Raw genomic sequence first — 57671 nt, 5'->3', positions numbered from 1 at the left:
GGCCGAGGCGGCGCCCCCGGATCCGAAGGGCGCGCCCGAGTCCCCCGTGGCCGCCGACGAGCGCGTCCGGCAGTACGAGATACCCGGCGTGGCCGATGTCGTGGCCCGTACCGCCCTGGCCTCCACCGGCGTATCGGTGGACGAGGCGGGTGAGGACTCGACGGTCGTCAGCGCCACCGCCGGCCAGGCGCGGCTCTTGCGCGCGCAGGGCTACCGGCTCGACGTACTGCCCGGGCCGCCCGCCAGGACGAACGGCAAGGCCGCCGAACCCTTCGACTTCCCCTCGGCCGACTCGCGCTATCACAACTACGCCGAGATGAACGCCGAGATCAACCAGCGGATCGCGGCCCATCCCAACCTCATCAGCAAGCGCGTCATCGGCAAGAGCTACCAGGGCCGCGACATCATCGCGGTCAAGATCAGCGACAACGTGGCGACGGACGAGAACGAGCCCGAGGTGCTGTTCACGCACCACCAGCACGCCCGCGAGCACCTCACCGTCGAGATGGCGCTGTATCTGATCCGCGAGCTGGGCAACGGCTACGGCACCGACTCACGGATCACCAGCGCCGTGAACAACCGGGAGATCTGGATCGTCCCGGACGTCAACCCGGACGGCGGCGAGTACGACATCGCGACCGGTTCCTACCGGAGCTGGCGCCTGAACCGGCAGCCCAACTCCGGCTCCTCGGCCATCGGTACGGACCTCAACCGCAACTGGGCCTTCCAGTGGGGCTGTTGCGGCGGTTCGTCCGGCACCCCCGGCTCGGAGACGTACCGCGGCCCGCGTGCCGAGTCCGCCCCCGAGGTCAAGGTGGTCGCGGACTTCGCGCGCAGCCGGGTCGTCGGCGGCAAGCAGCAGCTCAAGGCGGCCATCGACTTCCACACCTACAGCGAGCTGGTGCTGTGGCCGTACGGCTACACGCGGGCCGACACCGCTCCCGGCATGACGATCGACGACCGGAACGCCTTCGCCGCGGTCGGCGGGAAGATGGCCGCGAGCAACGGTTACACCGCGGAGCAGGCGAGCGACCTCTACATCACGGACGGGTCGATCGACGACTGGCTGTGGGGGAACCAGAAGATCTTCGCGTACACCTTCGAGATGTATCCGGGCAGCGCCGGCGGCGGCGGTTTCTACCCGCCCGACGAGGTGATCGAGCGCGAGACGAGCCGCAACAAGGACGCGGTGCTCCAACTCCTGGAGAACGCGGACTGCATGTACCGGTCGATCGGCAAGGAGTCCCAGTACTGCGCGGCCTGACACACCGTCACCGTCTCCGGGCGAGCGGGTGGTCACGGCCCGGGCGGCGGGCTCCGGCGCCGTAGCGGGGAGGCGCCTTCAACAAAGCAGGGCTGTCTGTCTTGGACGATCCCCCGCGTCGCCCAAGACAGACAGCCCTCACCCACGCCGACCAGGCCCGGAGGCCGGTCCGCGAGGACGTGCCGAGTATACTGGCTAAGAGCCAGTCAACGCAGGAGTCCAGCATGTCCCCGCGGAGCCCATCGGTCAATGAAGAACTTCGCCGGCGTTCCCGCGAACGGCTTCTGCAGGCCACCGTGGAGCTGGTCGAGGAGCGGGGCTTCGACGGAACGACGCTGGCCGACATCGCCGACCGGGCGGGAGCGGCGCGCGGGCTGGTCTCGTACTACTTCCCCGGAAAGCGCCCGATGTTCCAGTCGGCCGTGCACCGGCTGATGCACCGCACCCTGCAGGCGGCGCTGGAGCGTGAGCCCCGTACCGACGACGGCCGGGAGCTGCTGGCGCGCGCCATCGACGCCGTACTCGGTCTCACGGTCGACCACCCGGTGGTGATGCGTGCCCATATGGCCGGGATCCTCCAGGCCGAGGGCTTCGTCCAGTGCCCGGAGCAGCAGCGGCTCGCGGAGCTGCTGCGCGAGACGATGGTGCGGTACGGGTCGGCGGACGTGGACAGCGACTATCCGCTGCTGCGCGCGCTGATGATGGGCGCGGTGTTCGCGATTCTGCTGCCGGGGGCGGCGATGCCGCTGGCCAGCCTGCGGGACGAGCTGTTCCACCGCTTCGGCCTGGACCCGGCGTACGCCGTCCCGCCGGGCGGGGAGCCCGCCCGGCGGGGCGTCTGAAATGACCCCACCTGTCCGGCCGGCCGCCTCAGCGGCCGGCCGCTCCGGTCAGTTGCGGAAGTCCTCGAAGTAGTCAGGCTGCGTCTGGACGTTGAGCTCGTCCATCTTCACCTTCTTCGCCTCGTCCGTCCGGCGGTCGTCGATCTTGATGACGTCCAGACCCTTGGCGATGTCGTTCGAGTAGATGTAGCCGTTGTAGTAGTACGCCGACCACGGGCCGGCCGTGGTGACCTGGTCGAGGGTGACCGGGCCGCGCTCGAAGTAGCCGATCTCCTTCGGCTTCGAGGAGTCGGTGAAGTCCCAGACCGAGATGCCGCCCTGGTACCAGGCCTGGACCATGATGTCCTTGCCCTTGACCGGGATCAGCGATCCGTTGTGCGCCACGCACACCTCGGCGTCCGCCTGCGGACGGTCGATCTTGAAGTAGCTCTTGAACTTCAGCGTCCGCTTGTCGCCCTTGCCGAGGATGTCGTAGATGCCGTCGGCGCCGCGCTTCGGGCCGATCTCCTCGTTGCAGGTGGCCGCGCCGCCGCCGCCGAGCTCGTCAGTGAAGACGATCTTGTTGGCGCGCTGGTTGAAGGTGGCCGAGTGCCAGAAGGCGAAGTTGACGTTGTCCTGGACGCGGTCGATGACCCGCGGCTTCTCCGGGTCCTCGATGTCGAACAGGATGCCGTCACCCATGCAGGCACCGGCGGCGACGTCCTTGGACGGGAGCACCGTGATGTCGTGGCAGCCGGTGGTCGCCGAGACGCCCGGGTTGGTCGGCGCGCCGGGGTTGCCGCCGTCCGGGAAGAGGATCGGGAAGTCGACGATCTTCGACTGCTCGGGCGCCTTGCGGGGCACCTTGATGATGCTGATGCCGTCGTGCGGCGGCTGGCAGTCCGGGAACGCGGTGCTGGGCGAGTACGAGGAGACGTACACGTACACGTTCTTGCGCTCCGGCACGAGGGTGTGCGTGTGGGAGCCACACGCGGTCTCGACGGCGGCGACGTACTCGGGGTTGCGCTTGTCGCTGATGTCGAAGATCTTCATGCCCTCCCAGGAGGACTTCTCCGTCGCCGGCTGCGAGACGCTGGAGCAGGAGTTGTCACTCCGTGAGGCGTCCGTCGACAGGAAGAGCAGGTCGCCCGAGACGGAGATGTCGTTCTGGCCACCGGGGCACAGGACCTGCGCGACGGTCTTCGGCTTCGACGGCTTGCTGATGTCGAAGATCCGGAAGCCGTCGTAGTTGCCGGAGAAGGCGTACTTCCCCTGGAAGGCTATGTCCGAGTTGGTCCCTTTGAGGTGGTCCTTGGGGACGTTGGCGACATGGCTCATGTTGTCGCTGTGGATGATCTCGTCCACACCGGGTATGTCGTTGTTCTCGATGGCCTTCTTGGCCTCGGCCTGCTGGCTCTTGGAGGTCTCCTCCTTGGCCGGCTTGTCCCCGGGGTCGGGTGTGGCGACCGCCGGTCCGGCGGCCAGCAGTGTGGCGAAGAGCCCGGCGGCAGCGGCTGCTGCCACGCCCAGACGTCTACGCCGCACGCGCGTGGTGTGCAACGAAGTCACTGCGTCCTCCCTTGTATCCGTTCCCAGTTGAACGGCTTACGGATCTCGGCAGTATCGTCCTTCTCATGTACATCACAACAGATGGAAACCGAGATGTAATGAAAGTTTTCGATCACTCGCGTCCGTAAGCGTGTTAGGAAAGTGCCTAACCAGATGCCTGATACACGTCAAGCGCCCCAGGAGGTCACCGTGTTGATCCGGACCAGGAGTCCGCGTGCCCTCCGGCCCGTCGTGGCCGCCGCGGCCGTCGTCGCCCTACTCGCCCTGGGCGCCTGCGACTCGGGGGACGACGCCGCGAAGAGCGAGACGAAGAGCGGGGCCACGGGGATCGTCGCTCCGGGCAAGCCCGGCGAGAAGTCCAGGACGCTCTCCCCGGAGGAGGCGGCGAAGGAACTCCCGGACAACACGCCCAACTCGGCGGACTTCGGGTACGCGACGATGATGATCACGCATCACAGCCAGGCGCTGGTGATGACCGACCTCGCCCCGGACCGCGCCGGATCGGGCCAGGTGAAGCGGCTGGCCGAGCGCATCAACGCGTCGCAGAAGCCGGAGATCGGCGCCATGGAGGGCTGGCTGAAGCTCAACGGCGGCGAGGAGAAGGCGAAGAAGGAGGGCGGCCACGACCACGGCGCGATGGACATGCCGGGCATGGCCACCGAGGCCCAGCTCGCGAAGCTGCGCGCCGCGAAGGGCAAGGCGTTCGACGAGCTCTTCATCAGCCTCATGATCACGCACCACCAGGGCGCGGTCACGATGGCGACCGACGCCCTCTCGGCGGGCAACAACGTCCAGCTCGAAGAGATGGCGAGCGATGTGATCGCGCAGCAGACGTCCGAGATCAACCGGATGCGCTCGCTGTAGCACGCGTCCGGCGGACGGCTCCGGGCGCGGGTACGGGCGCGCCGGCCGTCAGCGGCGGCGGTGACGCGGAGTCAGATAGCCGTCGTCGCGGGCACTCGCGATCAGACTGAGCGACTTGCGCCGCCCGTACCCCGTCGCGCACATCACCACGAGGACCGGGTCCTGGCCCAACTGCTGCGCCCTGCGGTACGTCGCGGCCACGCCACGCCGGTCCGCGCGGTCGGACGAAGCGGAGTCGTCGGCGCGGTGCCGGCCGACGGACGCGGGCTCCTCCTGAGGAAGCCGTACGCCGCTGTCCGGGGAGCCGCCCTCGTACTCGTACCCCTCGTCCTCCGCCACCACGGCGACGGCCGTCTCCCGTGTACGACGCGAGGGGGCGCCGGCCGCCGGACCCGCCGTCCCGTCACCGTCGGTGAGCCGCGCGGCCTCCACCTGGTGCTGTCCCGCCACCACCCCGCAGGCGTACGCGAGCGGCGCCTCGATCCAGGCACCCAGCTCGGTGAGATCGTCCAGCGGCAGGGGCGGGTCGGCCTGCGCCTCCTCGACCGCGATCACGCCGTCCCGCAGGACGGCCAGGACATCGACGCGGGCCCCGTCGGCGAATGTCAGCCGGATGTCGACCCACGGCGGGACCAGTTCGCCGGCCGGCAGTTCGCAGCGCCCGCCGGGCGGCGTGTCACAGCTGACGGTTCCATACCCCTGCACCTCCCACTGGGGCCAGACGGGCATCGCGGGCTCACCGGCGGAAGTCATCTCAAGTTCTGACACATTCACCACTTAATCAGGCAATTCTCCCTTATCGCCGTGGTACACACGCCCCGGCGCGCATCGCACTCGGTCAGCGCACTGCCGTACCGCCACCGGCAGCGCTTCTTCAAGAGGCGACGGCGCCGCTCCTCCCCGGCTCCACCATCCGGTGCCATGCTGGGAAGCCTCTCGCCGGAAGGAGTGCGCCGTGCTGCGCATCGCCGTCGTCGGATCGGGCCCCAGCGGGGTCTACACCGCCCAGGCCCTCGTCCAGCAGCCGCTGGTCCCCGGCATCCTCGTGGATGTCCTGGACCGGCTCCCCGCCCCGTACGGACTCGTGCGCTACGGCGTCGCGCCGGACCACGAGAAGATCAAGTCACTCCAGAACACGCTGCGTTCGGTGCTGGAGCACGACCGCGTCCGGTTCCTCGGCAATGTGGAGATCGGCGCGCACGGCCTCACACCCGAGCGGCTGCTGGGTCTCTACCACGCGGTCGTGTACTGCGTCGGGGCCGCCCGGGACCGCCGGCTCGGCATCCCCGGCGAGGAACTGGCGGGCAGCCACTCCGCCACCGACTTCGTCTCCTGGTACAGCGCGCACCCCGACGCCGCGCCCGCCGGCTTCGGGCTCGGCACGCGCTCGGTCGTGGTGATCGGCGTGGGCAACGTCGCCGTCGACGTGGCGCGCGTCCTGGCACGTGGCGCGGAGGACTTCCGGCCGACGGACGTGCCGCACCCGGCGCTCGGCGCACTGTCCGGGAGCGCGGTCCGGGACGTGCACATGGTGGGCAGACGAGGTCCGTCGCAGGCGAAGTTCACCACCAAGGAGCTGCGCGAACTGGGCGCGCTGCCCTCGGCCGAGGTACGGGTGGAGCCCGCCGATCTGGCGCTCGACCCGGCGTACGCCCCCGTTCCGGCCACGGACACGGCCGGGCAGGGGCGGGCTTCGGCACCGTCCGCCCACCCGCTCGCCGCCGTGAACCGGCGCAACGTCGAGGTCGTGCGCGGCTGGGCCGCGATGCCCGACCAGGGCCGGGCGCGCCGTATCCACCTGCGGTTCTTCCTGCGCCCGGTGGAGCTGCTCGGGACCGGCGGACGAGTGACGGCCGTACGGTTCGAGCGCACCGCGCCGGACGAGTCGGGCGCGGTGCGCGGCACGGGTGTCCACGAGGAGATCGAGGCGGGGCTCGTACTGCGGGCGGTCGGCTACCGGGGGGTGCCGATCGCGGGGCTGCCCTTCGACGAGACGTCGGGCACGGTGCCGCAGCTGGCCGGACGGGTGCTGCGGGACGCGGTGGCCTCCCCCGGCGAGTACGTGGCGGGCTGGATCAAACGCGGCCCGACGGGGGTGATCGGCACCAACCGCGCCTGCGCGAAGGAGACGGTCGTCTCGCTGCTCGCGGACGCCCCGAGGCTCGCCGGGCGCCGGATCGCGGCGGACCCGCTGGACGTGCTCCGGGCGGCCGGGCACCGTCCGGTCGAGTGGCCTGGCTGGCTGGCGATCGAGGACGCGGAGGCGGCGCTCGGCGCGTCACTGGGGCGACGGACGGTGAAGATCCCGGACTGGGAGGGCCTGCTGGCCGCCGCACGCGGGGCGGACGGGCCGCCTCCCGGGTAGCGGCTCCCGCACTGCGGCCGGCGACTTCAGGGCAGTCGCCAGTCCACCGGCTGGGCGCCTTGCCCGGTGAGGAGGTCGTTCGCCCGGCTGAACGGCCGCGAGCCGAAGAAGCCGCGGTCCGCCGACATCGGGGAGGGGTGTGCGGATTCGATCGCCGGGAGGTCCCCGAGCAGCGGCCGCAGATTGCGCGCGTCACGGCCCCACAGGATCGACACCAGCGGTTTGTTCCGCGCGACCAGTGCCCGGATCGCCTGCTCCGTCACCTCCTCCCAGCCCTTGCCCCGGTGCGCGGCGGGCTTGCGCGGGGCCGTCGTGAGCGCCCTGTTGAGCAGCAACACGCCCTGCCGCGCCCAAGGGGTCAGGTCACCGTTGGAGGGCCTCGGCGTACCGATGTCGCGATGCATCTCCAGGAAGATGTTCTCCAGGCTGCCCGGGAGATTACGCACCTCGGGGGCCACGGCGAAGCTGAGCCCGATGGCCATTCCCGGTGTGGGGTACGGATCCTGTCCGACGATCAGGACTCGGACGTCGTCGAAGGGCTGCTGAAAGGCGCGGAGCACGTTCGGGCCGGCGGGCAGGTACGTCCGGCCGGCGGCGATCTCTGCCCGGAGGAAGTCCCCCATGGCGCCGACGCGTTCAGCTACTGGTTCGAGAGCTCGCGCCCATCCGGGTTCGACAAGCTCGTGCAAGGGTCGTGGTGCCACGAACGATCACTCTACTGGGTTACCGGGAGGGGAAGTTCCTCGAACGGGGTCACCCCTACGAGGCGCTAGTCTTCCTCATCGTCGAGATCGTCAGGCCGTTCGAACAGCTCCCGTGACTGTTCGGCAGGAAGGAGGGGAGCTCGATGCGTCCAGTTACCGTCGCACACCGGGGCTTCCTGGGCTCGCGTCCGCTCGGCCGCGCCGACGAGCTCCCCGTCCGGACAGGCGCCCGGCCCCTCGACCGGCGGCTTCCGTGAGTGCTGTCCTCGGCGTGGACTCGGGCGGGTCCGGTCTGCGGATCGCCCTCGGGTCGGCGGACGGAGCCACGGTCCGGACGATCGGCACCGCGACGTCGACGGAGCCGGTCCGCACCGGCACTTCGGGCATCGACCCCGCTCATCTGCTGGAGCAGTTGCTGCCCGCCGTGGAGACGCTTCTCGCGCGGGCGGGCGCGCAGGCACCGGCGGCCGTGGCGATCGGCGCCGCCGGCATGGCGACGCTCGGCGACGGGCTCCGCGCGGAGCTGCCCGCCGCCCTGGAAAGCGCTTTGGGCGTACGGCGGCTGGCGCTCGCCGCCGACGCCGTCACCGCCTACGCGGGGGCCCTCGGCCAGCGGCCGGGCGCCGTCGTCGCCGCCGGTACGGGCATGATCGCGCTCGGCACCGATCTGGTCACCTGGCATCGCGCGGACGGCTGGGGACACCTCCTGGGCGACTGCGGCGGCGGTGCCTGGATCGGCCGGGCGGGACTGGAAGCGGCGATGCGCGCGTACGACGGGCGGCGCGGCGGTTCGGCCGCACTGCTGTCCCGGATGGAAGCCGTGTTCGGCCCCGCGCCGGAGATGCCGGGGCTCGTCTATCCGCGTACCGACCGGCCCGCCGTACTCGCCTCCTTCGCCCCCGAGGTGGCCCGCTGCGCACCCCACGACCCGGTGGCCGCGGCGATCCTCGGCGAGGCCGCGAAGCAGGTGGCGGACGCGGCCGTCGCGGTGTGCCCTCAGGTGGAGGGGTGTGAAGTCGCCCTGACGGGTGGGCTGTTCAAAATGGGTGACCCCCTGCTCGTACCGCTGCGCACCGAGTTGGCCGACCGGCTGCCGGGAGCCCGGACGGTCTCGGCCGAGGGCGATCCGCTGACGGGCTCACTCCGGATCGCGGCGGCGCTCGCGGCCGGATCGCTTCGACTGCCGCGCGACGGGCGACTGTTGACCGTCCCGACAGAGCAGGACGAATAAACAGTAAGCAACATATCGAAAAAATATGGACAGATGACACACGACCGGACCCTCCCCGAACAGCCGACCCCACAAAACCAGTAGCATTCGGCGCCATGAGCTCCCCCACTGGGCCGGCACCCGGCCTGCCTGTACGAATGCCCCGACCTCGACAGTCGGGTCGGCACCGTCGTCCCGAGCCGGTGGCGGCGCCCGAGGGCGCGCCCGCGCTGGTGCTGGCCATGCCGGGCGACCCGAGCCCCGAGGTGCGGAGCCTCGGCGAGGAGGTCGTCAGCATCGCCCGCTCCGAACTGCCGGGCCTCGATGCCCGGATCGGTTATCTGGACGGCGACGACGACGAGTACCCCGCACTGGGCACCGTCCTGGCCCACACCGCCGAGCAGCGTGTCGAGCGCTACGAGCTGGCGAAGGCCGCGGGCCGTGAGGTCGACGAGCCCGAGGGCATCTCGGCGGTTGTCGTGCCGCTGCTCGCGGGTCCCGACAACTCCCTGGTCAGGCGCATACGTCAGGCCGTTGTGGACAGCAAGGCCGTGGCGGAGATGACCGATGTCCTCGGTCCGCACCCGCTGCTCGCCGAGGCGCTGCACGTGCGTCTGTCGGAGGCCGGTCTGGCCCGCGCCGACCGGGCGAGGCTCTTCACGGTCGCCACGGCCGCCGACGGCATCATCCTCGCCACGGTGGGCGGCGACGAGGCCGTCCAGGCCGCCGGAATCACCGGCATGCTGCTGGCCGCGCGCCTCGCCGTGCCGGTGATGGCGGCGGCGCTCGACGACGAGGGCGCGGTCGCGGCCATCGCCGAGCAGCTGCGCGGCTCCGGTTCGACGCAGCTCGCGCTCGCGCCGTACCTGATCGGACCCGAGCTGCCCGCGGGCCTGCTCGACGTCGCGCTCAAGGAGGCCGACTGCGCCGCGTCCGAGCCTCTCGGCGCGTACCCGGCCGTCGGCAAGCTGGTGCTGTCGCAGTACACGAGCGCGCTGGGCATCTCGGCCCAGACACAGGGCACACCCGCGCACTGAGCGGTCCGGCCTCGGGCGCCGGACGGGCTGTCGGCCCGTCCGGCCCGACCCGTGACCGGCCGGGCCTGGCGCGTGAGCGGGCTCAGCCGAAGATCACGCAGGAGGCTGCGGGCGCCTCGAACGAGCCCGCACGGGACGGCACACCGCTCGCCGGATCGACGTCGAACCAGGTCACGTCCCCGGAGCGCTCGTTCGCCACGTAGAGCCTGCGTCCCGCCGGATCCAGGGCGAGGTCACGGGGCCAGCGTCCGCCGCAGTGCACGGTGGTGACCAGAACGGGCCTCTCGCGGCTCTCGTCGAGCCTCAGGACGGCGATGCTGTCGTGCCCGCGTACGGCGGCCCAGAGGTACCCGCCGTCGTGCGAGACGACGATCTCCGAGGCGTAGCTCCCCTCCTCGGCGCCCTCCGGCAGGACGGGTGCCTCGCCGACCGGCTCCAGCGCGCCCTTGTCGGCGTCCCAGCGGCAGACCGTGACTGTCGGCTCCAGTTCGTTGAGCACGTACGCGTGGGTGCCCGCCGGGTGGAAGGCGAGATGGCGCGGCCCGGTGCCGGGCCGCAGCACGGTCTCCCCGTGCGGTGTGATGTCGCCGCTGCCGGGGTCGACGGCGCTCGTCCGTACGGAGTCGGTGCCCAGGTCGACGGCGAGCAGCCAGCGTCCGCCGGGGTCGGGCAGCACCTGGTGGGCGTGCGGGCCCTCCTGCCGGTCGGGGTGGGGTCCGGTGCCCTCGTGCCGGAGGATCGCGGCGGCGGCGCCGAGGGTGCCGTCGGCTCGGACGGGCAGGACGGTGACGCTGCCGGAACCGTAGTTCGCGGTGACCACGTGCCCGGCGGCGAGGGCGAGATGGGTGGGGCCCGATCCGCGGACCGGCACCGGCTCGCCCATCAGGCGTGGTGCGGACGTGCCGCCGGACGCGCGGGGCGTGACCTCGAAAGCGGCTGCCGCCCCCTCCTCGCCCTCGGAGACGGCGTAGAGCACCGAGCCGTCGGGCGCGAGCGCCAGGTAGGAGGGGTCGGCCAGGGCGTCGGTGGCGCCGGATTCCGTGAGGGCGCCGGTGTCCGTGTCCACGGTGGCGGCGATGATGCCGCGACCTCCCGCCGAGGTGAACGACCCGATGAAGGCCCGCTGTCCGCTCCGTTCCGGCGCCGGCCCCGCCGTCCGTCCGCCGGTCCGCCCGTCGCTCGTGCCGTCCACTGGCTGTCCCCTGTCGCTCGATCGCCCGGTGCGTGCGCGCGCGGCGTCTGTGGCCCCGCCCGCGGCTCTGTCCTTCGGCCGACGGTAGCAGGCGGTCTAGACCAACTGGCCGTGTCGGGCACTGCGGCCTGAACTACCCACCCCGGCGGTGGGTTCACCCTTTTGAGCGAGCCGGAAGCACATCGCCGCTCAGACGGCGTGCGTGGGGAGCGCGACGCCGGTGAGACGTTCGGCCTCCGCCCACAGGCGCGCGTTGAGCGCGTCGTCGAGCGCCCTGCGGGTCGTGCGTGCGGTGCTGGTGGGGCCGACGAGGCCGAAGCGCCCGCCGGGGCCGTAGTAGCCGGCGGCCACCGCGTCGGGGCTGGTCGCCGCGTACAGCAGGGGTTCGGTGCCCTGCTCCACTCCCTGCGAGGGCAGGAAATCGATCTTGGTGAGCAGGCGTGTGACGGTCATCCTGCCGGTGCCGAGGCTCGCGCCCGCCGTCTGGAGGTTGGTGCGGGTGTAGCCGGGGTGCGCGGCGGTGCTCAGCAGGTTCCACCCGCGCTCGGCGGAGATACGGGCGAGCTGCCTGGCGAGGATGAGGTCGGCCAGCTTGGACTGCGCGTAGGAGCGGTTCGGGCTGTAGCGCCGGGTCCGCCACTGGAGGTCGGCGAAGTCGATCCCGCCGTAGTTGGCGGTGCCGCTGCTCATGGTCGCCACGCGCGGGGATTCGGCGGCGAGCAGGAGCGGAAGGAGCCGTACGGTCAGGGCGAACGGGCCGAGGAAGTTGCTGCCCATCTGGAGCTCGAAGCCGTCGACCGTCTCCAGCCGGGAGGGCGGGGACATCACTCCGGCGTTGTTGAGCAGCAGGTCGAGCGGGGTGCCGTCGGCGACGAGCCCGTCGGCGAACTCCTTGACGGACGCCAGGTCGGCGAGGTCGACGCGGCGTACGTCGAGGCGGGCGTGCGGGTGCCGCGCCAGGATCTCGTCGCGGGCCCGCTCGCCCTTGGGAGGCGTACGGACGGCCATGACGACGTGCGCCCCGGCGTCGGCGAGACGCCGGACGGCCTCCTTGCCGGTGCCGCTGTTGGCTCCGGTGACGACGGCGTACCTACCGGTCTGGTCGGGGACGGTGTACATGACGACTCCTTGGGTGACATGCGGAGACGGTGGACGGCGGCCATAGAAGACCGTCGGTCTCTTGCGCTTCCGAAGCTAGCAGACCGCCGGTCCGATAACAACAGACCGCAGGTCTGTAGACTCGTGTCATGGCACACACCTTCCAGCGCGCACGCAATGAGGAGCAGCGCGCCCAGCGCCGCCAGGCGATCCTCGACACGACGGCCTCGATGCTGACCGAGATGCCGGTGGCACAGGTGAGCCTCAACGAACTGAGCCGGCGGGTCGGGCTGGCGAAGTCGAACGTCCTGCGCTACTTCGAGTCCCGGGAGGCCGTACTCCTCGAACTGCTCGACGTGGCGAGCCGGGAGTGGCTGGAGCATCTGGAGGACGCGCTCGCCTCGGGCGTCGACTCCGGCGCCCCACTGTCCGAGCGCGGCGACCGGGTGGCCGCCGTGGTCGCGGACTCGCTGGCGGACCGCCCGGTGCTGTGCGACCTGACCAGTTCGCAGGCGGCGGTCCTGGAGCGCAATGTCTCGCCGGCCGTCGCGGCCGAGTACAAACGCGCGGCGATCGCGAACGTCGGCACGCTGGCCGGCTCGGTACGGGCCCGGGTGCCCGAACTCGGCGAGCACGACGCGCTGCGGTTCGCCGCCCTCTGCGTCATGACGACGGGCTCGATATGGACACACACCCAGCCGTCGGCGGCGATGCTCGCGGCCTACGCGGCGGACCCGTCGCTGGCGGTCATGCGGATCGAGTTCACGGCGACGCTGCGGGAGGTGCTGGAGGTCGTGCTCTCCGGGCTGCTGGCACGCGCCTCAGGGTGAGAGCGGGCGCGAGGCGCCGATCTCGTACTGCCTGATCTCCATGCTGAGAACGACCGGGGACGGCTGTGACTCCCGTGCCGTCCTGGCCAGATGAGCCGCCAGGTGCTCCCGTGACTCCCACCGCTCGTACACGTTCACGCGTCCCGGCTCGACGGGGTCGGCGGCCACCACGTAGTCGAGACAGCCGGGTTCGGACCGCGCCCGCGTCTGGGCCGCCTCGAAGCCCGCGAGGAACGCCTCACGGCTGTCCGGATCGACGTATCCCTTGCCTGCGACGATCAGCATGTCGGGCCTCCGTGGTATCCGGGGATCTCGCGCGAGCGGTGCCTGGACCGCTCGCATTCTCGCGCGCGCGGACCCGGCCGTGTACGGCGGGGGCCGCGCCGGCCGCCCCGGCGCGGCCCGCGGTGGGTCTTGGCATGCTGGGAGCCATGAGCACCACGCGTACCCACTCCGTTCCCCGCGTCATCTTCGATCTCGACGGCACCCTCGTGGACAGCGAGCCGAACTACTACGAGGCCGGGCGGCGGCTGCTCGCCCGGCACGGTGTGCCCGACTTCAGCTGGGAGCACCACACCCGGTACATCGGCATCAGCACCAGGGAGACGCTGGAGTCGCTGCGCGCGGAGTACGGGATCGGCGCGCCGGTCGACGAACTGCTGATCGCGAAGGACCGCTTCTACCTGGAGCTGGCGCGGGCCTCGACCGAGGTCTTCCCGGAGATGCGGAAGTTCGTGGAGCGGCTGCACGAACGAGGGGTGCCCATGGCCGTGGCGTCGGGCTCGTCCCGTGCAGCCATCGAGGCCGTGCTCGACAGCACGGGGCTGGCCCCCTACTTCACCCTCGTCGTCTCGGCCGACGAGGTCGCGCACGGCAAACCCGCGCCCGATGTGTTCCTGGAGGCCGCGCGGCGCCTGGGCGCGGACCCGGTCGACTGTGTGGTGCTGGAGGACGCGGCGCCGGGTGTGGCGGCGGCGCGCGCGGCGGGCATGCGGTGCGTGGCCGTGCCGTACGTGCCGGGCACGGCCGGCGATCCGGCGTTCCACGGGGCGGAGCTGCTCTTCGCGGGCGGGCAGAGCGAGTTCACCGCGCGGGCGGCCGACGCCTGGCTCGGCGGGACCGACCGGTAACCACGGCTTCCGGCCCGGGAGCCGGCTCCTCGCGGGCCGCGCGTTCCCGGCCGGCCGACGGCAGAGCGAACCGGCGGCCGGCCGCTCGACGATCTCCGCCGGGTCCGGTCCGCCGGCGCGGGTATCAGCCGGTTCCGTCGGCGGCGGCCTCCAGTCCGGCGATGTCGATCTTCTTCATCCCGAACATGGCCTTCATCGCCCGCTGACCGCGCTCCGGGTCCGGCCCGTTCAGCAGCTCGGTCATTCCGGTCGGCGCGACCTGCCAGGACAGTCCGTACTTGTCCTTCAGCCAGCCGCAGGGACCCTCCTCGCCGCCCTCGGTCAGCTTCGACCAGTAGTAGTCGATCTCCTCCTGGTCGGCGCACTCGATCAGGAACGAGATGGCCTCGTCGAAGGTGAACTGCGGGCCGCCGTTGATGCCGATGTAGGTCTGGCCGTCGAGCTCGTACTCCACGGTCAGCACCGTGCCGGCCTTGCCGGGTCCGGCCTCGCCGTAGTGGGTGATGGCCGTGATCCTGGAGTTCGGGAAGATCCCGACGTAGAACTCGGCGGCTTCCTCGGCCTGGGTGTCGAACCAGAGGTTGGGCGTGGTCTTCGGCATCACTGTCTCCCGGTGTCTGCGGCTTGCTGCGCCTCTCCCCCTTCCGACTGTCGCACCGGCCGGAACTCATCGCAGAGGGAGACGGAAGAGCGGGAGACAGGCGCCGGAGGCAGCACGCCGCACAGCGGACCGCGGCTCACGCGGTGGCGAGGGCGATCTCCGTCGACTTGATCAGCGCGGTGACACCGGTTCCGGGGGTGAGCCCGAGCTCCTCCACGGCCTCCTTGGTGACGACGGCCGTCAGCTCGGCGCCGTCCACGGCCACCTTGACGTTGGCGAGAGCGGCGCCGAGAACGATCTCGGTGAGCGTGCCGGCGAGGCGGTTGCGGATGCTCAGCCCCTCGACCGGTCCGGTCGCCAGGGACACCTCGGTCGCCTTGGCCAGTACATGTACCGCCGTGCCCACCTCGATGCCGAGTTCGTGCACGCCCTCCAGGGTGACGGCGGCGGTGACGTCCTGCCCGCCGGACAGACGCACCCCGACCGTCGCCATGACCTCGTCGGGGGTGACGGCGGTGACGGTGCCGGCGAACTGATTGCGGATGGTCAGCTGCATGCGTGGTTCGACCTCTCGCTGGTGGGGGGCGTGGACTGGAGCAATCGGGCGGACTGAGGTGAAGCCATTCAAAAGGATGAGCAAAGGCGAGCGACCCATTGACTCAAGTATCTTGCGATTTGGTCGGTTTTCTTATGAGTAAGGCTCAGCTAACTTAGGCTCGCCTCACACCCGGGGCCACGACGAACACCGTCCTCAGCCGCTGGAGCTCGTATGCACCCCGCCCGACTCGCCCTCACCGCCCTCGCGACGGTCGCGGCCCTCACCGCCGTCACCGCGTGCGCCGAGAAGAGCGAGGCCGGAGGTGACGGGGCGATACAGGTCACGGCCACCGACACCTCCTGCGAGGTGTCCAGGAAGGAGTTCCCCGCCGGTCACCTCCAGCTGGCCGTCGAGAACAAGGGCTCCAAGGTGACCGAGGTGTACGTGCTGTTCCCCGACGACCGGATCGTCACCGAGCGCGAGAACATCGGGGCGGGCACCAAGGCGAACATCACCGCCGAGATCAAGGCCGGCGACTACGAGATCGCCTGCAAGCCGGGTATGAAGGGCAAGGGCATCCGGCAGCAGGTCAAGGCCACCGGCGGCGGAAAGACCGCGAAGCGCGACCCCGAGCTGGACACCGCGGTCGCCGCCTACCGCCAGTACACGCTGGAGCAGGCCGAGGAGACGCTGCCGAAGGCGAAGGTGTTCGCCGAGGCCGTGAAGGCCGGTGACATCGAGGCCGCGAAGAAGGCGTACGCGGACTCCCGTATCGGCTGGGAGCGCACGGAGCCGGTGGCGGAGTCCTTCGGCGACATCGACCCGAAGGTCGATCTGCGCGAGGACGGTCTCGAAGAGGGCCAGGACCTGGAGAAGGACTGGACCGGCTGGCACCGCCTGGAGAAGGCCCTGTGGCAGGACAAGAAGATCACCCCCCGCGACAAGGAACTCGCCGATCTGCTGATCACGGACCTGACCGTCTGGCGGAAGAAGGTCGGTACGGCGGAGATCACACCGACGTCGATGGCGAACGGCGCCAAGGAACTGCTCGACGAGGTCGCCGCCGGCAAGGTCACCGGCGAGGAGGAGCGGTACAGCCACACCGACCTGGTCGACTTCAAGGCCAACGTCGAAGGCGCCGAGAAGTCGTACGTGCTGCTGAAGCCGGTGGCGTCGAAGAACGACGCGGCGCTGACCGCCGAACTGGACACCCGGTTCGCCGCGTTGAACACGCTGCTCGACACGTACCGTCAGGACAGGACGAGTTACGTGTTCACGTCGTACGACAAGGTCGGCGAGCCGGAGCGCAAGGAGCTGTCCGACGCGGTGAACGCGCTGGCCGAGCCGCTGTCGAAGCTCGCCGCCGCGGTCGTGAAGTAGCGCCGCCGCCATGACCGGAGAGACCGATTCCAAAGGGCCGGCCGACGGCTCGGAGGCCCGCGCGACGACGGCGGCCGAGGGCGCGACGACAGCCGGGGGCACGACGGCGGCCGGCGGCCGTGCGCCGTCCCGCCGTTCGGTGATCGGCTGGGGCGGTGCGGGGCTCGCGCTCGGCGCCGCCGTGGCCGGCGGAGCGGCCGTCGCGCTGCGCGGCACGGACGGGACGGAGCCCGCCGGGTCCGCCGTCCCCTTCCACGGCGCGCACCAGGCCGGCATCGCCACGGCCGTCCCCGACCGGCTGCATTTCGCGGCCTTCGACGTGACGACCGGGGACCGGGCCGGGCTGGTCCGGCTCCTCAAGGAGTGGACCGCCGCCGCCGCGCTGATGACCGCGGGGCGGCCGGTCGGTGAGGGCGCGTTCGGCGGACTGCCGGAAGCGCCACCGGACGACACGGGTGAGGCGGTCGGCCTCAAACCGTCCCGGCTGACGCTCACCATCGGCTTCGGGCCGTCGCTGTTCACGGCGGACAGCGGCGACGGCACAGGCAGCGAGGACCGGTTCGGCCTGGCGGGCCGCAGGCCCGAGGCCCTGGTGGACCTGCCGAAGTTCCCCGGTGACAACCTCGACCCGGCGCGCAGCGGCGGCGATCTGTGTGTGCAGGCCTGCGCCGACGATCCGCAGGTCGCGGTGCACGCGATCCGCAATCTCGCCCGCATCGGCTTCGGCCGGACCGCGATCCGCTGGTCGCAGCTCGGCTTCGGCAAGACCTCGTCGACCACGCCCGAGGCGCAGACTCCGCGCAATCTCTTCGGCTTCAAGGACGGCACCCGCAATGTCGCGGGCACCGACGACGCGGCTCTCGACCGGCATGTGTGGGTGTCCCCCAAGGCCGGTCCCGACTGGATGGCCGGCGGCTCCTATCTCGTGGCCCGCCGGATCGCCATGCGGATCGAGTCCTGGGACCGTACCTCCCTCCAGGAGCAGGAGGACGTCTTCGGACGGGACAAGGGCGAGGGCGCGGCGGTCGGCAAGGCCGGGGAGCACGACGAACCGTTCCTCAAGTCGATGCTGCCGACGTCGCACGTACGTCTCGCGCACCCCGACTCCAACGGCGGGGCCCGGATGCTGCGCCGCGGTTACTCCTACACGGACGGCACCGACGGGCTCGGCCGCCTCGACGCGGGCCTGTTCTTCCTCGCGTACCAGCACGACGTGCGTGAGGCGTTCATCCCCGTGCAGCGGAGCCTGTCGCGCGCGGACGCGCTCAACGAGTACATCCAGCACGTGGGTTCGGCGGTCTTCGCCGTGCCGCCGGGCGTCCGGGACAGGGACGACTGGTGGGGACGGGAGCTGTTCTCGTGACGCGCACAGTGACATCGGCGGAAGGACGGCCGGCATGCTCGGCAACTATCTGATCGGCCTGCGCGAGGGGCTGGAGGCCAGCCTGGTCGTCTGCATCCTCGTGGCGTACCTGGTCAAGACCGACCGCCGTGACGCGCTGCGGCCCGTGTGGGCCGGCATCGGTATCGCGTGCACCGTCTCGCTGGCCTTCGGCGCCGCGCTCGAATTCGGCTCCCAGGAGCTGACGTTCGAGGCGCAGGAGCTGCTCGGCGGCTCGCTGTCGATCGTCTCCGTGGGCCTGGTGACCTGGATGATCTTCTGGATGCGGCGTACCGCGCGGCATCTGAGGAGCGATCTGCACGGCAGGCTCGACGCGGCGCTGCGCATGGGTACGGGCGCGCTGGTCGCGACAGCGCTGCTGGCGGTGGGCCGGGAGGGGCTGGAGACCGCACTGTTCGTGTGGGCGTCGGTGCGGGCCGGCGGCGAGGGCAGGGCGGGGCCGCTCGTCGGCGTACTGCTGGGGATCGCCACCGCGATCGTGCTCGGCTGGCTGTTCTACCGGGGCGCGCTGCGGATCAACCTGGCGAAGTTCTTCACCTGGACCGGTTCGATGCTGGTGGTCGTGGCGGCGGGCGTCCTCGCGTACGGGGTGCACGACCTCCAGGAGGCGCGCTTCGTCGGCGGCCTGCGGACCAAGGCGTTCGACATCACCGGCACCGTCCCGCCGGACAGCTGGTACGGCACCCTGCTGAAGGGTGTATTCAACTTCCAGCCCGATCCGACCGTCGTCCAGGTGACGGTGTGGGCGCTGTATCTGGTCCCGACGATGATCTTCTTCCTGGCGCCCCGCCGGGGAGAGGCGGGACAGGGGAAGGCGGGGCGGCCCGCTCCCGCGACGCCCCCGACGGCCTCGAACGCGTAGCGGGGCGGAGTGCGGGAGGGCCCGCCCGGTGGTGGGCGGGGAGCCCGCCCACCACCGCTGTCAGGATTCGAGCCAGCCGTGCGTGCGCGCCAGCTCGATCACCGACGTACGCACGCGCTTGATCTGGTCGCCGGTCAGCGTCCCGTCGGCCTGGAGCAGCGCCTCGGTGAGCTCGTTGCGGAGCTCCACCGGGGACAGCACGTCCGAGTACTCGCCGTGCGGGTCCACCTGCCCCTGGCCCCCGCCGGACCCGCCCCGCTGCGACTGCGGCGCGGGTGCGTGCACCAGTCTGATCTGTGACGCCTTGGGACCCTTGTCCCCCACCTCCAGGAAGTACTCGACCTCGCTGCCCGCCTTGTACTGGTACTTCTCGTCCAGCAGATCATTGGCGTGCATGAACACGTCCTCGTCCCCCTCACTGGGGACGATGAACCCGTATCCGCGAACCTCGTCGAACCTCAGCACTCGCCCTACATGCAGCACAGCCCCTACCTCCACGGCCTTACCTCTACCTCGGTTGCCCCTGCGGGGATCCACACCGACCCCCGAGCAACCTCTCACATCCTCCCGCCTGGGAGAATCCGTCGCCAGTAGATCAACACGAGTCGGGGGCACGATGGGCACGGTGGTGCGGGTACCGCAGACCCGGGACATGATCGGGGAGGAGCTCTCGGGCGACGAGGCGTGGGCGGCGCTGCGCACGTACGGCGGGCGCAAGCTGCTGACCGACGCGTTCCTGCGGTTCCGTTACGCGGACGGGTTCAGCTTCGCCAGGGCGCTGGCCTTCCAGTTCGTCCTGGCACTGGTGCCGTTCAGCATCGCGCTGGTCGGCGTCGCGACGTCCCTGCATACGGAGAGTGTGGGCCGGGTCGTCGAGTTGACGCTGACCCGAATAGCACCCGGTCCCAGCGCGGAGCTGATCCGGACCTCGCTGGGCCGCACCGAGGAGGGGGCGGGTTCCGGTCCCGGGGGTGAGCTGGCCGTCTGGCTCGGTCTCGCGTTCGCGACGCTCAATCTCGCGTCGGCCATGGCGCAGATCGAGCGCGGCGCGAACCGAATCTACGGGGTGGAGCGGGACCGCCCGTTCCTCGCCAAGTACGCGCGGGCACTCGTACTCGTGGTCGCGGCCGGGCTCCCGCTGATCGGCGGGTTTCTCGTCCTGGTCGGCGGCAAGGCCGTCGGCAGCGCGCTCGCGGAGACGTTCGGGTGGGGTGAATCGGCGCAGGATGCCTGGGGGCTGCTGCGGATTCCGGTGGGCGTCCTGCTGACGTGGCTGGCCTCGGCCGTCCTGTTCCGCCGGGCTCCGCGCCGTGATCAGCCGGGTTATACGTGGCTGGCGTTCGGCTCCGCCGTGCATCTGCTGCTGTGGGTCGGCGCCACGTGGCTGCTCACGCTCTACGTCGGGTTCAGCGGGTCGTTCGGCTCGGTGTACGGGCCGCTGACGGCGTTCGTCGCGCTGCTGCTCTGGTCGAATCTGGCGGGCATCTCGCTCTTCCTCGGTCTGTCGCTGGCCGCGCAGCTGGAGTCGGCGCGGGCCGGACAGCACGACCCCGTGCACCCCGACCCCGGCCACGGCGGCGACCCGGATCACGTCTGAGGTCTCACCCGGCGCCCAGCCGTGCGCGCGGCGCCAGGCGCGCTCAGTGCGATTCGCGCGACACCTCGTGGCCGCTCGACCCGACGAGGAAGTCGAGGTCGACACCGGTGTCGGCCTGCATGACATGGTCGACATAGAGACGTTCCCAGCCGCGCGCGGGTGCGGCGAAGGCGCCGGTCATCTCCTGGGCCGGGCGCCGCAGTTCGAGTTCGTCCGCGGGCACGTCGACGTCCAGTCGGCGCCCGGCGACGTCCAGCTCGATCCAGTCGCCCGTACGCACGAGTCCCAGCGGGCCGCCCGCCGCGGCCTCGGGCGCGACATGCAGGACGACGGTGCCGTACGCGGTGCCGCTCATGCGGCCGTCGCAGATCCGCACCATGTCGCGGACACCCCGCTCCAGCAGTTTGGTGGGCAGCGGCAGGTTCGCGACCTCGGGCATGCCCGGGTAGCCCTTGGGGCCGCAGCCACGGAGTACGAGCACCGATGTCGCGTCGACGTCGAGACCGGGGTCGTCGATACGGGCGTGCATGTCCTCGATGCTGTCGAAGACGACGGCCCGGCCCCGGTGGTTCAGCAGCTCGGGCGAGGCGGCGGCGGGCTTGATGACGGCGCCGGACGGGGCCAGGTTCCCGCGGAGCACGGCGATCCCGGCGTCCGCCCGCAACGGCTCCTCACGCCGGTGGATGACGGAGTCGTCCCAGATCCGGGCCCCGTCCAGGTGGTCGACCAGGGGCCTGCCGGTGACGGTGAGCGCCCGCGGATCGAGCAGGTCGCGGACCTCGTTGAGGACGGCGAGCAGTCCGCCGGCCCGGTGGAAGTCCTCCATGAGGTGCCGTCCGGCGGGCTGGAGGTCGACCAGCAGCGGCACTCCGCCCCCGGTGCGGTCGAAGTCGTCGAGCGTGAGGTCGATGCCGAGGCGCCCGGCGATGGCGAGGAGATGGACGACGGCGTTGGTCGAGCCGCCGACGGCGGCCAGGGCGACGATCGCGTTGAGGAAGGACCCCTTGGTCAGGGTGGTGCTGGGCCGGCGGCCGTCGGCGACCATCTCCACGACGAGCCGTCCCGTGCCGTGGGCGCTCTCCAGCAGCCGGCTGTCCGGGGCGGGGATGCCCGCGACGCCGGGGACGGTGGTGCCCAGTGCCTCCGCGACGCACGCCATGGTCGACGCGGTCCCCATCGTGTTGCAGTGCCCGCGGCTGCGGATCATCGAGGACTCGGACCGCAGGAAGTCCTCCTCGGAGAGCGTCCCCGCCCGCACCTCTTCGCTGAGCTTCCACACGTCGGTACCGCAGCCGAGCGGTTTGCCGCGGAACGTGCCCGTCAGCATGGGGCCGCCGGGAACCACGACGGCGGGCAGATCGACGGACGCCGCCGCCATCAGGAGGGACGGGATGGTCTTGTCGCAGCCGCCGAGGAGCACCACTCCGTCGATGGGGTTGGCCCGCAGCATCTCCTCGGTGGCCATCGCCGCCATGTTCCGCCACAGCATGGCCGTCGGCCTGACCAGCGTCTCGCCGAGGGAGACGACCGGGAGGTTCATCGGGACGCCGCCGGCCTCCCAGATGCCCTGCTTGACGCTCTCGGCGACTTCACCGAGGTGGGCGTTGCACGGTGTCAGGTCGGACGCGGTGTTGGCGATCGCGATGTGCGGGCGGCCGTCGAAGGCGTGGGCGGGCAGACCCCGCCGCATCCAGGCCCGGTGGATGTAGGCGTTGCGGTCCGTTCCCGCGTACCACTGAGAACTGCGCTGCTCCGGGCTGATCGGAAAGACACCCCCTGGGCCGTGGCTTACTTACGGGCGACTCGGCTGGCACCCTAACTTCCCCGGGCCGTACCGGGAAAGAGCGCGCCGGTGGGCGCGCCCGCCCGTCCGGCCACCCCGTCAGGAGGTCGTCGTTGCGTGCTTTCGTCATCACCGGGCCGGGCCGGTGCGCGGTTCAGGACGTCGAACCGCCCGTCGCCGGGCCGGGTGAGGTCGTCGTGGACGTCGAGCGGGTCGGTGTCTGCGGCACCGACATCGAGTTCTACACCGGCGAGATGAGTTATCTGCACGACGGCCACGCCTCGTATCCGATGCGTATCGGCCACGAGTGGTGCGGCACCGTGTCCGCCGTGGGCGAGGGCGTCGACAGCGGCTGGCTGGGGCGGCGCACCACCGGGGACACCATGCTCGGCTGCGGTCGCTGCCGGCGGTGCCTGGGCGGGCTGCACCATGTCTGCGAGGACCGTTACGAGTTGGGCATCCGGCACGGCCGGCCGGGGGCGCTCGCCGAGCGGGTCGCCGTGCCCGTCTCCTCGCTGCACGCCCTGCCGGACAGTGTGGACGCGACGGCCGGGGCCCTGGTCGAGCCGGGTGGCAACGCGCTGCGCGCCGTCGAGGCCGCCGCGCTGTCCCCCGGCGACCGGCTGCTGGTGCTCGGTCCCGGCGCGATCGGGCTGCTCGCGGCGCGGTTCGCGCTGGCGCGGGGCGCGGAAGTCCACGTACAGGGGCTGACGGAGGAGTCCCTGGACTTCGCCCGCTCGGTGGGGGCGCACGGCGCGTGGACCGCCGACGGGCTCCCCGATCTGCCCTTCGACGCGGTGATCGACGCGTCGAATGCGGCGCATCTTCCGGCGCGGGCACTGGAGTTGGTCGAGCCCGGGAAGCGGGTCGTGTACATCGGGCTGGCGAGTGCGGCCAGCCGGATCGACACTCGCGCGCTGGCGCTGAAGGACGTCACCGCCGTGGGTGTGCTGAGCGCGTCACCCGCCCTCGCCCGGACGATCGGGCACTACGCGTCGGGCGCGGTCGATCCCAGGCCGCTGGTCGCGCGCACCGTGGCGCTGGAGTCGCTGGCGCCGGTGCTGGCGGGGGTACGGCCCGAGGGGGCCGGTCGGGGGCCCAAGATCCATGTGGATCCCCGGCTCTGAGCGGAGCGTACGAGCCGGGCGGCGGCGGATCAGTGTGGTCCGCCGCCGTCCCGCTCGTGCTCGTATCCGCGCGCGTCGCGCGCTCGCGCCCGTACTGCCGTACTGCCGTACTGCCGTACTGCCGTACCGAGTGGACGCGCTCGTCCTTGTGTCTGCGCAGGATCTCAGACGTTGACGCCGAAGTCGGCCGCGATACCGGCCAGTCCGGAGGCGTAACCCTGGCCGACCGCGCGGAACTTCCACTCCGCGCCGTGCCGGTACAGCTCGCCGAAGACCATCGCGGTCTCCGTCGAGGCGTCCTCGGTGAGGTCGTAGCGCGCGAGTTCGGCGCCGCCGGCCTGGTTCACCACACGAATGAACGCGTTACGTACCTGACCGAAGCTCTGCCCGCGCGATCCGGCCTCGTGGATGGAGACCGGGAACACGATCTTGTCGACGTCGGCGGGGACACCGGCCAGGTTGACCTTCAGCGACTCGTCGTCGCCCTCGCCCTCGCCGGTGAGGTTGTCACCGGTGTGCTCGACAGAACCGTCAGGGCTGGTCAGGTTGTTGTAGAAGATGAAGTGCTGGTCGGAGAGCACCCGGCCGGCGCTGTTCACGAGCAGCGCGCTCGCGTCGAGGTCGAAGTCGGCACCGGTCGTGCTGCGCGCGTCCCAGCCGAGGCCGACGAGCACCGCGGTCAGCCCGGGAGCCTGCTTGCTCAGCGAAACGTTGCCACCCTTGCCCAGGGAAACGCCCACGATCTCCTCCTGCTGTTCGTGACTGAAAAGTGGATCAAAATCTATAACACCGGAGAACCAGCGGTCCGGGTATCTACCAGGCTCGTACGGTCGGGCGGGATCCGAAGTGCGGGACGGCATGCGGACGGTGTGCGGGGTGGGACGAGAGGGGCCGGGGTGGCGTCGCGGAGCGGTCTTCGTGGATTTCCGGCCATCGCTGGGACTGGAGTGGCTGAAGCGGGGCAGGCGGTGACGTAGACGGAGAAGTGGACGCAAGATGGGCCCGCACGGGCCGCCACGGGGAATGGATCTCACGCATGGACCAGCGAGTGGAAGAGACCGAGGACCGCTGCACAGGCACGGGCCGGGTACTCAGACGCGGCGCGGTGTTCGGCGGGGAATCGGCGATGATCGGGGAGGCACGCCGCTTCGCCGCCGAGTTCCTCGGGAACGCGCGGACCGAGCAGGGACGCGGGGTGCCGTCCCGTGTGATCGGTACGGCGCAGTTGGTCGTCAGCGAACTGGTGACCAACGCGTGCAAGTACGCACCCGGCCCCTGCCTGCTTGACCTGGTGTTCGACGGGGAGGTCGTGGAGATCACCGTGTGGGACACGGACTCCACGCTGCCGGTACCGCGCGCCGCCGAACCCGGCCGGATCGGGCAGCACGGCATGGAGATCGTCATCGCGTTGTGCGAGGGGTACGACGTCCGCCGGGAGCCCGTGGGCAAGCGCATCAAGGTCCGCCTCGCGGCCGGGGAGAACGACGACCGCGCGTAGATCCTGTCCGCCGGGCTTCGGAGTCCGAGCCCCGGGGAACGCCCCATGGCGGGCGCTAGGGCCTGTCTTCAAAGTAGCGCCGTCCGCCCGTAGGGCGGGGCCCGCGGCGGCTGGTGCGGTGCATCGCAAGGCGGAGGATCGGACTTGTACCGGGCGTACTCGGCCGAGTCCGACAACGCGGCGAGGTGCCGTGCCAGGCGTCGCGGGCCAGGCGGGACTTTGAAGACAGGCCCTAGCGGTCGTCCGTGTCCGGCGCGGTTCGCGGGCGGGGCAGGTCGGTCATGTCGATGTCGGCGTCACAGACGGCGGCCTCCAGAGCACCGTCCGTACCACGCAGCAGCACCGACCCCCTGCCCTCGGCGTCACGCGCGAACGCGACGGTGCAGATCACCTGCCGGATCGCCAGGTCGTCGAGACCGCTGAGCGCGACGGGCAGGGTGACGACTGTCCGCGCGCCCTCGCTCCCATCCACCTGCAAGCCGTTGTCCAGCAGCTCCGGCAGACCGTCGGTGAGTCCGGCCGCGCGCTCGTCGGGCAGCGGTCCGGCGAAGAGCGCGGACAGGGATTTGATGCCCGTGCCCGGGTCGATCACGGTCGGCTCCGGCGCACTCGGGTCCACGACCTCCTCGTACGGGACAGGACGGGCCACCGGCATCAGCGCTCCCTCCGAGCGGAAGAAGATCAGCGCCCGCTCGCCGCCGGCGCCGGGGAAGACCTGGATGGTGGCGGGATCACCCGCGTCGATCGCGTCGGTCGACTGGATGTCGCAGCCAGTGACCAGCAGCGCGCCGAGGAGAGCGGCGCCGGGCAGCAGGGCACCTGGCAGTACGGCGCCTCGCAGTACGGCGCCTCGCAGTACGGCGCCTCGCAGTACGGCGCCTCGCAGTACGGCGCCCGGAAGGCGTATCACGCGGGCTCCTCCCCCGCGTTCAGCGGTAGCTCGACGGTGAAGACCGCTCCGGCGGAAGTGGCCTCGGCGCCGGAGCGGTTGGCGGCGCGGATGGTGCCGCCGTGCAGCCGTACGTTCTCCCGTGTGATCGCGAGCCCCAGACCGCTGCCCGTCGACCGGGTCCGGGCCGCCTCCGCTTTGAAGAAGCGGTCGAAGATGTGCGGCAGTACCTCCGGCCGGATACCGGGACCCCGGTCCTCGACGTCCATCACCAGCAGCGCCGGACCGGCTTCGCGGGTCTCCGTGCGCAGCCGTACGGTGACGGGCGCGGCGCCGTGGCGCAGCGCGTTGCCGACGAGGTTGGCGACGACGATGTCGAAGCGGCGCGGATCGAGCCGGGCCCTCACGCCCTCCGGCAGTTCGGTGCGTACCCGGTCGGTCCAGTGCCGGCTCTGGAGGGTCTTGCGTATCGTTTCCGCCGCGTCGACCTCGTCGGTGTTCAACTCGGCGGCGCGCGCGTCGAATCGGGAGATCTCCAGCAGGTCGTCGACGAGCACGGCGAGCTTTCCGGTCTCGGCGCTGATCAGCCGGACCGCCTGCGCGGTGTCGGGGTCGAGCCGGCCGGCGTCCTCGTCGAGCACCTCGGTCACGGCGAGCATCCCGGCGAGCGGGGTGCGCAGTTCGTGCGAGACGTCGGCGGCGAAGCGCCGGGCGCGTGCCTCGGCTCGCCGGAGTTCCGCCACGGAGCGCTCGATCTCACCGGCGGACTCGTTGAACGTGCGGGCCAGATCGGCGAGTTCGTCACTGCCCCGGACCGGGATACGGGTGTCGAACCGCCCGCTGCCCATGCTGCGGGCAGCCCGCCGCAACTCGCGTACGGGACGCAGGACGCTGCGCGCGGCAAGCAGCGCGGGCAGCAGCGCGATCGCGAGCCCCGGCACCGCGCCGTCCCTGGCGGCGGTGATCAGCGCCTCGACCTGGATCTGCTCCTGGTCCATGCGCATCACGGCGTACAGGACGAGCCCGCTGGACAGGGCGCCGCCGGGACCGACCTTGAAGACGGTGGGCATGCCGATCGTCAGATACGGCACGCCGTCCTTGACGACCCGCTGGAAGCTGCCGTGCGGATGGCCCGCGGCCTTGCGGCGCAGTTCGGGGGTGATCACGGTGGAGGTGGGGCTGAGTCCGGACGAGGCGCGCAGCGTGCCGTACTCGGCGAAGACGACCCAGGTGCGGGGCTTGCCCTTGCGGGCGATGCCGCGCAGCAGCTCCTCCAGCGATTCGTCTTCCAGCAGGGGCAGTTGGACGCCGATCTGCCGGACCTCGTCGCGGAAGGACGAGACGGCGGTGTCCTGTGCCGTCCTGAGGACGCTGCTGCGCGCCTCCCGGAAGGTGAGTGTGGCGGTGGTGGCGGCGCTGACGGCCGCAACGAGCAGGAACGCCAGGACGAGCCGGGTCCGCAGCTTGAACGGGGCCATGGACCGCCGCCCGGCGCGCTCCCGCACGCGGCGGCGAGGGCCACGGAGACGGCGCGCACGGATCGCGCGAAGGCCGGTCACAGGGGTCCGAAGCGGTAGCCGAAGCCTCGAAGCGTCTGGATGTAGCGGGGGCTGCCGGGCTCCTCCTCGATCTTGTTGCGCAGGCGCCGGACGCATGCGTCGACCAGCCGGGCGTCGCCGTGGTAGCTGTGCTCCCACACGTGTTCCAGCAGTTGCTGTCTGCTGAACACCTGCTCCGGCGCGGCGGTCAGATGAAGGAGCAGACGCAGTTCGGAGGGGGCGAGCGCGAGGTGCTGTCCGGACTTGGTGACGGTGAGTCCCGCGCGGTCGACGGCGAGTTCACCGTGGTGCTCGACGGCGGGGCGTCCGTTGCCGGGCTCGTCGATCCGGCGCAGTACGGCACGGATCCGCGCCTCGATCACCTCGGTGCGGGCGGGTTTGACGATGTAGTCGTCGGCGCCCGCCTCCAGGCCCACGACGACATCGAAGTCGTCGCCGCGCGCGGTGAGCATGATGATCGGCAACTGGCTGTTCTCGCGCACCCGGCGGCAGACCTGGACGCCGTTGACTCCGGGCAGCATGAGGTCCAGCAGGAGCAGATCGGGGCGGAACTCGTCGAGGGCGGCGAGGCCGGCCTCGCCGGTGGCGGCGGTCCGTACCTCGTGCCCCCGGCGGCGCAGGCCGAGTTCGACCCCTTCGCGTACGGCGGGGTCGTCTTCTATGAGGAGCACGCGTGGCATAGGCGGTCTGTCCCAGGGGTGTTCTCAGCGCCGGGCCGGGCGCTTGGTGAGGCGGCGGGTGAGGCCGGAGAGGAGTTCGTCGAGTTCGGTCAGCCGGAGCGGGCGGGCGAGGAGTGCGAAGACGAGGCCGACCACCGCGGTGCCGGCGGCGCAGGCGGCGACGGCGCCGACCGGCATCGTACGCGCGGCGGCGAGATGGCCGAGGGCCGCGGCCGGCACGGCGGCGACGAGCAGCCGGGCGTGCGCGCCGACGGCGGCGGACCGCCACAGCCGGGCGCGGGCCGCCGGGGCGCGGTGCCGGCCGGGCGTCGGCACGGGCGCGGGCTCGGGTGCCGGTGCGGGCGCGGGTGCCGGTGCGGGTGCCGTTGCGGACCGGGCCTCGGGCGACGATCCGGCACCGTGCCCCAGCCGTCGGTGCAGGACCAGCGCCGTCACCACCCACCCCGCCAGCAGCGCCACCGAGTACGCCCCCGCCATCCCGGTCACCGCCCACCGCGCCGGCAGCAGCGCGAACGCGGCCAGCGAAAGTCCCGCGTTGAGCCCGGCGATCACCAGGTTGAGAAGAAACGGGGTGCGGGTGTCGGAGAGCGCGTAGAAGGCGCGGGACAGGATGTACTGCCCGGAGAAGGCGACGAGCCCGGGGGCGAACGCCATCAGGATCCCGGCCATCGTCGCGATGTCGCGCGCGTCGGTCCTGCCGTACTGGAACACGACCGCCATCAGCGGCTGCGCGAGCGCCAGCAGGAGACACGCGGCCGGCACGATGGCCGCCGCGCTGCCGCGCAGGGCGTACGAGACGTCGCGCCGTATCCCGTCCGGGTCGCCGTCGGCCGCCGCCCGGCTCATCCTCGGCATCAGGGCGGTGACCAGGGAGACGGTGACGATGCCGTGCGGTACGGCCCACAGCAGATAGGCGTTGTTGTACGCGCTGAAGCCGGCGCCGCCGTCGATGCCCTGCGCCGCCGCCCGCGCGCCGGCGAGTGTCGCGAGCCGGGTCACCACCCAGTACGCGGCCTGGTTGGTGAGCACGAGCAGCACGAGCCACCCCGCGGCGCGCAGCGGCCTGGTCAGACCGCTGCCGCGCCAGTCGAAGCGGGGCCGCCAGCGGAACCGGGCGGCGCGCAGCGCGGGCAGGAGAGCCAACGCCTGGACGGCGATGCCCGCCGTGGTGCCCCAGCCGAGGAGGGCCGTCTCGCCGCTCGTGAGCTCCCCGCCGTCGCCCGTCGCCAGATACAGGCCGAACACCGCGATGACGACGACGTTGTTGAGGACGGGCGTCCACATCATGGAGCCGAACCGGCCCCGGGCGTTTAGCACTTGGCCGAGCAGGGTGAAGACGCCGAGGAAGAAGATCTGCGGCAGGCAGTAGCGGGCGAACGCGACGGTCATCGTGGCCTGTTCACCGCTGTAGCCGGTGTACGCGTCGACGATCGCGGGCGCCGCCCACACGGCGCAGGCGGTGATCGCCAGCAGCGCGATGACGCAGACGGTGAGGAGCCGGTCGGTGTACGCGGCGCCGTCGTCCTCGTGTTCCTTGGCCGCGCGGACCAGTTCGGGTACGAAGACGGCGTTCAGGGCGCCGCCGATGAGCAGCATGTAGACGATCGTGGGGACGGAGTTGGCCACGGCGTAGCCGTCGGCGGTCAGCCCGACGCCCAGCGCGGCGGCGACCACGGCCGACCGTACGAAACCGGCGGCGCGCGACACCACGGAGCCCGCCGCCATGATCACGCCGCTCCGGGCGACGGACGGTTCGCCGGGTGTCGTACGCGTGGCGGGCGGGTCCGGCTCGCCACGCGGCGGGGGCGATGCCGGCGGCCCGGCGACGGACGTCGTACTCATCGGCGGGCCAGATACGCCTGGAAGGCGCGGTACAGCGTGTGATTGGTGGTCCCGGCCAACGGTCTCTCCCACTCCCCCAGTGTCTCGACGACCTGCCCGCCGGTGCCGAGCTTCCAGCGCAGCAGCCCGAAGGAGCGGTCCGCCGGATCGAGTGTGGAGGGTACCCCGCGCATGTCGTACACGTCCGCGCCCGCCGCGTGGGCGTCGAGCATCATCCGCCACTGAAGGGCGTTGGAGGGCCGGACCTCCCGCCGGTGGTCGGCGGACGCCCCGGTCTGGTACCAGACCCGGCGCCCCACGGTGATCATGGTGTGCGCGGCGAGTATCTCCCCCTCGAAGCAGGCGAGATAGAGCTTCATCCGGCCGGGCTCCTCGGCGTTGAGCGCGGCGTACTGCCGCTCGTAGTACGCCGCCGAACGGCCGAGCCGGAAGCCGTCGCGCTGCTCGGTGACGCACAGCAACCGGTAGAAGTCGGGGAGTTCGGCCGCGCTGCCCACGACCACCTCGACGCCGGCCTTGCGGGCGCGGCGCACGTTGCGCCGCCACTCCTGGTTGAGCCCGGACCACAGGTCGTCGACGGTGCGGCCGGCGAGCGGCACCTGGAAGACGTGGCGGGGCTGCGCGTCCCCGCCGTCCCCCGTGTCGTCGCCGCAGCGCCGCCAGCCCCGGGCGCGCAGGCGCTCGGCGACGGCGGTGCCGAGGGGGTCGACCTCGCAGTCGAGGACGTCGGCGAGCCGCATGCCGGTGCCGGTCCGTGACTTGAGCGGGCCGGGGTGCCAGCGGCGGTGCGCGGGCGTGGGGCCGATCCGTACGGCGAAGGCGCCGGCGCCCTTGAGATACCGGAGCAGCGGCGTGAGCCAGCCGTCGACGTCCGGATCGGCCCAGTCGGCGACGGGTCCCTCGGGCAGGTACGCGAAGTACCTTCTCGTGCCCGGGAACTGACGCAGCAGAACCAGGGCCACGCCCGTCAGCCCCCCGGCTGCGGGTGCGGGTCCCCAGCCCAGCAGCAGTGGCCGCCAGCCGTCTTTCACCCGCGCCCACGAGGGGCACTGGAGGAAGCCGGGGCCCAGTGCCTCTCCCGTACGGGAGGCGAGGAACGCGCGGTACGCGTGGGCGGTGACCGGTTCCAGCCGTATGTCCCGACTGTCCTGTCTCTGCCCGGTCCGGCCTGCCGTCACAAGGAGTGCTGACACAGTGTGAGCCTCTCTTCCACCCCGGCCTGTTCGCGGGGACGACGAGGATGCTCACAGCCGCCCGTGACCGCTCCGCGCGCCGAATGTGACGGGACGACGACCGTTTTCCATCAGTGCCCGTCACATTGGCCGCACGCCTCTCACCTGCGTGTTTCGCGTGCTTAGAGTCGCGCTGTCCCCTTGCTCCCGCCGTCTGACGGAGGTTTTCCGTTGCGCCACTCGTCCCTGCGTCACTCATCCCTGCGCCACCCGTCCGCGCGCCTCGTGATCGCGCCCGTCGTCCTTGTCTCACTGGCCGTAACACTCACCGCCTGTTCGTCCACCGCCTCGGGCGGGACCGCGGAGGGCAAGCGCCCGGTGGACGACAAGGCCACTCGGGCCGCCGCGAAGCCGGCGACCGTCACCGTGACCCCGAGCGGGAAGGGCGCCGGGGCGGGCCGCCCGGTCGAGGTCACCGCACACGGCGGCACGCTCACGTCCGTCACGGTCACCGACGACCGGGGCCGGACCCTCAAGGGCTCGATGACGTCGAAGGGCACGGTCTGGGTCTCGGACCGCAAGGCGGTGCCCGGCGCCTCGTACACGGTCACGGCGGCGACGCGGGCGAAGGACGGCAGGGCGGGGCGAGCCGAGGCCGCGTTCAGCACCGCCGACGCCGGCAAGGTCAACAAGACGGACTGGCGCCCCGGCGCGGGCGCCACGGTCGGCGTCGCGCAGCCGATCTCGCTCGTCTTCGACAACCCCGTCGCCGACAAGGCGGCCGTGGAGCGCCAGTTGAAGGTCACCACCTCCAACGACACCGAGGGGTCGTGGGGTTGGGTCCGCGACTGGTCGGGGCGGGACCGGGTCGACTGGCGGCCGAAGACGTACTGGCGTCCCGGCACGAAGGTCACGCTGCGCGCCGAGCTGAACGGCACGGACTCCGGCGGCGGTGGCGGCTGGTTCGTACGGGACTACTCGACCACCTTCACCGTCGGCGCCCGCCAGGTGGTCGAGGTCGACCTGGACAAGCACCGCCTCACGCTGGAGCGCGACGGCGAGACCGTCCGGAAGATCCCGGTCTCCGGCGGCACCCCCGGCGGGGACAAGCGGTCCTGGCGCGGCACGGCGGTGCTGATGGCCAAGGAGGGCACGATCAACATGAACTCCGAGACGGTGGGCCTCGGTGACGCCTACGACAAGATGGTCGACCACTCGATGCGGCTGACCTGGTCCGGCATGTACGCGCACGCGGCGCCGTGGAACGCGAAGTACCTGGGCGTCGCCAACCGGAGTTCCGGCTGTATCGGGATGAGCGACGCCGACGCCGCCTGGTTCTACCGGCAGGTGCGGGTGGGCGACCCGTTCGAGATCAAGGGCGCCGACACCAAGGGCACGGTCGAGCCGGGGAACGGCTTCGGGGCCTGGAATCTGTCGTGGCCGCAGTGGCGGGAGCGCAGCGCGCTGGACTGATCGCGCGGCCGGTATGGGGGCGGTCGGTGTACGCGTGGTCGGTGTACGCGTGGTCGGTGTACGCGTGGTCGGTGTACGCGTGGTCGGTGTACTGGGCAGCGTTCTTTGTTCTCGATGGACCGGACCTGCGTTCACCCGGCGTTCGGTTTGCCCTCCGAGACTCTGCGGTTGGCACCCCCCGCGCCGGAAGTTGAACGAAAGGCTTCAACCGTGAAGGACAAGAACACCGAAGACCCCGAGCGCTCCGCACTCTCACGACGCCGCCTCGTCAAGTTCGCGGGCGTCGGCGCGACCCTCGCCGCGGCGGCGCCGCTGGTCGGCGCCGGCGTCGCCTCCGGCACCGAGGACGACCGCCGGAAGCCGGGCGGCTCCCGCAGACGCGCCTGGCGCGCCGGTGACCACCACGTGCACTCGGAGTACAGCGGCTCGTTCGACACGACGAAGAACCCGCCCGTGTTCAAGAAGGGCGACGACGCGGTCTACCCGATCGTCACCAACGCGATCATGGCGAAGAACTTCGGTCTCAGCTGGGCGATGTGCACGGACCATGGCGGTCCGACGCACTCGAAGGTCAACCTGGAGCAGGCCTACCCCGACCTGCTGCGCTCGCGGGTCCTCGTACCCGAGGTACTCCAGTTCTGGGGCATGGAGTTCGACGCCCCGGCGCTGGACCACCACACGCTGATGATCCCGCACCACGCGGACGAGGCGCGGCAGCTGTTCGAGCTGGAGCAGCGCTTCGCCAAGCACGACGCCTTCCCCGCCGACCCCGGCCGCGACACCGAGGCCAAGATGGTGGAGTTCCTGAAGGCGGCGAAGGACATGCGCCGCAAGCCGCTGGTGATCGCCCACCACGCCTCCCGTTCGGCGCCCGGCCTGGGTGTCTACGGTCAGGACACGCCGCGCGAGTTCCGTAACGGCAACGACGCCGCACCCGACATCTACGTCGGCTTCGAGGGCGCACCCGGCCACCAGGCGGGCCCGCTGAACGGCGGCGCGCGCGGCGGGTACGGCAACTACCCGACGCACGGCGGCTTCGACCAGATGACCGCGCGGGTCGGCGGCCTGTGGGACGCGCTGCTCGGCGAGGGCCGGCGCTGGTGGATCACCGCGACGTCCGACTCGCACGTGCACTGGACGCGCGGCGGCTCCGACTTCTGGCCGGGCGAGTACAGCAAGACGCATGTGCTGGCGCGGCAGGACTACGCCGACATCATGGACGGTCTGCGCAACGGCCGGATCTGGGTCGGCACCGGCGACCTCATCCGGACTCTGGACGTGACCGCGAGCAACCGCGGCGACGTGGCGTCCGTGGGCGAGACGATCACGGTCACCAACCGGGGCCGTACGGATGTCGAGATCGAGATCCGCTTCCGCCCGCTGGACGGCAAGAACGCCAACGGCGACCGCCCCGAGGTGCGTCGCGTCGACCTGATCACCGGCAGAATCACCGGTAAGAGCGACGACCGCGACTCCGACACCAACCCCACCACGAAGGTGGTGGCACGGTTCGGCAAGCGCGACTGGCGCAAGCAGGGCGACGAGTACGTCATCAAGCACACCCTGCGCGATGTGGACGGCGACCTCTACGCCCGGGTCCGCGGCACCAGCACGGACGAGGCCGAGCCGCTCGCGGACGGCCTCGAAAGCCCGTGGGACGACCTGTGGTTCTACTCGAACCCGGTCTTCGTCAAGGTCCGTTAGCCGGTAGGTGGGCCGGCCGCCGGTTCACCGGGGTCGTCTCCCACGGATTTCCCTTCTCACCGCACAGACGCGGCGACCGGGTCCGAGTCGGGTCCGCCCTCACAGGGCAGCGGACGTGACTCGGACCCGGCCAGCCGTCTCCAGCAGCGCCGGGCCGTGGCGACCGGTTCGGCCGGAGCGGTGTGTACGGGTTGCACCTTCCGTAGCGGCATGTGGTCCGGTGGACTTACGTTTCGATGCCTTGAGGAAAGGTCCCTGCTCGTGCATTCGTCTTTCATGCCACCCCGCCAGGTCAAGATCGGTGACGCGGCGGCCTTCGTCGGCATAACGCCACGGGCGATTCGCCATTACCACGAGATCGGCCTGCTCCCCGAGCCTGAGCGGGGCGGCGATGACCGCCGGCGCTACCGGTACGAGGACATGATCCGCTTGCTGTGGATCCGCAAGACGGCCGACGCCGGGATCGCCCTTGACGACATCCGTGACGCCTTTTCCACCGGCCCGGCTGCCGCCGGTGCGGACAGCGGAGAAGGTATCGCGGGCGTCCTGGAGCGGCTGGAAAACACCCTCGCCGAGCAGGAGGCGGAGTTGCGGCGGCAACGGACCGCCGTGCAGCGGATGCGCACCGAAGGCAGCCGGATGGGCCTGCTCTCCGACTTCGTCACCGAACGCCTCAAGAGCCTTCCCGAGGGCTCCCTGCGTCAGGATGACCTGGACACCCTGCTGGTCACCGAGCGGATCTTCGGCCCGCTCGGCGCGGCCGTTCAGGCCAGCCGTTTCATCGCCCTGGCCACGCATCCCGCTCTGCGGGAGGAGTCCGACCGCATCGATGACGCCGAGAAGGCACTCGACGACAGCGTCGCCGTCGACGATCCACGGGTGCCTCAGGTGGCCGGCGAGCGGCACGCCTTCGAAAACGCCCTGCATGCCGTCATCGAGGAGTCCGGCCTGGACAAGGACGAGGATGCCCTCTTCGACGCCTGGGACATTCTGTACCCGACTGCCGCCGATGACGGCGAGGGCGAGGCCGGCCCCGGCTCCGGCAGGCGGGAGACCGGCTCCATGAGCGTGCACGAAGCCATCGGCAAGATGCCCTACGACTTCTCCCCGGCCCGCCTGCGCTGTATGGAGCTGGCGGTAGAACTGTCGACCCAGGACCCACCCGCTTAGCTGCGGGGGCTCGGCGACGACGGCCGTCGAGCCCCCGTCGGCCTCAGTGGAAGACCCGCTCCACGAACGCGTCCAGGTTGCCGCGCAGGCGCTCGATCCGCTGCTCGACCGTGAGGGACTCCTCCATGCGCCCGCCCGGTGGTACCGCCTTCCTGCCCCGTACGTACAACGAGCAGTCCAGGTCGGCGCAGACGTAGAGGCCCACCGAGTTGCCTTCGCGGCCGGCCTTGCCCGCCTTGGGGGCGGTCGTGAGGGAGACGCCGCTGCTGGGATGCGTGGTCAGGCACAGCGAGCACAGGCTGCGGCGCAGGAAGCCGCGGTTGCCGGAAACGGAGCGCAGGGACAGGCCGACGAGTTCACCGGCGCGTTCGACGACGAGATACCTGCGATCGGGCGCGGACAGATCGGACCAGCCCAGGAAGTCCAGGTCGTCCCAGTGGTCGAGGTCCGCCAGGTTCTTGGGCAGGGGGAGGCGTTTGGCCTCGCCCTTCGAGCAGTTGACGAACGAGGTACGGATGTCGTGCTCGGTCAGGGGTTTCACGGAGCTTCCTTCGAGGGGTAAGTGGACGGTTTCGGAGCACGGCCCCGGCTCGCCAGGCCGGCGCGTCGTTTCCGGCGTGCTTCGGCGTCCTGGACGCCCGCGACAGTGCCGAGGGCGCCAGGACCGCCGCGAACGCGCCTTGCAGCGCCCGCGCCGCCCAGCGCGGAGGCCGCGGCGAACCCCGCCAGGCCGATGACGAAGAGTCGCGTCGGGAACCTCGCGGTCCGGGGAACGGTCGGTGGCCGTGGAGGGGCGGACGGGAGGGATTCACGTCCGGGACGCACGCGCCCCCGCGGCCCCCGCGGCGACGAACCGCGCGGGCCAGCACATCTCGTGACGCGGCATCTCAGGAAGATGCCGGGGACAAGAAGCGAGAAGGGGGAAGAGTTACCGCGCGCCGCGGAGGAGGGAGGGCACACGGCCGGAGGCAACTATGGCCGCAACGCATTCGGCACGGTCCATGTCTCTCGCCTCCTTCCGGGCAGGGCACGCGGTGCGTGTCGACGCCGAGCGCGCCGAGCGGGGCGGCAGAGAACCTGCCGCGCGAAATCCCGGACAGGTTATCCCATCGACGCCACCGCGCGACGGGGCAGTTCCTCCGAACCCGGCCTCCGTCAAGGTCGGTCAGTCGGTCAGTCGGTCAGTCCGTCAGTCGGCCGATGTCGGCGACAGGTCCGGGCCGCGCGTCAACGCGTGGAGGCGCAGGGCCAGTTGGATCTCCAGGGTGCGGGACGGGGAGTTCCAGTCCGGGCCGAGGAGCCGGCCGACCCGTTCGAGGCGCTGCACGACCGTGTTCACGTGGACGTGCAGCACCGTCTTGGTCCGGGTGAGGCTCGCGCCCTCGGCGAAGTACGCGTCGAGCGTGCCCACGAGATCGGTGCCGCGTTCTGCGTCGTAGTCGAGTACGGCGCCGAGCGTGGCGCGTACGTAGCCGCCGAGGTCCGCCCGCTCGCCGAGGAGTACGCCGACGAAGCCGAGGTCGTCGGTGGCGCCGCCGTGCCCGGTGTGGCCGAGGACGCGCAGGGCGGACAGACAGCGGCACGCCTCGGCGTGGGCGGTGGGAAGTCCGGCGGGGCCGGCGGCCGGGCCCGCGGCGCCGACGGTGACCGGGGAACCGAGGGCCTGGCCGAGTTCGGCGGCGAGCTTGCGCGCGCTGGGGCCGGGCGTGTCGGTGGGTGCGACCAGCACCACGTGGCCCTGGTGGAGTCCGGCCAGACCGTTGCCTGCCTGGGCGCTCCTGGCGGCGACGGCCAGCAGGCGGTGCCGGTCGGTGGTCTCGCTGTCCGCGACGAAGACACAGTGCCGGCGGGCCAGGTCGACCCCCAGCCGCCGGGCCCGCGCCGACAGGGCGCCCGGATCGCCGGAGCCGATGAGCAGGTCGCCGAGCAGTTCGCCGCGTACCCGGTCCTCCGCCTCGGCGACCGAGCGGCGCAGCAGCAGGAGCAGCGCCGTGACGACCGCGGCGCGTTCGAACAGGAGCCGGTCGACGTCCGCGAGGTCGGCGCGCCCGGTGAGGGCGATGCTGCCGAGGAGTTCCGGTCCGGCGAGGACCGCGCAGACCCAGGTGCCGTCCAGGGGGACCGCCCGGCCGCTCGCCCTGGACGAGGCGACCGCCGGGGTGAGCGGCGCGAGTGATTCGGCGCGGGCGCGGGCGAGTTCGGCGCCGTCCGCGTCGTGGATGAGGATCCCGCCGTCGAGGATGTCGGCGATGGCGGCGGCGACATCGTCGGCTCCGCCGCCGCGCAGCACGAGGTCGGTGAGCTGGTCGTGCGCCTCCTCGGCGCGGCGCATCTGCCCGCTGTGCGTCCGGATCGTCTCCGAGGCCGAGTTGAGGTCGACGAGCGCGGCCCGCGTCTCCTCCAGCAGGCGCGCGCCGTCGATGGCGATGGCGGCGTGGTCGGCGAGCGAGGAGAGCAGCGCGACCTCTTCGGCGGCGAACTCGCGGGGCGCCCGGTCCGCCGCGTACAGCACCCCGATGATCCGCGCGCCGACGCGCAGCGGTACGCCGAGGATCGCGCGCAGGCCCTCGTCGAGTACGGCGCTGTCGATGGTGGTGGTGTGGTTGAAGCGGGTGTCGCGCTGGTAGTCGCCGGTGGCGTACGGGCGGGCGGTCTGCGCGACGAGTCCGCCGAGGCCCTCGCCCATCCCGAGCCGTACCTGCTGGAACGCGGCGGCCACCGACCCGTCGGTGACACGCATATAGGTGTCGCCGGCGACTTCGTCGTTGAGGGACAGATAGGTGACGTCGGTGCCGAGCAGCAGCTTGGCCCGGTGGACGATGGCGCGCAGCACGGCGTCCAGGTCACGGAGCGCGGCCAGGTCGCTGGCGGTGTCGAAGAGCGCGGTGAGCTGCGCCTCGCGGCGCCGGTGCTGGCTCACGGTCCGCCGGATGCGCAGGGCGACGTCGGTGGCGTCGTTGATCGCGGCCAGTTCACCGCCCCGCACGCCGGCCTCGCGGGCTTCGGCGGCGGGACGGGCGAACTCCTCCGCGGGCGCGCCCCGCGCCAGCAGATCGAGGAGCCGGCGCAGGGCAGCCACGGAGTGCCGGGTGCCTGGAGCTGTCACGTCGGCGAGCATACGGTGATCACCTCCAGGCGGGCACGGGTGCGGCGGTGGGGATACGGCCCGGGTGCGGGCCGCGGGTCAGCCGCCGAGCCGGGCCGAGTCCTTGGCGTCGCTCCCGGTACGGCTCGCCGGTGAGCCCTTCGCGGGGTCGGCGCCCCCGTTCACGGCGGGCGCCGGAACGGAGCCGACCAGCCCGTCCTTGGACAAGTCGCGGCCCCTGGTCTCCTTGGCGATCCACACGGTCACGACGGTGACGAGCGCGGCGGCGCTGAGGTAGATGGACACCGGCACGGACGAGTCGTAGTCCTTGAGCAGTTCGACCGCGATGAGCGGGGCGAGCGCGCCGCCGATGATCGAGGCGAGCTGGGAGCCCATGGAGGCGCCGGAGTAGCGGACCTTCGTGTCGAACATCTCGGAGATGAAGGCCGCCTGCGGCCCGTACATCGCGCCGTGGAACAGCAGACCCACCGTGACCGCGACGGCGATGACCGGGAACGACTCGGTGTCCAGCAGGGCGAAGAAGGCGAACGCCCAGCCGACCATGCCGATCGCGCCGATCTGGGTGACCGGGCGGCGGCCGAGCCGGTCGGAGAGGGCGCCCCACAGCGGGATGGTGACGAAGTGCACCGCCGAGCCGATGAGGACCGCGTTGAGGGCGTCGCTCTTGGGCAGTTCGAGGTGGACGGTGACGTAGACGAGCACGAAGGCGGTGAGGATGTAGTACGAGACGTTCTCGCCGAACCGGGTGCCGATCGCGACCAGCACCTCACGCCAGCTCTTGCGGAACACCTGGACGACGGGTGCGGCCTCCTTGACCTCCACGACCGCGCCCTTGGTCGCCCCGGCCGCCCTCGCCGCCTCGTCGGCCGCCTTGCGCTGCGCCTCCAGGAAGACCGGCGACTCCTCGACCGAGATCCGTATCCAGAGACCGATGACGACCAGCACACCGGAGAGCAGGAACGGGATGCGCCAGCCCCACGCGAGGAACGCCTCGTCGGACTGGACTGCGGCGAGCAGCGCCAGTACACCGGTGGCCAGCAGGTTGCCGCCGGGCGCGCCCGCCTGCGGCCAGGAGGCCCAGAAGCCACGCCTCTTGTCGCCGCCGTGCTCGGAGACGATCAGGATCGCGCCGCCCCACTCCCCGCCGAGCGCGAAGCCCTGGACGAGCCGCAGCACGGTGAGCAGGATCGGCGCACCGACACCGATGGTCGCGTGGGTGGGCAGCAGGCCCATCGCGAAGGTGGCGCCGCCCATCAGCAGGAGGCTGAACACCAGGAGCTTCTTGCGGCCGATCTTGTCCCCGTAGTGGCCGAAGACGATGCCGCCGAGGGGGCGGGCGGCGAAGCCTACGGCGTAGGTGAGGAAGGCGAGCAGCGTACCGACGAGCGGGTCGCTGCTGGGGAAGAACAGCTTGTTGAAGACCAGCGCGGCGGCGGAGCCGGGGCGGGAGCGGAATGCCTGTCGGTGGGAGGGCGCCGGGTGGATCAGGCGGCGCCCCACCCGCCGTCGACGGGGAGGGAGGAGCCGGTGATGTAGCCGGTGTCGGGGCCGCAGAGCCATACGCAGACCGCCGCCACCTCCTCCGGCTCGATCAGCCGCTTGATCGCGGAGCGGTCCAGCAGTACGTCGCTGACGACTTCGTCCGGGGGGATCCCGTGGGCCGCGGCCTGGGCGGCGATCTGCCCTTCCACGAGCGGGGTCCGTACGTAGCCGGGGTTGACGCAGTTGCTGGTGACCCCGTGCCGAGCGCCTTCCAGAGCGGCCACCTTGCTCAGCCCTTCCAGGCCGTGCTTGGCCGCGACATAGGCGGACTTGAAGGGGCTGGCGCGCAGTCCGTGCATGCTGGAGATGTTGACGACCCGGCCCCAGCCGCCCGCGTACATGTGCGGCAGACAGTGCCGCATCAGCAGGAACGGGGCCGTGAGCATCACCTTCTGCATCAGCTCGAACCTGTCGGGCGGGAAGTCCTCGATGGCCGAGACGTGTTGCAGTCCGGCGTTGTTGACGAGGATGTCCACATCGGCGGGGAGCCGGTCGATCGCGCCTGTGTCGGCGAGGTCCACGGCGTGGCTCACGCCTCCCGTGGCGGCGGCGACGGCCTTGGCGGTGTCGGCGTCGCGGTCGACGACGTGGACCAGTGCGCCGGCTTCGGCCAGCGCCTCGGCGCAGGCCCGTCCGATGCCGCTGCCACCACCGGTTACCAGGGCGGTGCGACCCTTGAGCGCCCTTCCCCCCGCGCTCGGCGCGGAGGGATCGGGGCCTGCGTGACTTGGGCTCTTCATGGCCGGAACGGTAGAGACACCTGGACCGACATCCCATGTGACGGTTCACCACAGTGGATGCCGGTCGGGTGGTGCCGTACACCACAGGGCGCGCCAGGAGCGGTGCGCTGTCACGCTGTGTGACTCTCCTGGCCCGCCCGGTCATCCTCCGCTCACCCGCGGAGCGGGCACCGGGTGAGCAGCGTGGCCGGATCCGCCCCGTCGGGCAGCGGCACCGTACGGCTCGGCGGCGGGCGCCTGTCGTCGTCCAGCCAGCGCTCCAGCGCGGTGACGGCGGAGCGGTGACACGGCACCAGCGGGCGGAGCCGGTCGGGGAAGGTGTCGAAGAGCGAGTCGACGTGGGTGCCGCCCTCGACCCGGTAGTAGCGGTGCAGCGCGCCCCTGCCCTCCTGGCGCACCATCCGCGCGTACGTGTCCGAGGTCTTGGAGATCGGCAGCAGTACGTCGAGCGTGCCGTGGAAGCTGATCAGCGGTTTGCCGATCCGGCCGGTCAGGGCGATCTTTCCGACGGCGTCGCGGACGGCGGCAGGCCGGGACCCGTAGTCGTAGTCGGCGTCGCAGGCGGGCGTTCCCGGGGCGCAGAAGGGTGTCCCGGCCTCGGCCGTCCCGTCGTACCCGGGGTCCAGTTCCTCACGGTAGATGCGCTGGGTGAGGTCCCAGTAGTACTGGTAGTGGTACGGCCAGAGGAATTCGGAGCCCGCCGGGAATCCGGCCTTCACGATCTGCCGGTGCGCGGCGCCGGCTCCCCCGCCGCCGGCCGCGTAGGCGGGGTAGGCGCGGAGGGTGGGTGGCAGGAAGGTGAGCGGGTTCGGGTCCTTCTTACGCCAGAGGGTGCCCTCCCAGTCGACGCCCCCGTCGTACAGCTCGGGGTGGTTCTCCAGCTGCCACCGCACGAGGTAGCCGCCGTTGGACATGCCCATCGCGAGGGTGCGGGTCACGGGCCGCCGGTAGCGCTGGTCGGCCACCTCGCGGGCCGCGCGGGTGAGTTGGGTGACCCGGCGGTTCCATTCGGCGAGGGCGTCGCCGGGGGCGGAGCCGTCGCGGTGGAAGGCGGCGCCGGTGTTGCCCTTGTCGGTGGCGGCGAAGGCGTAACCGCGGGCGAGTACCCAGTCGCCGAAGGCCCGGTCGTTGGCGTACTGCTTGCGGACACCGGGTGATCCGGCGATCACCAGGCCGCCGTTCCAGCGGTCGGGCAGCCGGATCACGAACTGGGAGTCGTGGTTCCAGCCGTGACTGGTGTTGGTGGTGGAGGAGTCGGGGAAGTAGCCGTCGATCTGGATGCCCGGCACGCCGCTCGGGGTGGCCAGGTCCTTCGGGGTGAGTCCCGCCCAGTCGGCCTCGTCGGTGTGGCCGGACGCGACGGTCCCGGCGGTCGTCAACTCGTCGAGGCAGGCGGCCTCCTGGTGTTCGGCGCCGGGGACGGTGATCGCGTTCATCCCGGCGCAGTGGCCCGGCCGGGCGCTGCCGGTGCCGGCGGCGGAGGCCGGGGCGGCCGGGGCCGCGCCGGTCACCATCAGGGCCGCCGCGGCGAGGCAGGTGGCGCGCAGCCACCGGGCCCGCACCACGCCGACGGGGCCGCCCGGCGGGGTGTTCCGTGGGTCTTTCCGTAGGACTTTCCGTGGGACAAGTGGCATGGGCCATCACTCCGTTGCGAGGACACGACACGCGGCAATGTGCGGGGCTGCGGGACGCTACCCACCCGTCAGGGGCAGCGAGCGTCGGCGAGGACGTAGTAACCGGTCGGGGACTCCTTCAACGTGCGGATGACGAACGTGTTGTTGAGGCCCATGTTCTGGTTCGAACCCTTGGCGTACACGTAGCCGCCGCTGGTGGTCGCCCGCCCGGCGCGCACGTGCTCGTAGTTGCTCGCCGTCCAACAGGCCGCCGCCGTACCGCTCGTGCCCGCCGTGACCTGCGCCGAGCGCGCGCCTTCGGCTCCGGCCGCGTCGCGGGCCGCGACGCTGTACGTGTGGGTGGTCCCGGCGCTCAGACCACTGTCGGTGTACTGGGGGTCGGTCGGCTGGGCCACGCGCGTACCGCCCCGGTAGACGGCGTAGCCGCTCGCGCCCGTCACCGGTTCCCAGGCCAGGGAGACGGCGGAAGCGGTCGTGCCCGTGGCCCGCAGGCCCGTGGGCGCGGGCAGTTGGCCGGGCCCCGGCGCGGACGTGTCGAGTCCGAAGAAGCGGGTCACCCAGTAGCTGGAGCAGATGGAGTCGATGAAGTGCGCGGTGCCGGTCGCCCCGCACTGCTCGGCGCCGGTGCCGGGGTCGACCGGCGTGCCGTGTCCGATGTTCGGGACCCGGTTGACCTCCACGGCGACGGTGCCGTCACCGGCCAGATACTCGTCCCGGCGCGTGTTGTTGGCGCCGACGGTCGAGCTGCGGTCCGGCGTCTGGTCCAGGCCGTGGACCTGGGTCCACTGGTCGCGCAGTTCGTCGGCGTTCCTCGGCACGACGGTGGGGTCGTTGTCGCCCTGCCACACGGACACCCGCGGCCACGGACCCTGGTGACCGGGATGGGCGTTGCGTACGCGCTGCGCCCAGTCCTGGGGCGTACGGTCCACGCCGGGGCTCATGCAGGTGAACGCCGACAGGACGTCCGTGGCGCACTCGTACGGCAGTCCGGCCATCACCGCGCCCGCCTTGAAGACGTCGGGGTACGCGGCGAGCATGACCGCCGTCATGCCGCCGCCGGCCGACAGCCCGGTGACATTGACCCGCCCCGCGTCGGCTCCGTAGGCGGAGACCGCGTGGGCGACCATCTGCCGGATGGACGCGGCCTCGCCCTGGCCTCGACGGATGTCCCCGGTCTGGAACCAGTTGAAGCACTTGTTCGCGTTGTTGACGGACGTCGTCTCGGCGAGGACCAGCAGGAAGCCCTGGCGGTCGGCGAAGGTCGTCAGGCCCGAGTTGTCGGCGTAGATCTGGGCGGACTGGGTGCAGCCGTGCAGCGCGACCACCACGGGCGCGTTCGCCGGCAGGGACGAGGGCCGGTAGACGTACATGTTCAGGGCGCCCGGGTTGGCACCGAAACTCGTCACCCGCTCAAGGGCGACGGCCGCGCGCGCCTCGGGCGCGGGCGGGAGCAGCGCGATGCCGGTCGCCAGGGCGAGGGCGGCGGCGACGCGTCCGAAGACACGGCGCAGCCGCCCTCGCCGGGTGGGGGGCGGTGTGGTGGGTCGGTTCGGCTCGTACGGCGGTGTGTGAGACAACGTGACCTCCAGTGGGGTGCGGTCACAGTAGGGAGCCTCCCGCCCGCCCCGGAATGTGTCGGCGCTCCACAACCCGGCCCCCACAAGGGCGTCACCACCTGTTGCGGGAAGCGTGCCGCGCTGCTAGGCCGTGTTTCGAAAGTAGCGCCGTCAGCCCGTAGGGCGGGGCTCGCGGCGTCTGGTGCGTGCGATCGCAAGGCGGAGGATCGTGCTTGTGGATGGACCGGCCGTACTTGGACGACTCCGACAACGCGGCGAGCGTGCGTGCCAGGCGCCGCGAGCCAGGCGGGACTTTCGAAACACGGCCTAGACGCCCACCGGCGACGCGACCGTCAGCTCCGCCCCCGTGGCAGCCCGTACCTGGTCCACCGTCACCTCCGGTGCCAGCTCACGCAGCAGCAGGCCGTCCGGTGTGACGTCCAGGACGGCGAGGTCGGTGATCACCCGGTTCACGACCGCGGAGCCGGTGAGCGGCAGGGTGCACTCCGTCAGGAGTTTCGGCGATCCGTCCCTCGCCGTGTGTTCCATGAGCACGATCACTTGCCGGGCTCCGTGCACCAGGTCCATCGCACCGCCCATCCCCTTGACCATCTTCCCGGGGATCACCCAGTTCGCGAGATCGCCGGACGCCGAGACCTGCATGGCGCCCAGCACGGCGACGTCGATGTGCCCGCCGCGGATCATCGCGAAGGACAGCGCGGAGTCGAAGTACGAGGCGCCCGGCAGGGTCGTCACCGTCTCCTTGCCCGCGTTGACGAGATCGGGGTCCACCTCGTTCTCGTACGGGTACGGGCCCGTGCCCAGGATGCCGTTCTCCGACTGGAGGACGACCTCGACGCCGTCGGGCAGATGCTCCGGAATCAGGGTCGGCAGTCCGATGCCGAGGTTGACGTACGCGCCGTCGCGCAGTTCGCGGGCCGCTCGGGCGGCCATCTCCTCACGTGTCAGAGCCATGTCCCACCGTCCCTTCCTGACGTGCGCGCACCGTGCGCCGCTCGACGCGCTTCTCGGCGGCCGGGTCCCCGGCCCGTACGGGAACGACCCGCTGGACGAAGACGCCGGGCAGATGGATCTGGTCGGGGCCGAGTTCGCCCGGTTCGACGAGTTCCTCCACCTCGGCGACGGTGACACGTCCGGCCATGGCCACCAGCGGGTTGAAGTTGCGGGCGGACGCGTGGAACCGGAGATTGCCGTGCCGGTCCCCCACCGCCGCCCTGACCAGGGCGAAGTCCGTGGTGACTGCCTCTTCGAGGAGATAGTCGCGCCCGCCGAAGGCGCGGGTCTCGCGGGGCGGCGAGGCGACGGCGACGGAGCCGTCGGGGCCGTGGCGCCACGCCAGTCCGCCGTCCGCGATCGCGGTTCCCACGCCCGCCGGTGTGTAGAACGCGGGGATGCCCGACCCGCCCGCGCGCAGCCGCTCGGCGAGGGTCCCCTGCGGTACGAGCTCCACCTCCAGCTCACCACTGAGGTACTGGCGCGCGAACTCCTTGTTCTCGCCCACGTAGGAGCTGGTCATCCGGGAGATCAGCCCGCGCCGCAGCAGCAGGCCGAGACCCCCGTCGTCCACTCCGCAGTTGTTGGACACCACCCGCAACTCGCCGGTCCCGCGCGCCAGGAGCGCGTCGATCAGCACCCCGGGGACACCGCACAGCCCGAAGCCGCCCACCCCCAGCGACGCCCCGCGCCCGATGTCCGCGATCGCGTCCGCCGCGCGGGCGACCACCTTGTCCACACTCATCCGAAGCCTTCCGTCGACTCCGCCCGAGACTAGGAAGCGTCTGCCGTACGCGGCCATGGCGACGGACCACACAACTGTGCGGGTTCTCATGGCGTTTCGCCCGCCCCGTCGACAGGTACATATCCCAAGGTCACCGCCCTGGACCCGGACCGTTCCGGACCGTGGACGCGTGGTGCGGTGCGAGACCGAGGTGATCGACGACATGTTCGGATCCAGCGGTACGGCGGACGAATCCGCGAACTCCCCCTCCCCCCGATCCCCCCACGGCCGACCCGTGTTCACCGCCGACTTCTCGTCGCGGGACCAGTGGGTGGCCGGCCGTTCCTGGGCGTATCCCGGGGGTGGCCCGACGAACCCGGGCGACGACAAACTGGACCATCTCACGGCGGACCCCGACTACAGCCGATCCGGTGTCTTCCGCGCGACGCGCATGCCCCAGGGCACCTGGAAGACAGGGCTGTTGACCACCGAGGGCAGCGCCGACGGCTTCATGGTCCGCTCGGGCGACATCCTTCAGGCCCGGGTCCGTCTCCCCCGTGAGCAGGGGGCGTGGCCGGCGATCTGGACCTGGCTCGACGGCGGCAACGAGATCGACGTGTTCGAGTACCACCCGGACAACCCGGATCTGCTGGAGCTGTCGAACCATGTGCACGGCGGCCGGCACTACTACCGCGACCCGGCCATCCGCCCCGGCGCCCGGGTGGACTTCGAGGTCCACCTCGGTGCCCGCTCGGTCGTCTGGCACATCAACGGCGCCCGCGCCTTCGAGGACCGCACCGGCGTGGGCAGCGACTGGCGGGCCCATCTCATCGTCAATCTCTCGGTCTGCGCGGGCCGCTACCACCCGCCCCCGGAACCGGCGGCCACGGAGATGTCCTACGAGGTGACCGGGCTCCGCGTCCACCGTCCCTGACACGGGCGAGGGCCGGCGTGACGCCGCGCGGCGGCCAAGGTCCCCTCGACCGCTCAGCCGGCCCGCTCGGGTGTGCCGGGCACGGCCCCGTTCACCTCGACCCAGCGGCGGCGATGCTCAGCGGCCAGGTCGCCGGCCCGCTCCACGACCGCCGACGGGAGCCCGCGCAGGCTCACTTGACCGAGCGCGGCCCGCATGCCCGCCACGAAACGGCGTCCCGTCGCGGTGAAGGCGTGACTGTCCGTCAACTGGTCCACGCCGGTGCGGACCGCCTCGCGCCAGCGCGCCAACTCCAACTCCGCCAGGTGCGCTTCGCCGGGCCGGCCCGCCGTACGCAGGCACCGGTTCCAGTACTGGGCGACGCCGAGGAAGGCGTACGTGCCCTGGAGGAGCCCGAAGAGGGGCCGGGGGTCACCGCGCCAGGGCGCGTAGTAGCGCGGAGCCTGGTCGTCCACCGCGAAGAAGTCGAAGAGATGGAGGAGCGCGCTCAGTTTGTTGTGCTGTGTCTCATGGGTGAACGTCAGCGCCACCGACGCGGCGGACGACGGCGACGAGAGCGCCAGGCAGCCGAACGCCTCCGCCGAGCTGCAACTCGCCCCGGCCGGGCCGGGCGACCGGAGGGGGATCAGCGTGCGCAGTCCGCCCCCGACCTCGGCGGCCGTCTCCGGGTGCTCGGAGCCCAGCAGCCGAAGCCCCTGGCCGATCGTCGTCCGCCAGTGCGCGTACTGACGGCCCGTCAGCCGGGGGGCGCGCTGCGCCGAGGGGAAGGCGTACGGGTCGAGGTCGTCCAGCAGCAGCGGTTCCCCGCGGCCCATGACCGCCGCCCGGCGCACCGCGAGCCAGCCGTCGCCGTCCTCCCAGTGCCGTGCCGGGACGTTCACGCGCCGCCCGTCCGTCTCGACCGCGGCGCCCGGGCCGCAGTGCACGAGGGCCGTCCCACCGTCCGGGGCGCCGGGAAACCGGGCGAGTCCGATGGAGGGCAGCAGCACCCCCTCGCCGTGGACGGGCAGTGCCACCGTCCCGGTCAGCCCGGTCCGTACCGCCGCCGCGGCGGACAGCGCGGTCAGCGGGGTGAGCGGGGTGAGCGGGGCCGGCGACCCGCCGTCGTACGGTCCGTCGAGCGCGCGCAGACAGTGCAGCAGGCCCAGGCCCGTCGAGGGATAGCAGAGGAGTTCGCGCACCACGCCGGGTGAGAGGTGCCGGGCGGCGCTCAGCACCGACCACGCCCGGCGCGCGTCGGCGCCCGGTGCCCCGCCCCACTCCTCGGCCCGGGCCACCACGGCGCGCAGGAGTACGAGCCGTCTGCTGTGTTCGGAACCGGCGAATACCGCGACCGCCTCGGCACCGCCGCCGCCTGCGGCGATCCGGTCGAACAGTGCTCCCCCCACGCGGTATGGGGAAAGGGTCACGCCGCCTTCGTGCAGCACTGTGCGTCTCCCCGTGACGATCATCCGGCCCCCGCACGCCAAGGATTCTTGCCCTGCGGTTCGGCAGTCAAGGGCGCGAATTGGCCTGGGGGCGTGAAGGGGAGATGCGAACGTGCCTCGATCATTTCCCGCAACGCCCTGGTAGCGGTTCTGACGGTCCGTTACCATGCCGATCCGGCACTTCTTCGTCTCGGTGACGCATTCCCATGAATTCCGTCGGACGGTGAGGGTGATCCACAATGACCGACCACGGCGATGCGCACGGCGATCCGCACGACGACCTGGAATCTCTGATGGTGGATCTGTCGGAGCTGTCTTTCGAGGAAATCGAGCATTTGCCCGGCGACGTACTCGCCTACGCCCTGCGCAGGGTGCGGGAGTCCGCCGATCGTCCTGATTTCCTGCTCAACACGGACACGCCCGACGACAAAACCGCGGACCGGGGCGCCCCGATTCCGCCACGTTCCTTTTCTCAACTCATATACTGAGCGCGCTCGCGCGAGGGATTCCGCGGCCAGAAGTGGAGCGACGATGTTCGAGGCCGATGTCGACATCCGCGGACCGCGGGTGGCCATGTTCTGTTCCACGGCGGAGAATATCGGGCAGACGTCGACCCTGCTCAGTGTCGCCGTGACGCTCGCCGCCTCCGGACGGCGGGTGCTCGTGCTCGACGCCCGGCGGGCGGGAGTACGGGCCGCCGACATGCTGCGCCGGCTGCTTCCGCCCGGCGCGGAGCCCGACGACGCGGGCGCCGCGTCCGGTTCCGTATCCGTCCCGTCGGTGGACGCGGAGACGCCGCGTGCCCTGCCTCCCGAGCGCCGGTGGCGGATCGCGCCCGGGGCCGACAGCCCCGTCCTGAGTCTGGTCACCCTCGACGAACTCGACGGTCTCAAGGCGCTGCCGGGCCGCGACGCGTTCCCCTTCGGCGAGTACGACCAGGTCCTCATCGACGCGCCGGTCTTCCGGACCGAGGACGAACTCACCCGGTGGGCCCATCTCCCGCACACCCTGGTCACCTGCTTCTCGCTCAACTCGTGGTCGATCCAGGCCGCGGCGGCGCTCGCCGCCGGTGTCCCCGACGCCGACGCCCGCCGGATCGACGTCGTCGGGGTGGGCCTCCAGGCGGACCCCCGGATGGAGGACCAACTGCGCCTGGCGCGCGACCGGGTGAGGGAGAGCTTCCAGCCGCTGTGGGGCGCGGGCCGGACCGGGTACGTGGAGATTCCGTACGACGCGACCTACCAGCGCTCCCTGGCGCTCACGTCGGGTCAGGGGGAAATCCCCGCCGACCGGCCCCTGGCGCCGAGTTTCACCCAGCTCGCGGACGCGCTCGCCGCCGGCCGGACCGGGGGCTCCCAGCAGGCCCTCGTGGTCCACGCGGCACACCATCTCGCCTGGGCCGAGTGGATCGAGGCGCAGCTCGCGGCGGCGGGTGCCGCGGTGACCCGGGTCAGATTCGCGGCCTACAACGGGCAGCGTCCGTCTCCCGGCGCCATGGTGCTGCTGCTCTCCCCGACGGGCCTGCGTCCCGAGCGCGGCGACCTCCTCGCGGACCTCTCGCACCCCAACGTGCGTCTGGTGCTGGTGGAGGAGGAGGCGCCGCCCCGCAGGCTCTCCCACCACCAGCAGATCGATCTGCGCCATCTGCCCGAGCCGGGGGCGGTCGAGACGCTGATGCGCGGTCTCAACATGACCGCCGCCCCACCGGTCCCCGGACCGCGCAGGCTCAACTTCCCCAACCGGCCGAGAAGGCAGAACATCGCGCCGCGCAACGCGGGCTTCGTCGGGCGTGACGAGACCCTCGACCGGCTGCGTACGGCGCTCACGACGGCCGGCCGCACGGGCGGCATCTGCCGGGTGACGGGGCGTCCGGGGGTCGGGAAGAGCGAGATCGCCCTGGAGTTCTGCCACCGCTTCAGCGGCGGTTACGACGTGGTGTGGTGGCTGCGGGCCGTCACACCGAAGGAGCTGGACCGGGGCCTCACGGGCCTGGTGCGCGCCTTCGGCCTCGACGGGGCCGGTGATGTCGTCGAGACGGTGCGGGAGTTACGGCGGTCGGCCGCGAGCCGTGACGAACGGTGGCTGCTGGTCTGCGACGACATCGCGACCGCCGCTGAACTGGAGAAGATCGGGGGGCTGTTGCCGCGGCCGTCGGAGCACTGCCACGTGCTGGCGACCGTCCGGGGCACCGACAGCGCCGCCGACTCCGGCGCGGTGGTGGTCGAGCCGTTCACCGCCGAGGAGAGCGAATTGCTGCTCGCGGTGATGGTCCCCAACCTGCCCGCTGCCGGCGCCCGCCGGATCGGCCAGACGGTCGGCCTGCTGCCGCTGAGCGTGTATCTGGCCGCCGCGTGGCTGGGCGTGGAGACGGCGCGCGGCGTCGACTCGGACAACCTCATGCGTACGGAGGCGATCCGGCGCGCGGTGGACCGGTTCACCGAGCTGTTCCACAGGCATCAGCGACGGCTGCTGCGTGACATGCCGAACGTACCGCTGCCGCGGGTCCTGCTGGAGGTCGCGTTCGCCTCGCTGGAGGAGACCGCGGCGGCCCATGTGTGGGCGCGGGTCGCGGGCGGCAGCGACCCGCTGGTCTGGCTGGCCGAGGTGTGCGCCCTGCTGGCCGGCGCGGGGGTGGACCTGCCGCTGCTGCGGTCGCCCCAGACGCAGGCGGCCGTGGTCCGCCGGCGCCGTGAACCTCCGTCACCGGGAGACGCGCCGATGTCCGGTCCGGCTCCGGAGCCGGGCGACGGCGCCCATCTCGACGAGCCGCTGATGATCGACGTCGCGCTGTGGGCGCTGAACCGCTACGGACTGGTCGAGTTCGACTTCGCCCGCCCCGACGAACCGGTGCGGATGCACGGGGTCGTGCGGGAGCTGATCGTACGGCGCATGGGGTCGCGCCGGGCCGGGCGTGAGGCGGAGCTGCGCGAGGTCGTCGGCCGGTACGAGCCCGGCGCCGATGTCGCCGGACGCCGGGAGGGTCCGCGGGCCAAGGAGTACATGGACCGCCGGGCACGCCAGATCGAGGCGCTGAGACTGTGGGACGACGCCCGCCCCCATGTGCGCGGCCGGCTGCTGGGCCATCTGCACGACCTGGTGCGGTCGGGTGACAAGGTGTCGCTGGAAGAGGCCCTGCGGGTCGCGGAGTTCGCGGTCAACTCGTGGCAGGGCGGCCGGACCCCGGAGTATCTGCGGCTGCTCGCGCTGAAGTCCCAGGCGCACCGGCGGCTCGGCCAGTACGGCGACGCGGGGCGGCTGGCGCGCACGTCGCTCCACGGCTACCGCGCGCTCCTCGGTCCGAGCCACCCGCGCGCGCTCCAGACCAACAGGCTCTACTCGGCGGGTCTCAGGGCCGTGGGCAACTTCTCGGACGGGCTGGCCGAGGACGACAGCGCCGCGCAGGGCATGCAGGAACTGCTGGGGCCCCGGCACGAGGCGACCGCCCTGGTGGAACACACCCTCGCGCTCTCCCTCGCGTTGAACGGCGACTACCACAAGGCGCTGCGGCTGCTGCAGAACCTGCACAACCAGCGACGGGCGATCAGCGGCCCGGACAGTGCCCGCGTGGTGGAGCTGGTGCCGTTCCTGGCCGCCATGCACCGCAATCTCGGGCAGAACGCGGAGTCGTTCGACCTCCTGAAGAGGCTGATGCTGCGCCGCTCTTCGTCCGACGCGAACCCGCTCGGGGCGCCGATGCGGGTCGACGCCGAGAACGGGCTCGCGGTGAGCGAGCGCCGGCTCGGCCGCCCCGACGAGGCCAGGGAGCGAGACCTGCGGGTGCTGGAGCTGGCGCTCGAAAGGCTCGGGGAGCTGCATCTGGCCACGCTGCGCTGCCGGTTCAGTCTGGCGGTGGATCTCTGTGTGCTGGGTGAGTTCGACGAGGCGGTCGCCGAGACGGAGCGCTGTCTGACCCGTATCGAGAGCACCTTGGGCGCCGCCCATCCGTTCGCGCAGCTCTGCCGGGTACGGCTCGGGGTTCATCTGCGGTACGCGGGGCTGCACGCGGCCGCGCTGGAGACCGGTACGGCCGCGCAGTCGGCGCTCAGGGAGCGGATGGGCCCCGCTCATCCCTGGGTCATGGCGGCGGCCGTCGGGGTCGCCGGCGCGCTCTTCGAGACCGGCAGGCTGGACGAGGCGGCGGAGCTGGAGAAGTTCGCCCGTGACGGCTACGACAGGCTGGAGATGGCGCGGCACCCGTTCCGGGCCGTCGCGGCGGACAACCTGGCCATCACCGAGGCGAAGCTGCGGGGCGGGCCGCACACCCCGGAGATGGCGCGGCGGCGCGGGGACATCGACATGGAACTGCCCGGCGTGTGACATCGGCGGGCGGCGGCCCGGGGAGGGGAACGGAGTGGACATGACGGAACAGGCCGGCCTCGAGGAATCGGCGCGGACCCGTACCGAGTTGCTGAAGGCGGACCACTGGACCGACGACGCCTACGGCGAGTTCGCCCGGCGGTGTCTGGCCTCGGCCCGGAAGACGCCCTTGTTCCGGGGGATCGCGCACTTCAGCAACAACATCGTGGATTTCGCGGTCCGGCCCGCAGGCGTGGCCCCGTTCCCGGCGGCCGGTGGTCTGCCGTGGGACGAGGAGGTCGAGACCGAGGGCCGGCCCGGTCGCCAACTGCTGCGCTGCGTTGCGGACTTCAGCACGACACTGGACCGGCTGGACACGGGCTATCTGATGCGGGTACTGGCCGTCACCCCCGGCGGGGCGATGCACTACGGGCGGCTCAAGCGCGGCCAGCACCTGGTGTCCGTCACCCTGGCGGACGACGGGGTGGACGCGCTGGACTGGGCGATGAACGAGACGGTCGCGGACATCCGGGAGGAGGTACTGCATCAGCCGGACGAACACATGGGCGGCGACAAGAACCGTCCGCTGCGGGCCCTCGACGGCCCCCAGGACATCAACTTCGAGGCCGACCGGACGGCGGACCAGGCTCTGATGTCCGTACTGCGGCGCGACTGGCGGTCGCTGGTCAACCGGCACGACCTCCAGTACGCCGCGTACTACCGCGACTGGGCGCTGGTGTGCGCGGGCGACGCTCTCGGTGACCGGCTGGTCAGTCCCCATCTGGTGGGAGTCGTGGCCGCGGCCAAACGCGCGATGTACCACGACATCGCGTTCCGGCTGCGTCCGACCGTGGCGAGTCTGGCCGAGCCGTTGCAGTCGATCGGCCTGTCGGGGCTCACCCGGCTGGTTCTGGACGTGCAGGAGGGCGCCGTGTACATCCACTGGCTGGACGGGGGCGAGGGGGACTTCGTCCTCGGCGTCACGATCGACCAGTTCGAGGTGACCAACGCCGAGACCCGGCTGCGCGCGCTGATCAGGGGGATCGCGGCAGCCGGCTCCTGACGGCGGCGCGCGTCGAGCGCAGCACGTCGCCCGCCAGCGCGGAGAGCAGTGCCCCCGGGTCGCTGTCGTACGGCACGGCCGGCTCCTCCCACGAGCCCGTACGGAACGGGCCGCCGGGCCCTTCACCGGGCGACCCCGTGGTACTCAGCGGGGGCAGCACCTCGATGGAGATCTCGAAGCTGCGGCAGATCACGAAGAGGCTCTGCTGCTGTTCGCGGTCGATGGGCCCGCCCTCGGCGCCGCCGACGGTTCGCCACCAGTCGGCGAGGGACCGCTGGAACGCCCTGACGAGGTTGCGCGCATGGGCGGCGGTGCCGAGGAGTTCCATCCGCCGGGCGCTGAAGTCCATACGGTGCGGGCGGCCGCCGGGGGCGGCCATGCCGGTGCCGTCGACTCCGAGGTCGGGGGGCGGTTCGCCGCTGCCGTCGAGCAGCCGGTCCACTCCGGCGAACGCGGCGGTGAAGTAGGGCTGGACGGTGTCGGGCAGCGGGAGTTCGGGGGTCCGGTCCGTGCGGACCGCGCTCGCGTGCTGGTGCCGGGCGATGCCGACCTCGACGCTGTCGAGCCGCCGCATGATGTCGGACTGCTGGGCGGTGATGGTGTCGAGCCGGTCGCGTACCCGTTCGAGCTGGGCGTCACGGCTGCTGGTACGGAGCCGGTCGGCGAGCTTGGCGACGCCGAGGGTGAGGTCACGGGCGAACCGCCGCTCCCCCACGGCCAGGGGGACGGTGTCCGTCACGGCCGTGACGCGGTCGCGCATGGTGCGTGACACCTGTCCGTTCACGACGATGAGCACCTCGCAGTGGGTGGACCGGAAGACGTCGCGCACGGTGTCGGTGACGCGCCGGATGGCCTCGACGTCGTCGTCGCCGAGGACGGAGCCCACCGGCACGATGGCGATCCACGAGGTGTCGGCGACCCGTACCCAGTAGGGGGCGTGACCGTGGCTGCCGACGACGGACTCGTTCAGGCCCTCCGGCCCGGCCGCGCGGCCCCACTGCTCCTCGGTGAGCGCCTTGTCGAGGAGGCTGTAGACCTCCTCCGTGGAGCGCGTCTCGTAGTCGGCGCGCACCGCGCGGTGGACGGTCCGCCTGTCGATGGGCGCCGGCTCGCCGCGTGGCCCGAGCGCCGTGTTCCAGGCGCTCTCACAGATGCGCAGCGCTCTGCGGGGGACGCCGTCGGAGATGACGGCCACCTCGCCCACGGCGGGGCGGGTGAAGGGCGCGAAGGGTGTCTCCGGGGCCGGCGCGTCCGCGCGCGGCGCCGGGCCGCTCACATAGGCGCTGATGAGCTCCTCGGTCCGCCGCGCGTTCCAGTTGTTCAGCCAGAAGGGAGACACCCGCTCGTGGAGCGACGGCGGGAGCTTGCCCCAGGAGTCCGGCTGGATGCAGAAGACGAGCAGACCGCCTTCGTTGACATAGCAGTTGACCAGCATCTCGAAGGCGTTGATGAAGAGCATGCGCTCTTTGCGCCGCCAGCTGTACACCTTCTCGAAGTCGTCCAGGACGAGTACGTACGGTTTCTTGACCTGCCCGTAGACGAAGCTGAAGACGGCGAGGGCGTCGAACGTCATCTGGATGCCGTCGATCGCGCCGGTGATCCCCCGGTCGCGCAGCGACTGCGCGGGCCGCTCCCCGGAGAGCCAGTCCCAGACGTCGCTGTTGAAGGGCCGGCGCAGCAGCAGGGCCAGCGCGGTGGCGAAGGCGCGGTGGTCGGTCACTCCCTTGAGGTGTTCCCGCAGCCGCCGCTGGATCAGCTCCTGGTCCAGGTCGTACGTCTGGGCGATCTTCTGCGGGTCGATCCGGCGTTCGCGCAGACCCCGTACGTAGTCGCGCTCCTGGTCTCCCTGGAGGAGACCCGACTCGTCCCGGTCCAGTAAGTCCGCCACGACGTCGGAGTGGTAGTCGGTCACCGCGCGTTCGAGTTCGGCGCGGGCGTTGAAGTCGTCCCGCGGGTGCATGATCCGGTTGCGGTAGACCGACCCCATGTCCGTGAAAGGCTGCCCGATCACCCAGATCGGCTGAGAACTGCCCCTCTCGCGGACCGTGCTGATGAGTTTCTCGGCGATATGACTCTTACCCAATCCGTAGCCGCCGACCAGGGCCATGACGCGGCCTCGCACACGACCGTTCTCCGCCGACTCGAAATAATCGCCGAGATGTTCCCGCAAATCCGGCCAGGGTCCACCCGGGATGTGAATCCGCGCCCTCGGGGAGTCGTTACCGACGGTGGTGGTGTCGTCGAAGCCTTCCAGCTGGACGCTGGTGCTGCCCCGAAATGGATTGATTCTGCCGGGATTGCTGTCGATCTGACTCACTGCGGTGCTCCTCCCTGGTGAGACGTTCAGTACTGGCGTTGGACATCGGGCCGCTTCAACTCGTCGAAGTATCGGCGTACGACTTCCGCGTCGATCAGGTCGCTGTATTCCCTTCGAGCCATTTGGGCGATCTCGTAGAGATGTGCCTGCATGTCCCCGATGGTATTGATCGGTATTGACGGCACCGTGTCGATGACGTCGTCCGTGAGGGACACCACCGGAGCCGGTATGCCGTCCACGGCCAGCCGGTGCCGGATGTAGGTGGTCCAGTCCTCTTTGACCAGCGCGCCCATCTCCAGATGGGTCACCGCCTCCGGCCTCTCGCCCAACGCGGCGTGCAGCAGCGGGGCGAAATCGATCTGCGACACCTCCAGAAACACCACGAGACCGCGCGTCGCGATCTCGCGGCACTCATTTATGAATCTTATGGACAATTCGGTGTGTGCCCAGGGAACATGCGGCACGACGATCAACGCGCAGCGGTTGACGTTTATCAGGATTCTTCTGAGCCGGTGATATCCACTGTAGGGCTTGGACGGATCCACGGTAAGTACTGACTCACGCTCCGCCCGGTCCCACTCCGGAAGACCCCTCAGGGTTTCGAGGACGCGCTCCAGGATCTGCGCGTCGATGGGTTCGAACAACTCACCGTTGCCGTCGATGCGGGCCCGCCCGAAGGAGGGGCCCTTTTGGTTCCGGTACCCTTCGAGGCCCACGACGAAGGAGCTGGCGGGTCGTTTTCTTTCGCTCCATTTTTCGACGACCATCGGATCCTCGCCCACCGGCCCGTGGCGAGTAGTCACGCATTCCTGAAGACGGACGGCCAGATCGTGCACACAGTGATGGATCAGACTTGTCTTGCCCGTTTTCGGGGCACCACTGACGATGACCAGATGGCCGGGGCTGAATTCGATGTCCATGAGATCCCAGGGGCTCGGCCCGTGCACCCGGAATTTCTCCAGCAACTGCGGCACGTGGTCCACCGGCGCCCACAGGTCGGAATGCCCCTCGAACATCCAGGGTGCGATCGGCGCGTACCTCTGCCACGGTCCGGGCCTCCCGGTGGGGGTACCGAACAGATTGCAGGGCAGCGAACTGGTCGTCATGGTCGGGTCAGGCCCCCGTGGTCGGGCCGCCACGCGGCTGGTTTTCCGGCGTCAGGGGCGACGTACGCGGCGACGTCCGGGACGACGAGGAGCGGACGCGGCGCAGGTACCGGCGGACGTGCCAGACCACGGCCCACGAGGTCAGTTCGCGTGCTCCGGCCACCGTCGTGCTCAACTCCGCCCTCACGCGCCGGATCTCGGCATCCCGCTCGTCCGCACGCCACGGCCGCGCACCGCCCGCCGCCGTGGAGTCCACGGCTTCGATCGGGTCCGGCAGCGGGAGAGCCCGTCCCAGGTCGTCGGCCGCGCTCCCCCGCGCGCCCGTCAGAGCGAGCCCGCGCAGCGCGGCCGCCAACGCGGCGCGTGCGGCGGCCACTTCACCGTGCGGGCTGAGGGTGTTCTCCCGCCAGGCGGTGAGATACAGCTCCGCCTCGTAGGAGAACGTGCCGGTCGCACCGGTCAGTGCCGTGATCCGCTCCCTGCGGCGCGAGGTGCCGCGCTCGACGAACTGGACGAACAGCGTGAACACCACGCCCACCGCGGCCAGCAGCACCGAATCGCGGACACCGCCGCCGCCTTCGTCCTTCGCCGGAGCAGGCGCGTCGGGCCTCGCGGCCATCACGGCCTCGCAGACCCGCCCGAAGTCCTTCGGATGGCCGTCGTACCACTGCTCGACGGTCAGTTCCCGCGTACGGTTCGGGCCCGCGAGGAGACGGGCCGGGTCCCCGGTGACGGGCTTCGCCACGTCCAACTGCACCGCCGCGCGCACGATGTCGGGCCCCCGGCCGGGGTCGAGACAGTAGACCGCCCGCGCGTCGTCCTCCTTCTGGTCCGCGAAGGCCACGGACGGG

48 protein-coding genes and 1 pseudogene (1 of these 49 running past the window's edge) are annotated in these 57671 nt (G+C 71.4%); 21 read left to right on the top strand and 28 right to left on the bottom strand.

What is annotated here, in order from left to right; genetic code table 11:
- Both GXP76_RS07870 and GXP76_RS07865 read left to right on the top strand, forming a co-directional pair.
- A protein-coding gene (locus tag GXP76_RS07870; protein ID WP_242570704.1) for a M14 family metallopeptidase crosses the window boundary here: on the top strand, positions 1-1264 show its 3' portion. It extends 83 nt beyond the left edge of the window; the window shows 1264 of its 1347 coding nt (coding positions 84-1347); its start codon lies beyond the left edge, outside the window; the stop codon is at positions 1262-1264.
- Positions 1265-1488: 224 nt separating this feature from the next.
- Positions 1489-2179 (top strand): annotated as a pseudogene (locus tag GXP76_RS07865) (TetR/AcrR family transcriptional regulator).
- Here the strand turns inward: GXP76_RS07865 and GXP76_RS07860 are convergent.
- The gene (locus GXP76_RS07860) at positions 2155-3654 is read right to left on the bottom strand and encodes an LVIVD repeat-containing protein (protein WP_242570702.1); all 1500 of its coding nucleotides are present in this window, start codon (positions 3652-3654) and stop codon (positions 2155-2157) included. The pseudogene GXP76_RS07865 and the gene GXP76_RS07860 sit on opposite strands and share 25 nt — an antisense overlap.
- Before the next feature lie 189 nt (positions 3655-3843).
- Between GXP76_RS07860 and GXP76_RS07855 the strand changes: the two genes are divergently transcribed.
- Positions 3844-4518 carry a DUF305 domain-containing protein gene (locus GXP76_RS07855; protein ID WP_242570701.1) on the top strand — a complete coding sequence of 225 codons (675 nt, stop codon included), beginning with the start codon at positions 3844-3846 and terminating at the stop codon, positions 4516-4518.
- 48 nt (positions 4519-4566) lie between these two features.
- On the opposite strand, the gene GXP76_RS07850 is transcribed toward GXP76_RS07855, so the two are convergent.
- Positions 4567-5271 carry a DUF6214 family protein gene (locus tag GXP76_RS07850; protein WP_242570700.1) on the bottom strand — a complete coding sequence of 235 codons (705 nt, stop codon included), beginning with the start codon at positions 5269-5271 and terminating at the stop codon, positions 4567-4569.
- Between the two features lie 202 nt (positions 5272-5473).
- On the opposite strand from GXP76_RS07850, the gene GXP76_RS07845 reads away from it, so the two are divergent.
- Positions 5474-6883, top strand: a complete 1410-nt coding sequence (locus GXP76_RS07845; protein WP_242570699.1) for an FAD-dependent oxidoreductase — start codon at positions 5474-5476, stop codon at positions 6881-6883.
- A gap of 26 nt (positions 6884-6909) precedes the next feature.
- On the opposite strand, the gene GXP76_RS07840 is transcribed toward GXP76_RS07845, so the two are convergent.
- A complete protein-coding gene (locus GXP76_RS07840) occupies positions 6910-7587 on the bottom strand; it encodes a uracil-DNA glycosylase (RefSeq protein ID WP_242570698.1) in 678 nt (225 codons plus the stop codon).
- 253 nt (positions 7588-7840) lie between these two features.
- On the opposite strand from GXP76_RS07840, the gene GXP76_RS07835 reads away from it, so the two are divergent.
- Together GXP76_RS07835 and GXP76_RS07830 are read left to right on the top strand one after the other, a co-directional pair.
- Positions 7841-8818, top strand: a complete 978-nt coding sequence (locus GXP76_RS07835) for a BadF/BadG/BcrA/BcrD ATPase family protein (protein ID WP_242570697.1) — start codon at positions 7841-7843, stop codon at positions 8816-8818.
- A gap of 95 nt (positions 8819-8913) precedes the next feature.
- On the top strand, positions 8914-9834 hold the full coding sequence (locus tag GXP76_RS07830) for a sirohydrochlorin chelatase (protein ID WP_242570696.1): 921 nt from the start codon (positions 8914-8916) through the stop codon (positions 9832-9834).
- Positions 9835-9916: 82 nt separating this feature from the next.
- Here the strand turns inward: GXP76_RS07830 and GXP76_RS07825 are convergent, their stop codons facing one another.
- Both GXP76_RS07825 and GXP76_RS07820 read right to left on the bottom strand, forming a co-directional pair.
- Positions 9917-10948 (bottom strand): lactonase family protein, encoded by a 1032-nt coding sequence (locus GXP76_RS07825; RefSeq protein WP_242570715.1) that lies wholly within the window; start codon positions 10946-10948, stop codon positions 9917-9919.
- A gap of 267 nt (positions 10949-11215) precedes the next feature.
- The gene (locus tag GXP76_RS07820; protein WP_242570695.1) at positions 11216-12145 is read right to left on the bottom strand and encodes an SDR family oxidoreductase; all 930 of its coding nucleotides are present in this window, start codon (positions 12143-12145) and stop codon (positions 11216-11218) included.
- A gap of 128 nt (positions 12146-12273) precedes the next feature.
- Here GXP76_RS07820 and GXP76_RS07815 point away from each other — a divergent pair, with 128 nt between their 5' ends.
- Positions 12274-12954 carry a TetR/AcrR family transcriptional regulator gene (locus GXP76_RS07815; protein ID WP_242570694.1) on the top strand — a complete coding sequence of 227 codons (681 nt, stop codon included), beginning with the start codon at positions 12274-12276 and terminating at the stop codon, positions 12952-12954.
- On the opposite strand, the gene GXP76_RS07810 is transcribed toward GXP76_RS07815, so the two are convergent.
- Positions 12946-13239 (bottom strand): putative quinol monooxygenase, encoded by a 294-nt coding sequence (locus tag GXP76_RS07810; RefSeq protein ID WP_242570693.1) that lies wholly within the window; start codon positions 13237-13239, stop codon positions 12946-12948. The two genes, GXP76_RS07815 and GXP76_RS07810, sit on opposite strands and share 9 nt — an antisense overlap.
- Positions 13240-13385: 146 nt before the next feature.
- Between GXP76_RS07810 and GXP76_RS07805 the strand changes: the two genes are divergently transcribed.
- The gene (locus GXP76_RS07805; protein ID WP_242570692.1) at positions 13386-14084 is read left to right on the top strand and encodes an HAD family phosphatase; all 699 of its coding nucleotides are present in this window, start codon (positions 13386-13388) and stop codon (positions 14082-14084) included.
- Between the two features lie 124 nt (positions 14085-14208).
- On the opposite strand, the gene GXP76_RS07800 is transcribed toward GXP76_RS07805, so the two are convergent.
- Together GXP76_RS07800 and GXP76_RS07795 are read right to left on the bottom strand one after the other, a co-directional pair.
- Positions 14209-14685 (bottom strand): VOC family protein, encoded by a 477-nt coding sequence (locus tag GXP76_RS07800; protein ID WP_242570691.1) that lies wholly within the window; start codon positions 14683-14685, stop codon positions 14209-14211.
- Positions 14686-14821: 136 nt separating this feature from the next.
- Positions 14822-15241: a molybdopterin-binding protein gene (locus GXP76_RS07795; protein ID WP_242570690.1), complete on the bottom strand. Its 420-nt coding sequence runs from the start codon at positions 15239-15241 to the stop codon at positions 14822-14824.
- Positions 15242-15454: 213 nt separating this feature from the next.
- Here GXP76_RS07795 and efeO point away from each other — a divergent pair, with 213 nt between their 5' ends.
- The 3 genes from efeO to efeU are packed head-to-tail and all read left to right on the top strand — an operon-like array spanning position 15455 to position 18867.
- The gene (efeO, locus tag GXP76_RS07790) at positions 15455-16603 is read left to right on the top strand and encodes an iron uptake system protein EfeO (RefSeq protein WP_242570689.1); all 1149 of its coding nucleotides are present in this window, start codon (positions 15455-15457) and stop codon (positions 16601-16603) included.
- A 10-nt stretch (positions 16604-16613) separates the two neighbouring features.
- Complete coding sequence (gene efeB / locus GXP76_RS07785; protein WP_242570688.1) at positions 16614-17966, top strand: iron uptake transporter deferrochelatase/peroxidase subunit; 1353 nt, start codon at positions 16614-16616, stop codon at positions 17964-17966.
- Positions 17967-18000: 34 nt separating this feature from the next.
- Positions 18001-18867, top strand: a complete 867-nt coding sequence (efeU, locus tag GXP76_RS07780; RefSeq protein ID WP_242570687.1) for an iron uptake transporter permease EfeU — start codon at positions 18001-18003, stop codon at positions 18865-18867.
- Between the two features lie 60 nt (positions 18868-18927).
- Here efeU and GXP76_RS07775 read toward each other — a convergent pair whose 3' ends face one another.
- Positions 18928-19350: a cold shock domain-containing protein gene (locus GXP76_RS07775; RefSeq protein WP_242570686.1), complete on the bottom strand. Its 423-nt coding sequence runs from the start codon at positions 19348-19350 to the stop codon at positions 18928-18930.
- Between the two features lie 133 nt (positions 19351-19483).
- On the opposite strand from GXP76_RS07775, the gene GXP76_RS07770 reads away from it, so the two are divergent.
- Positions 19484-20464 carry a YihY/virulence factor BrkB family protein gene (locus GXP76_RS07770; protein WP_242570685.1) on the top strand — a complete coding sequence of 327 codons (981 nt, stop codon included), beginning with the start codon at positions 19484-19486 and terminating at the stop codon, positions 20462-20464.
- A 43-nt stretch (positions 20465-20507) separates the two neighbouring features.
- Here GXP76_RS07770 and GXP76_RS07765 read toward each other — a convergent pair whose 3' ends face one another.
- Positions 20508-22226 (bottom strand): IlvD/Edd family dehydratase, encoded by a 1719-nt coding sequence (locus GXP76_RS07765; RefSeq protein WP_242570714.1) that lies wholly within the window; start codon positions 22224-22226, stop codon positions 20508-20510.
- Positions 22227-22360: 134 nt separating this feature from the next.
- Here GXP76_RS07765 and GXP76_RS07760 point away from each other — a divergent pair, with 134 nt between their 5' ends.
- The gene (locus tag GXP76_RS07760; RefSeq protein ID WP_242570684.1) at positions 22361-23374 is read left to right on the top strand and encodes a zinc-binding dehydrogenase; all 1014 of its coding nucleotides are present in this window, start codon (positions 22361-22363) and stop codon (positions 23372-23374) included.
- Positions 23375-23538: 164 nt separating this feature from the next.
- Here GXP76_RS07760 and GXP76_RS07755 read toward each other — a convergent pair whose 3' ends face one another.
- Complete coding sequence (locus GXP76_RS07755) at positions 23539-24114, bottom strand: TerD family protein (protein WP_242570683.1); 576 nt, start codon at positions 24112-24114, stop codon at positions 23539-23541.
- A gap of 296 nt (positions 24115-24410) precedes the next feature.
- Here GXP76_RS07755 and GXP76_RS07750 point away from each other — a divergent pair, with 296 nt between their 5' ends.
- On the top strand, positions 24411-24872 hold the full coding sequence (locus tag GXP76_RS07750; RefSeq protein WP_242570682.1) for an ATP-binding protein: 462 nt from the start codon (positions 24411-24413) through the stop codon (positions 24870-24872).
- Positions 24873-25104: 232 nt separating this feature from the next.
- Here GXP76_RS07750 and GXP76_RS07745 read toward each other — a convergent pair whose 3' ends face one another.
- From GXP76_RS07745 to GXP76_RS07725, 5 genes are all read right to left on the bottom strand, one after another.
- On the bottom strand, positions 25105-25782 hold the full coding sequence (locus GXP76_RS07745; RefSeq protein ID WP_242570681.1) for a pentapeptide repeat-containing protein: 678 nt from the start codon (positions 25780-25782) through the stop codon (positions 25105-25107).
- Positions 25779-27239 (bottom strand): HAMP domain-containing sensor histidine kinase, encoded by a 1461-nt coding sequence (locus tag GXP76_RS07740; RefSeq protein ID WP_242570680.1) that lies wholly within the window; start codon positions 27237-27239, stop codon positions 25779-25781. Before GXP76_RS07740 ends, GXP76_RS07745 begins: the two co-directional genes overlap by 4 nt.
- Before the next feature lie 77 nt (positions 27240-27316).
- Complete coding sequence (locus GXP76_RS07735; RefSeq protein ID WP_242570679.1) at positions 27317-28000, bottom strand: response regulator transcription factor; 684 nt, start codon at positions 27998-28000, stop codon at positions 27317-27319.
- 24 nt (positions 28001-28024) lie between these two features.
- Positions 28025-29725, bottom strand: a complete 1701-nt coding sequence (gene murJ, locus GXP76_RS07730; RefSeq protein ID WP_242570713.1) for a murein biosynthesis integral membrane protein MurJ — start codon at positions 29723-29725, stop codon at positions 28025-28027.
- 113 nt (positions 29726-29838) lie between these two features.
- Positions 29839-31035: a peptidoglycan bridge formation glycyltransferase FemA/FemB family protein gene (locus GXP76_RS07725; protein ID WP_242570678.1), complete on the bottom strand. Its 1197-nt coding sequence runs from the start codon at positions 31033-31035 to the stop codon at positions 29839-29841.
- A 240-nt stretch (positions 31036-31275) separates the two neighbouring features.
- On the opposite strand from GXP76_RS07725, the gene GXP76_RS07720 reads away from it, so the two are divergent.
- The 3 genes from GXP76_RS07720 (at position 31276) to GXP76_RS07710 (ending at position 35361) form a co-directional block, all read left to right on the top strand.
- On the top strand, positions 31276-32487 hold the full coding sequence (locus GXP76_RS07720) for an Ig-like domain-containing protein (protein ID WP_374360139.1): 1212 nt from the start codon (positions 31276-31278) through the stop codon (positions 32485-32487).
- Between the two features lie 210 nt (positions 32488-32697).
- Positions 32698-34191: a phosphoesterase gene (locus GXP76_RS07715; protein ID WP_242570677.1), complete on the top strand. Its 1494-nt coding sequence runs from the start codon at positions 32698-32700 to the stop codon at positions 34189-34191.
- 261 nt (positions 34192-34452) lie between these two features.
- A complete protein-coding gene (locus GXP76_RS07710) occupies positions 34453-35361 on the top strand; it encodes a MerR family transcriptional regulator (protein ID WP_242570711.1) in 909 nt (302 codons plus the stop codon).
- A gap of 43 nt (positions 35362-35404) precedes the next feature.
- Here the strand turns inward: GXP76_RS07710 and GXP76_RS07705 are convergent, their stop codons facing one another.
- From GXP76_RS07705 to GXP76_RS07670, 8 genes are all read right to left on the bottom strand, one after another.
- Positions 35405-35902 carry an FBP domain-containing protein gene (locus GXP76_RS07705; protein ID WP_242570676.1) on the bottom strand — a complete coding sequence of 166 codons (498 nt, stop codon included), beginning with the start codon at positions 35900-35902 and terminating at the stop codon, positions 35405-35407.
- A gap of 648 nt (positions 35903-36550) precedes the next feature.
- The gene (locus tag GXP76_RS07700; RefSeq protein WP_242570675.1) at positions 36551-38479 is read right to left on the bottom strand and encodes a GAF domain-containing protein; all 1929 of its coding nucleotides are present in this window, start codon (positions 38477-38479) and stop codon (positions 36551-36553) included.
- A gap of 66 nt (positions 38480-38545) precedes the next feature.
- Positions 38546-39967 (bottom strand): MFS transporter, encoded by a 1422-nt coding sequence (locus GXP76_RS07695; protein ID WP_242570674.1) that lies wholly within the window; start codon positions 39965-39967, stop codon positions 38546-38548.
- On the bottom strand, positions 39952-40749 hold the full coding sequence (locus GXP76_RS07690) for a 3-hydroxybutyrate dehydrogenase (protein WP_242570673.1): 798 nt from the start codon (positions 40747-40749) through the stop codon (positions 39952-39954). The genes GXP76_RS07695 and GXP76_RS07690 overlap by 16 nt, the downstream gene beginning before the upstream one ends.
- Before the next feature lie 152 nt (positions 40750-40901).
- On the bottom strand, positions 40902-42383 hold the full coding sequence (locus GXP76_RS07685) for a 3-hydroxybutyrate oligomer hydrolase family protein (protein ID WP_308354105.1): 1482 nt from the start codon (positions 42381-42383) through the stop codon (positions 40902-40904).
- A 68-nt stretch (positions 42384-42451) separates the two neighbouring features.
- Positions 42452-43753 carry a PHB depolymerase family esterase gene (locus tag GXP76_RS07680; protein ID WP_374360136.1) on the bottom strand — a complete coding sequence of 434 codons (1302 nt, stop codon included), beginning with the start codon at positions 43751-43753 and terminating at the stop codon, positions 42452-42454.
- 513 nt (positions 43754-44266) lie between these two features.
- Positions 44267-44914: a CoA transferase subunit B gene (locus tag GXP76_RS07675; protein ID WP_242570672.1), complete on the bottom strand. Its 648-nt coding sequence runs from the start codon at positions 44912-44914 to the stop codon at positions 44267-44269.
- Positions 44898-45698: a CoA transferase subunit A gene (locus GXP76_RS07670; RefSeq protein ID WP_242570671.1), complete on the bottom strand. Its 801-nt coding sequence runs from the start codon at positions 45696-45698 to the stop codon at positions 44898-44900. The genes GXP76_RS07675 and GXP76_RS07670 overlap by 17 nt, the downstream gene beginning before the upstream one ends.
- Before the next feature lie 274 nt (positions 45699-45972).
- Here GXP76_RS07670 and GXP76_RS07665 point away from each other — a divergent pair, with 274 nt between their 5' ends.
- A complete protein-coding gene (locus tag GXP76_RS07665; protein ID WP_308354104.1) occupies positions 45973-46611 on the top strand; it encodes a beta-glucanase in 639 nt (212 codons plus the stop codon).
- A 53-nt stretch (positions 46612-46664) separates the two neighbouring features.
- Here the strand turns inward: GXP76_RS07665 and GXP76_RS35820 are convergent, their stop codons facing one another.
- Positions 46665-48020, bottom strand: a complete 1356-nt coding sequence (locus tag GXP76_RS35820; protein ID WP_242570670.1) for an HEXXH motif domain-containing protein — start codon at positions 48018-48020, stop codon at positions 46665-46667.
- A 257-nt stretch (positions 48021-48277) separates the two neighbouring features.
- Between GXP76_RS35820 and GXP76_RS07655 the strand changes: the two genes are divergently transcribed.
- The 3 genes from GXP76_RS07655 to GXP76_RS07645 are packed head-to-tail and all read left to right on the top strand — an operon-like array spanning position 48278 to position 53397.
- Positions 48278-48526 (top strand): hypothetical protein, encoded by a 249-nt coding sequence (locus GXP76_RS07655; protein WP_242570669.1) that lies wholly within the window; start codon positions 48278-48280, stop codon positions 48524-48526.
- Between the two features lie 43 nt (positions 48527-48569).
- Positions 48570-52355 (top strand): FxSxx-COOH system tetratricopeptide repeat protein, encoded by a 3786-nt coding sequence (gene fxsT, locus GXP76_RS07650; RefSeq protein WP_242570668.1) that lies wholly within the window; start codon positions 48570-48572, stop codon positions 52353-52355.
- A gap of 40 nt (positions 52356-52395) precedes the next feature.
- Positions 52396-53397, top strand: coding sequence for a hypothetical protein (locus tag GXP76_RS07645; RefSeq protein WP_242570667.1), 1002 nt, complete (start codon positions 52396-52398; stop codon positions 53395-53397).
- Here the strand turns inward: GXP76_RS07645 and GXP76_RS07640 are convergent.
- From GXP76_RS07640 to GXP76_RS07630, 3 genes are all read right to left on the bottom strand, one after another.
- Positions 53369-55714, bottom strand: coding sequence for a hypothetical protein (locus GXP76_RS07640; RefSeq protein ID WP_242570666.1), 2346 nt, complete (start codon positions 55712-55714; stop codon positions 53369-53371). The genes GXP76_RS07645 and GXP76_RS07640 overlap by 29 nt on opposite strands.
- Before the next feature lie 26 nt (positions 55715-55740).
- Entirely contained in the window at positions 55741-56730 is a 990-nt protein-coding gene (locus tag GXP76_RS07635; RefSeq protein WP_242570665.1) for an ATP-binding protein, read from the bottom strand.
- 97 nt (positions 56731-56827) lie between these two features.
- Positions 56828-57671: hypothetical protein (locus GXP76_RS07630; protein WP_242570664.1), on the bottom strand; the 844-nt coding region annotated here is incomplete at its 5' end.

It is taken from the genome of Streptomyces sp. NP-1717 (assembly GCF_022695985.1).
Classification (GTDB): domain Bacteria; phylum Actinomycetota; class Actinomycetes; order Streptomycetales; family Streptomycetaceae; genus Streptomyces.
Note: the sequence above shows the minus strand (reverse complement) of the source record. Positions and strands in the feature narration are given on the sequence as shown.

Excerpts from the sequence above, each read along its gene's own strand:
- GXP76_RS07815 (WP_242570694.1), top strand. The coding sequence starts at position 12,274 with ATGGCACACACCTTCCAGCGCGCACGCAATGAGGAGCAGCGCGCCCAG.
- GXP76_RS07680 (WP_374360136.1), bottom strand. The coding sequence starts at position 43,753 with ATGTACGTCTACCGGCCCTCGTCCCTGCCGGCGAACGCGCCCGTGGTG.
- GXP76_RS07750 (WP_242570682.1), top strand. The coding sequence starts at position 24,411 with ATGGACCAGCGAGTGGAAGAGACCGAGGACCGCTGCACAGGCACGGGC.
- murJ (WP_242570713.1), bottom strand. The coding sequence starts at position 29,725 with ATGGCGGCGGGCTCCGTGGTGTCGCGCGCCGCCGGTTTCGTACGGTCG.
- GXP76_RS07735 (WP_242570679.1), bottom strand. The coding sequence starts at position 28,000 with ATGCCACGCGTGCTCCTCATAGAAGACGACCCCGCCGTACGCGAAGGG.
- GXP76_RS07645 (WP_242570667.1), top strand. The coding sequence starts at position 52,396 with ATGACGGAACAGGCCGGCCTCGAGGAATCGGCGCGGACCCGTACCGAG.
- GXP76_RS07830 (WP_242570696.1), top strand. The coding sequence starts at position 8,914 with ATGAGCTCCCCCACTGGGCCGGCACCCGGCCTGCCTGTACGAATGCCC.
- GXP76_RS07635 (WP_242570665.1), bottom strand. The coding sequence starts at position 56,730 with ATGTTCGAGGGGCATTCCGACCTGTGGGCGCCGGTGGACCACGTGCCG.
- GXP76_RS07675 (WP_242570672.1), bottom strand. The coding sequence starts at position 44,914 with ATGGCTCTGACACGTGAGGAGATGGCCGCCCGAGCGGCCCGCGAACTG.
- GXP76_RS07700 (WP_242570675.1), bottom strand. The coding sequence starts at position 38,479 with ATGCTCGCCGACGTGACAGCTCCAGGCACCCGGCACTCCGTGGCTGCC.
- GXP76_RS07770 (WP_242570685.1), top strand. The coding sequence starts at position 19,484 with ATGGGCACGGTGGTGCGGGTACCGCAGACCCGGGACATGATCGGGGAG.
- efeB (WP_242570688.1), top strand. The coding sequence starts at position 16,614 with ATGACCGGAGAGACCGATTCCAAAGGGCCGGCCGACGGCTCGGAGGCC.
- GXP76_RS07820 (WP_242570695.1), bottom strand. The coding sequence starts at position 12,145 with ATGTACACCGTCCCCGACCAGACCGGTAGGTACGCCGTCGTCACCGGA.
- GXP76_RS07805 (WP_242570692.1), top strand. The coding sequence starts at position 13,386 with ATGAGCACCACGCGTACCCACTCCGTTCCCCGCGTCATCTTCGATCTC.
- GXP76_RS07670 (WP_242570671.1), bottom strand. The coding sequence starts at position 45,698 with ATGAGTGTGGACAAGGTGGTCGCCCGCGCGGCGGACGCGATCGCGGAC.
- efeU (WP_242570687.1), top strand. The coding sequence starts at position 18,001 with ATGCTCGGCAACTATCTGATCGGCCTGCGCGAGGGGCTGGAGGCCAGC.
- efeO (WP_242570689.1), top strand. The coding sequence starts at position 15,455 with ATGCACCCCGCCCGACTCGCCCTCACCGCCCTCGCGACGGTCGCGGCC.
- GXP76_RS07850 (WP_242570700.1), bottom strand. The coding sequence starts at position 5,271 with ATGACTTCCGCCGGTGAGCCCGCGATGCCCGTCTGGCCCCAGTGGGAG.
- GXP76_RS07690 (WP_242570673.1), bottom strand. The coding sequence starts at position 40,749 with ATGAAGAGCCCAAGTCACGCAGGCCCCGATCCCTCCGCGCCGAGCGCG.
- GXP76_RS07685 (WP_308354105.1), bottom strand. The coding sequence starts at position 42,383 with ATGCCACTTGTCCCACGGAAAGTCCTACGGAAAGACCCACGGAACACC.
- GXP76_RS07740 (WP_242570680.1), bottom strand. The coding sequence starts at position 27,239 with ATGGCCCCGTTCAAGCTGCGGACCCGGCTCGTCCTGGCGTTCCTGCTC.
- GXP76_RS07795 (WP_242570690.1), bottom strand. The coding sequence starts at position 15,241 with ATGCAGCTGACCATCCGCAATCAGTTCGCCGGCACCGTCACCGCCGTC.
- GXP76_RS07800 (WP_242570691.1), bottom strand. The coding sequence starts at position 14,685 with ATGCCGAAGACCACGCCCAACCTCTGGTTCGACACCCAGGCCGAGGAA.
- GXP76_RS07655 (WP_242570669.1), top strand. The coding sequence starts at position 48,278 with ATGACCGACCACGGCGATGCGCACGGCGATCCGCACGACGACCTGGAA.
- GXP76_RS07810 (WP_242570693.1), bottom strand. The coding sequence starts at position 13,239 with ATGCTGATCGTCGCAGGCAAGGGATACGTCGATCCGGACAGCCGTGAG.
- fxsT (WP_242570668.1), top strand. The coding sequence starts at position 48,570 with ATGTTCGAGGCCGATGTCGACATCCGCGGACCGCGGGTGGCCATGTTC.